Source organism: Pseudomonas sp. ICMP 460 (assembly GCF_002723595.1).
Taxonomy (GTDB): Bacteria; Pseudomonadota; Gammaproteobacteria; order Pseudomonadales; family Pseudomonadaceae; genus Aquipseudomonas; species Aquipseudomonas kitaguniensis.
Map to the genome: position 1 here is coordinate 1 of NZ_LKBR01000025.1, position 57,671 is coordinate 57,671.

The window sequence follows — 57,671 nt, forward strand, 5'->3', positions numbered from 1 at the left end:
GTCCTGCCGGGTTACCCACGGATTCAAGCCTGCGTGCGGCCATCGTGGTTTAACGGGGCGCTTCTCAGATCAAGATCAAGAGCAAGAGCACGGCGGCCTGAAAGCCGACCTGAGTGGTTGAAGCAGATCANTCGTGGTTTAACGGGGCGCTTCTCAGATCAAGATCAAGAGCAAGAGCACGGCGGCCTGAAAGCCGACCTGAGTGGTTGAAGCAGATCAGAAGCAGATCAAGGGCGGGTTTTGCATACACAACAGATTTGCTTTTTTTGCTTTTTGTGGGAGGCGGCTTGCTCCCGATAGCAGTTTTACAGTTGATACATGAGTTGACTGACACACCGCAATCGGGAGCAAGCCCCCTCCCACAGTTTGACCACATTCGGCTTGGGGGATGATCGTTCCCACGCTCTGCGTGGTAATGCCGCTCCGGACGCTCTGCGTCCCGCTTTTTCAGCCACAGAATCTCCCACAGAAAGCATCAATAACCCCGGCGCACTTAATCCACTGCCCACCAGCGCGGCAACAACTGCCGCACGCGCGCCTCGCCAAAGCGGTCGTCGATCAACATCACCACGCCGCGGTCCTGTTGGCTGCGGATCACCCTCCCCGCTGCCTGCACGACTTTTTGAATGCCGGGGTACAGGTAAGTGTAGTCATAACCTGCGCCGAAAATCGCACCCATGCGCGCCTTCATTTGCTCGTTGACCGGGTTCAGTTGCGGCAACCCCAAGGTCGCGATAAACGCCCCGATCAAGCGCGCGCCCGGCAAATCGATGCCTTCGCCAAACGCCCCGCCCAGCACCGCAAAGCCGATGCCCTGGCTGTGCTGGGTGAACTGATCGAGGAAGGCCTGCCGCTCGGCCTCGGCCATGCCGCGTGACTGCAGCCACAGCGCAACCTGCGGGTGCCGCTGCGCCATCAACTGCGCCACTTGTTGCAGGTAATCGAAGCTTGAGAAAAACGCCAAATAGTTGCCTGGCTGTTGCGCAAATTGCCGGGCGATCAATTCGACTATCGGTTCGAGGGACGCTTGGCGATGCACAAAACGCGTCGAAACCTGATCAACGATGCGCACCTGCAATTGCTCGGCCTTGAACGGCGACTCCACATCGACCCACGCGGTGTCTGCCGGCAAGCCGAGCAAGTCGGCGTAATAATGCCGAGGGCTCAAGGTCGCAGAAAACAGCACGCTACTGCGCGCGGCCGTGAGCCTGGGCCGGATAAATTCGGCGGGTACCACGTTGCGCAGGCACAGGGTTGAGGCGCTGCGTTTGCCGCCGAACGGGCGCTTGCTGATATCGAAGATGAAGTGTTGGTTGAACAGCTCGGCGACTTTGGCAAATTGCAGCGCCTCGAAGTAGAAGGCTTGCAGGTCACCGCTGAGGGCTTCGGGGTGATCGTTGAAATAATCGCCCATCGCGCTCGCACAGAGGCTCAGCGCCTGGAGCAGTTTGTCCGGCTTGCTCGCATAGGCCTGGTAAGGCGCGAGTTGGTCCTTGTGCAGGGCGTTCCATTCGCGATTGAGGCGTTGCAAGGGTTTCTTCAGCGCCTCGGGCGCGCTGTCGCGCAATGTCTTGAGGCTGTATTGGTCGAGGCTCGCGCTGTACATCGACCGCGCACGCTCGACCAGGTTGTGGGCTTCGTCGACCAGCGCCGCGACCCGCCATTGATTCAATTGGGCCAGGCCGAACAGCATGGCGCCGAAGTCAAAATAGTAGTTGTAGTCGGCGACCACCAGGTCGGCCCAGCGCGCCATTTCCTGGCTCAGGTAGTACGGGCACACGTCATGCGCCAGCGCCACCTCGCGCAGGTTGCGCTGGTTCAGCAGGCGCACCCTGGAGGCGGCCGTGCGCGCGGCGGGCAAGCGGTCGTAAAAGCCCTTGGCCAACGGGCAGGAATCGCCATGGCAGGCTTTGTCGAGGTGTTCGCAGGCCTTGTCCCGCGCGACCAGTTCGAGCACCCGCAGCGGTAAATCGGCATGGCTGTCGTACAGCACTTGTGCGGCGTCGAGGGCCAACTTGCGGCCGGGAGTCTTGGCGGTGAGGAAGAAGACTTTGTCCAGTTGTTGTGGCGCCAGCGCCTTGAGCAGCGGGAAAATCGTGCCGACGGTCTTGCCGATGCCGGTGGGCGCCTGGGCCATCAGGCAGCGGCCGGTGCTGACCGCCTTGTACACCGATTCGGCCAAGGCGCGCTGGCCAGGGCGAAAGTCAGCGTGCGGGAACGCCAGGGTCTGCGCGGCGCTGTTGCGCGCTTCGCGGTGCTGCATCTCCTGGCGCGCCCAGCCGAGGAACAGCGCGCATTGCTGGTTGAAAAACAGCGCCAGGTCGGCCGCCTGAAAGCGCTGGTTGAGCAGGGTTTCGCCCTCGCCGACGATGTCGAAATACACCAGCGCCAGGTCGATTTCGCCAAGCCCGAGCTTCTGGCACATCAGCCAGCCATACACCTTGACCTGCGCCCAATGCAACAGCCGGTGGTTAGCCGGCTGGGCGTCGAGGTCGCCGCGATAGGTTTTGACCTCTTCCAGGCGGTTGCGGTCAGGGTCGTAGCCGTCCGCCCTGCCCCGCACGGTGAGCTGCTGGTATTCGCCTTCCAGCGCGACTTCATGCTGGTAATGCGCGCTGCGCCGCGAGGCGACGGTGCGGTGGCCGACGATGCCTTCCTGGGCGCTGGGCGACGGCGTAAAACGCAGGTCGAGGTCGCCGACCTTGGCCGTGAACTCGCACAGCGCGCGCACCGCGACCTTATAGCTCAAGCGGGTGTTGCCCAGCGCACATAGCAGACGGTGACCGGCATCTGGTATTCACCACAAAACTCCAGCCAGCGCAGTTGGTTGTCTTGCAGGCGATCGCCGGGGCCTTTGACCTCGATCATGCGGTAGGTCTTTTGCGCAGGCCAGAACTGGATCAGGTCGGGCATGCCGGTGCGGTTGGCGCGGATGTCGAGTAGCAGGCGTTCAAACCAGTAGCGCAGGTGTTCGGCGGGCAAACACGCCAGCGCCTGCTCCAACAGCTCTTCGCTGAGCAGGTTCCAGAACACAAAGGGCGATTGAATGCCCCATTTTTGCGCATAGCGTTGGCGGATGGTGGTTTTGTAGCGACCATCCGAGAGTTGTTCAAAACACGCGGCGAACAAGCTGGCGCGGCGCTGATGAAAATCTTCGCTGTGCAGGTCCACCGGCCCACGCTGGAACGGGTGGAAAAACGCGCCCGGCAACGGCGCAAAAATCACCTCCCAGCACAACAGCCCGAACAGCGAATTGATCAGCCCATTCTCGACGTAATGCACCGGCGCATCGGGCTCGCTGAGGTGCGTCTGCACGCAATATTCCACCGACATCAGCGGCTCCGGCACGGCCAGCGCCAAGTCCAGGCGCGTCACCGCACGCGGCTTGGGCTTGGGCAGCGCCGGCTCGCCAAGTTTGCGCCGCAGGCGCGGCAGCACCCGCAGCATATGCTGGTGTTCGGCGGCGCTTTCCGGCGCTTGTTGCGCGGCGCACGCCAAGGCCATGGCTTGGCTGTAATCGGCTTGGCGCTCGAGCACGCGAATCAGCCGTGAGCGCGCGCCGGGGTAGGCGCAACCACGGTAAATCTGTTGCGCCAGCTCCAGTTCGGCACTGCGCTCGCAACATTGACCGATCTGGAACAGCAACTTGGCGCGGCGTTTTTCCAGCCAGGGATTGTCGGTGACAAGCGTCGCTATTTGCGCCAACACCTCGTCCAGCGCATGCCCGGCTTCAAAGGCCTGCTGGCAGTGGTGCAGGAACAGAAACCCGTGCACATCGTCGCGATTGCGCAGGCCACGCGACTCGGCGCAGAACTCGACTTTTTCGTAGGTGTAGATGCCCAGGTCCGCCAGCACGAACTCCGACCAGTCCTGGTACAGATTGCCGAAGAACATCAGCCGCAGGCGGTCGCAGAGGTCCATCACGGTGAGGCTGTAGAGCGCATCGCCGACCTGCGGGCACCAATCCGCAAAGCTGCGCGGCTCGGTGAACTGCTCGGCCAGCGACGCCAGCCAGTCGGCCTTTTTGGCCTTGGGTTGATCAATCCACGGTTTGAACGCGTCGAGAATTTCGCGCTTTTGCAGCAGCGCGAACAGCGCTTCAAACGCCAGCAGGCTGCGCTCATCCACCCAGCCCTGTTCGACCAGCGCGAGCGCGGCGGCGTGGGTGCAGCCAATTTCGAGGTAGTTGAGTTTGCTCGCACGAAAGTGCACGCCCTTGCGCATCACCATGCGCACCAGCAGCGCTTGTGAAGCCTGCGGCAACCTGTCGAATTGCTGAATGAAGTGCAATTCTTCGGCGTCGAGCAAATCGGCATAACGCTGCCCCAGCCAATGCAGCACTTGGCGGAAGTTGTGCAGGTAATACAAGGGGTCGTCGAGGGGGTTGGCCATGGCGCGCGCTGATCAAATACTGGTTATGCATACAGAGTGCCGATGCAAACCGCTTGTTGCAAACGCTAATAGATAAATGGCGCACGCAACTTTTCGTATAAAAGTGATCAGATAGGGCTGTTGATCGAGTAACATTTATCGCCCCGCAGCCCATGGCGCGGGACTTTTCAGGGTTAAAGGCAGGGTTATGAACATGAAGAATTTGGGTCTACCGATGGTTGCACTCACTTTTCTGGTACTGGCCGGTTGCGCGACGCAAACCGTGGTGACATTGCAAAATGGCACGCAGTATTTGACGCAAGACACCCCCAAAACCAAAACCGCCGACGGCTTCTATGAGTTCACCGATATAGCCGGCAAGCACATCCGCGTGAAAGCCGATGACGTGGCCACAGTGCGCGACGAAAAGTAATCACAACCGTGTTGTGGCGAGCGGGCTTGCCCGCTCGCCACAGGTTGCTCGCCACAGGGCTTTAACTCAGCCGATCATGATACCGTCCGTCCACAGCCCGCCATGCCCGACACCCACCAGGGTCACCGAGTCGGCGCCAAACGTGAGCACGGTATCGGCGCCGACGACCTTGGCGTGGTCACGCAGGTCGGTGCTCCCCGCCACATCCTTGAACACCAGTGTGTCTGTCGGTTGGTAGCCAATCACGCGGTCGTTGCCGAAGTGGCCGCTGAACAAAAAGCTGTTATGCCCACTGTTGTCGCGGATCGTGTCATTGCCCTTGCCTCCCTCGATAAAGTCCGCACCCTTGCCGCCCTGGATCAGGTCGTCGCCGTGACTGCCGATGATAAACGTGTTGCCCTTATGCGGTTCGGCATTGCGATTGAGGTCCTGCACCCAGGTGTTGGCCCGCGCCGGGTCGGACAGGTTGGCGACGATCACCGTGGCGTCGCGGGTCATCTGGTTGTAGAAGCCGGATTCGAGGATGCGCGTCATGCCGTCGCCATACGCCGTGGGCAGGTGCGACACCCAGGTCGGCAGGTTGACGATCGAAAACGGCAGCACATTCCACACGGTCGACGCGTAGTGGTCGTTGAAGCTGACGATATTGTCGGTGGTCGAGTCGTGCGGCTTGTCGTGCACGCCAAACGACGACAGGTTGGAGGAATAGCCGTCCAAAGCGCGAAACACCGGGTCGTTTTCGTAACCGATATTCAGCACCTTGTCGCCGGCACTTTGGGTTGGCGAGGCAAAGGCCACATAGTGGGCGTCCTTGTAGAAGCCCGACCATTTGCTGCTGCTTAAATCCGCCAGGCTGTTGACCGCCAGCCCGCCCAGGCTGTGGCCGCTGACCACAATGTCTTTGCCGCTCAAGCCCTGCGCACCGGCATAGTCGGCGACATTTTTGAGCAGGCCACCGAAGGCTTCACCCGCGTAGTTTTTCGCATAATCCTTAGGCCCCAAGGCGGCGAGCAGGTCGCTGATCAGATCGCCGATGGCATCGCTGATCAGGCTTTCGCGTGGCCCCGAGGTGCCACGAAAGCCAATGCCGATTTCGAGCAGCTTGCCGGCATGATCGTATTTGCCCAGCACCTCGACTTGCGCCGTGGTGTAGCCGGCTTTTTCGCCAAAGAAGGTGCCGCGCGCATCGACCTTGCCGCCATAGCCCAGCGCACTCGCACTGATCGGCGTCCAACCGGCTTTTTGCACAGCCTCAAGCGCGGCTTTTTCCGAGTCGGGGTTCCACGGAATGCCGGGAATCACGCCTTGTGAGTCGGTGCTGCCGAGCAGCGCACCGACCAGTGTGGCCGGTAAGCCCACCCCCAAACCGTTGTGCTGGTAGCCCACGGCAAAGCCGTTATCCAGGTTGTGGTAGGTATACAAGGTGATCGCCATTGCATCGGCGAACAACGTTTTAGAACCCTCGTTGCCAAGGTTTTTATAGTCAAAGATACCCATGGTAATGCCTCTCTTTTGTTGGATTTGTCGAGAAAGCGAAAACACTTGTACCGCTTATGCATAAGCCCGGCGCTCACGAGCGCCCGGCGTATGCATCAGGTTTTTCACCCTTTAGAAGGCCCAGTCGAGGCTCAAACCCACCCCGTGCACCTTGTCTTTGCTGGCCAGCAGGCCGTTGTAATCAAAGCTCACCCGCGCCTCTTTGCTCAGCGCCAGGCTGACCCGTGCACCGACCAATGCCGCATCACGCGCGCGTGGCGTACTTTCCACCGCAAACGAAGGCCCGCCCGAGGCAAACGCCAGGTGCTGTTCGGAATCGACGCTGCTCAGGTTGTGCTGCCAGCCCAATGTGCCGGACACCTCCAGTTGCTGATGGTCGTTGACGTTGAAGGTCTTCAAGGCCCGCACTCCCAAGGTGCTCAGCACCACGTCGCGGGTGTCATCACGGCCTTTCAACGCAGCGGCATCGCCTTTTTCAGTGAAGCCATCGCTGTCCAGATGCACGTAAGCCAGGTTGGCGAACGGTTCCAGCGCCAACGGTTGCAGGTTGACGCGGTACGCCGCTTCGGTGAACACCTGCGTGCTGCGTGCATCGACCTTGGCGGTCTGCTTGCCGGCTACAGCGCCGTATTGCAGGTCGCGCTTCACGTCGGCGCGATGCCAGCTGTAGGTCGCACCGCCACTCAAACGCCAGGCGCCGATCTCACGCCCGGCATAGGCGCCGAAGTGGTAACTGTCGACCGAAGCACGGCTGTGAGTGTCGCTGCCCATGTTCAACGAGGTGTCGCTGTAGCCTGCCACCAAGCCGATGCGGGTGGCGTCGTCGAGCGCGCCGTCGACGCCGGCCAGCAGGCCGCCGATGGCGCTGGTGTAGCCTGCGGTGTCGTTGCGGCTGTCAGCCTTGCCCCACGCACCGAGTGCCTTGACCCAGACGTTGCCACGGCTGTCGAGGGTTTGGCTGCTCGCGCCCATGTCGCCATTGCGCAAGCGCTCACCCACCGCTTCGCGCACGTAGCGGCTGTCGTTGACCAAGGCATTTTCCAACGCCGGGTAAATTTCGCCGGACAGTTGCTGGAACGCACCTTGTGCCGAAGCCGCAGTCGGCGCCAACAACAGGCTTTCATACACCGCGTTGCCCGCCCCCAATTGCTCGGCGGCCGCCGCGACGGAACGCTGGTTTGGCGTGGCGGCGACGCTGGCAAAGCTGTTGGCATTGCGCGCCACAGCCAACTGCACGCCGTTAGCGGCGTAGTTCAGCGTGCCACCGATAAACAGGTAGTCCGGCACTACCGCAGCGAAATTGCCGGTAATGCCACCCGCCGCTTGCAGGATGTTGTACTGACGACCGATCAAGCTTGCGGCCTGCGCGTTGCTCAGCAAGGTCGGGCTGTTTTCCAGGGCCAGGGTGACGGTGCCGCCGTTGAGCGTGGCGGTGCCGCTGGCGACGATTTGGTCGCTGCTGGTCGGCGACAACTCCACCGCGTAGGTCGAGCCGGCGTTAAAGGTCACATCGCCCGCCACGTTCAGCGTGCCAATCGAGTTACCCGGCGCCACGGTGCCGCCGCTTTGCGCGGTCAGCGAACCGATGCGCCCCGAGCCACCGACGATGCCGCTCTGGCTGACAGTGACGTCAGACGTCACCGACCCGTTGATGGCCAGCAAACCCTGATTAACCAGGGTCGGGCCGCTGTAGGTGTTGCTGCCGGTCAGCAGCAACGTACCGATGCCCTGCTTGGTAAGGCCGCCATGGCCCGAGATGTCATTGCTCCACACATCGCGCCCGCAATGCACGTCGGTGCACACGCGTTCGGTCGGTTTGCCGGCATCCACCACCGCGCCGATGCCTGGCAGGTCCGCTACAAATTGCCCGCTGCCATAGGCACCGTCGATGCGAAACTCAGCCGGAATATCTTCAGCCGTGACGAACATTCCCGGCCCGTTTACCGCCTTGCCCAGGTTGATCATGCCCCAGCCATACAGTGAATCGATGCCCGGCGCGCCGAGGTCGGTGGCGGTGGTTTTCAGCAACGTGGAAATTTGCTCGCCATTCATGTACGGGAAGCGCTCCATCAGCACCGCCGCGCTGCCGGCCACGTGCGGCGCGGCCATGGAGGTGCCGTTGAAGTTGGCGTAGTCGGTGGTGAGGGTTTCCAGGCTGGTGCCGTTGATGATCGAACTGTAAATGCGCGTGCCGGGGGCCGACACGCAAAAGCTCGCCGCATAGCCGCAGCGCGATGAAAAGGTGCTGATCACATACGGATTGGCGCTGGTGGTGTCCGGGTTTTGCTGCAAGGCCGCCACCGACAGCCAGTTCGGCGCGATGTCCGGCACAAAATACGCGAGGCCGGAAATCGCGTCCGGGTTGTTGCGGTTGTAATCGTTACCGGCGGCAAAGATCGTCAACACACCGCTGCGCGCGGCATCAATTGCACCTTGATAAGCGCCACCGGCAAGAGTGCCGAGGATCGGCCGAATGTTATTGAACTGCGCCTGCGCTTCATTCACGGTGAAATTCTGAAAGGCCGGGTCGCGCCCGCCTTTCGCGTACTGGTCGCCGATGCCGATGCCCCAGCTGTTATTGATGATTCGCGCGCCGCTTTCGACCAGTGCGTCCCAGCCGGCTTTGTAGACCGCGCCGTCGTTGCCGAGGATGATCCCGTCTTCCGGGCCGGGGTCGCCGTTTTCGGCGCTGATGATTTGAGCATTGAACGCCACGCCATGCATCGGCCCGCCATCGCGGTTGCCCGCGGCGATGCCGCCGACGTGGGTGCCGTGGTTACCCAATTTGCCGTTGGAGCCCAACGACGGCGTGCCGTCGTAACGGAATGCATCGCCCGCCTTCACCGGAATGTACGGGTCGGTGTATTGGCGAATGCCCTCGGTGACAATCGTCACCACTTTGTTGGGGCTGGCAAATTCCGGGTGCGCGGCGTACACCGGCTGATCGAAGATCCCAAGCTTGACGCCCTTGCCGGTGTAGCCGGCCGCGTAGGCGGTGTCTGCATGCACCGCGCCCAGGCCCCAGTCGGCCTTGAACTCGTCGCTGCGCCAACTGGCGGCGTCGCCCAGTTTGCCGGTTTCTACATAGGGCGCGGCCTGGGCGCTGCCCAGACCTGCCAGGCAGCACAGCAGCGCACTGAGCGGGTAGCCCGGGCCTGTGCGAGTGGCGGAAAAACCCCCTGCTTTGCGTTTGTTCACGTTGACCGTCCTTAGTTTTTATGACGTTTTTGAGGGTTGCCGCGCGCTGCGTGGGAATGCCGCCCCAGGCGCTCTGCGTCCCGCTGTTGGCGAGGTTGTCAGGCGTCACGGGAGGCATTCCTTGGCTGCGCGTGGGAACGCACAGTGGTGGAACTGGTTTTGAATGAGGGTGTTTTAGAACTGCCAGTTGAGGCTCAAGCCCACGCCCTGGGTTTTCTCGCGGCCGCCCAACTGGCCGTTGTAATCCAGGTTGATTCGCGTCTGCGCGCTCAGCGCCAGGCTGGCCTGCACACCGACCAGCGCGGCATCACGCAGCAACGGCGTACTGCGCACCGCGAACGAAGGCCCGCCTGCGACAAACGCCAGGTGTTCGGCGGACTCGACAGCGCTGAGGCTGTGTTGCCAGCCCAGCGAACCGGAGAGTTGCAGTTGCTGGTGGTCATTCAAAGGCAGGCTTTTCAGCGCCCGCAGACCGAGCGTGCTGAGCAGCGCATCGCGCTGATCGCTGCCGCGCTGCAGCGCTGCGGCATCACCTTTTTCGTGGAAGGAATCGCTGTCCAAATGCACGTAAGCCAGGTTGGCGAACGGCTCCAGCGCCAACGGTTGCAGGTGAATGCGGTAGGCGGCCTCGGTGAAAAACTGCGCAGTACGCGCCTCCAGCTTGGCCTTTTGCTTGCCACTCACTTCGCCATCGTTGAGGTCACGCTTTACATCGCCGCGATGCCAGCTGTAAGCGCCGCCGACGCTGACGCGCCAATCACCCAATTCACGCCCGGCGTACGCGCCGAAGTGGTAACTGTCGATGGACGCCGATGAATGCGTGCCGTTGCCCAGGCTCAATGAACTGTCGCTGTAGCCGGCGACCACACCCACGCGGGTCTGCTCATCAAGGGCGCCGTCGACACCCGCGAGCAGGCCGCCGATGGACGTCGTGGCGCCCGCCGTTTCGCTGCGGCTGTCGGCCTTGCCCCAGGCGCCAAGCGCCTTGAACCACAGGTTGCGCTCGCCGCTGACCGGCACATGGCGCAGGCGCTCGCCCACCGCGTCGCGCAGTTGCAGGCTGTCGTTGATCAGCATCGCGCCAAGCGCCGGGTAGATTTCGCCCGACAACTGCTGCAAGCCTTGTTGGGCCGCCGCCACCGAATCCGACTGCAGCACGCTTTCATACACCGGGTTGCCCGCGCCCAATTGCTCGGCGGCGCCAGCGACAGCGCGCTGGTTGCGCGTGGCCCCGACGCTGGCGAAGCTGGTCTCATTGCGCACCACGTTCAATTGCACGCCATTCGCCGCGTAGTCGAGCGTGCCGCCAAGGAACAGATAGTCAGGCAGCACCTGACCAAACTGCCCCTGTACGCCGCCGGCCGCCTGAAGAATGTTGTATTGACGGCCGATCAGGCTTTGCGCCTGGCTCTGGCTGAGCAGCGTGGGGCTGTTTTCCAGCGCCAGGCTGACCGTACCGCCACCCAGCACGGCCTTGCCGCCCGCCACAATGCGGTCGCTGCTGGTCGGCGTCAGTTCCACCGCGTAGGTCGAGCCCGCGCCCAAATTCACGTCGCCCGCCACCTGCAAGGTGCCGACGGAATTGCCTGGCGCCACGCGGCCGCCACTGTTCACCTGCAGCGCCGCAATGCGCCCGGAACCGCCAAGCGTGCCGCTGTTGTTGACGCTCACCGCCGAGGCCAACGCGCCATTCACCGCCAGCAAGCCGCCATTGATGGTGGTTGCGCCGCGATAGGTGCTGTCACCGCTGAGCACCAGGCTGCCGGCACCGGATTTGATCAGGCTGCCTGCGTACACGCGGTTCGCCGCAGCCAGGTCGCGCGCGCTACCCACCGCGTAGTCGGTCTGGTCCTGCTGGCTGGCGGTCGCGCTCACGCCGTTTTGCCAGCCCTTGTCGATCAGGGTTTGCTGCCAGGCGCTGTGTTCGTTGCGATCCTCGGCCTGGCGTTGCAGCAACGCCTGGTCAGAGATGCCGTTGCTCCATACATCGCCCTGCCCGGCCGCCAGATTTACGTCCATCGCGCCAAGCAATTGCCCTGGCCCGTGCATCGCCCGGCCCAGGTCCGGCACGCCCCAGCCCACGCTGCTGTTGGGGGCTTGGGTGATTGAGCCGTCGAGCTGCGTGGCGGTGGTCAACAGCACCTGCAACGCCTGCTGGTTGTTCATGTACGGATAGCGTTCCATCACCAGCGCCAAGGCGCCAGTGGCATGCGGCGCCGACATCGAGGTGCCGGATTTTACGCCGTAGCCGCCACCCGGAACGGTGCTGTTGATCAACGCGCCGGGGGTGGAAATGCACCAGTACTTGGCGATGCCGCACTGGTTGTATTTCTGGTTATTCGCCTTGTCCAGGCCCGACACGGCCAGCCAGTGGCCTTCGAGTTCCGGCTGAAAGTACGGCAGCGCCGAACGCACGCTGGCATTCGCGTAGCCGCTGTTGCCGGCGCTGAACACGTTGATCACCGAGGCCTTGGCCACGTCCGCCGCCGCATCCAGCCACGTGCCCTGCTGGTAATGCTGCGCGTAAGCGGCATGCAGGTCGCCGAGGGTTTGGTAGCTGACGTCTTTGGGCTGGCTGCCCCAACTGTTGTTGATCGCGCGCACGCCGGAATCGACCAGGGCGCTGTACACCGCCTTTAAGTACTTGGGGTCCGGCGTCGGGCCAAACAGAAAACTGTCATTCGCGTTGGTGTTGCCCACATAGATTTGCGCGTTGTAGGCCACGCCGTGCATGCCCACGCCATCACGGGCCGCGCCCATGGTGCCGGTGACATGCGTGCCATGCGAGTCGTTGTTGGGGTTGAGCGCGCCGGTGGTGCTGAACGCGCTGCCATCCACGTAAGTGCCGGTGGCGCTGACGGCGTGGTAGCGCGCTGTGGTGGCTTGCGGGTGATCGGCATCGAACCCCGAGTCCAACGCACCGATTTTCACCGCGTTGCCGGTGATTCCGGCGGCGTAGGCTTCATCCGCCTTCATGCGGCCCAAGCCCCAGTCGCTCTGGAATTCGGCAGAACGCCAACTGGCCGGGTTACCCGGCTGGCCGGTCTCGGTGTAAGCCGCTTGGGCCGCAACGGACAACAGCAGCAATGAGCCTGCGGTAAAGGGTTTGAAGCGCGGTGAATCGGTGATCATTAAAACCATCCTTATTGTTGTTATGGCGGCTCATTTCACAGGGCCGAAGGCCTCGTCGACTTTTGCCAGGTCGGTGTCGCGCAAGTTGCCCGCGTAGTAGTGCAATTTGGTCCAGGCCATCAGGTAGTCGTAACGCGCCTGGGCCAGGTCGCGACGGGTGCTGTAAAGCTGTTGCTCGGCGTTCAGCGCATCGAGGTTGACGCGCTCGCCGCCGAGGATGCTTTGCTTGGTCGACACCACCAGCGCTTCGGCGGAGCTCAGCGCCTTTTGATAGGCGCGCAGCTTGCTCACGCCCGACAGGCAGGCGCTGAACTGGCGCCGCAGCTCGATCAGGGTTTCGCGGGTTTTGCCTTCCAGCTCAAATTCGGCCTGTTCCATGCCGCGACTGGCCTGGCGGGTGGACGCCGAGATGGCGCCACCGGCATACAGCGGCACGCTGATTTCGATGCCGATGGTGTTGGTGTCGTAGCGCTGGTTGTAGGTGTTGCCGCTGTCGGACTCCTGCTTGCGCGAGCTGGCATAGGCGGTGACCCTGGGCAAGTGCCCGGCGCGGTTGCGCTCGACTTCATAACGCGCCACTTCGACGGCTTGGCGCTGCGACGCAAGGGTCGGGTTATTGCTGATCGCCAGTTCATGCCAGGTGTCGTAGTTGGCCGGGGTCAGCGTGAAGGCGGCAAAGCTCTGGTTCAGCGGTGCCAGGTCATTGATGTTGACGCTCTGCACGCCGATCAACGCGCCCAATTCCCTCAGCGATGCGTCCTGCTCATCCAGCGCCTGGATCTCTTCAGCGGTGGCCAACTCATAACGCGACTCGGCTTCCAGAATGTCGGTGCGCGTGCCCTCGCCTTGCTGGAACAGGTGCTGGTTTTGCTGGAATTGCTGCTCGAAGGCCTTCTTCTTGGCGCGGGCAATGTCGATCTGGTCCTGGGCAAACAACGCCTGCGTGTAATAGGTCAGTACCCGCACCAGCAGCGCCTGGCTCTTGTCGCGAAAGGTTTCATCGGCAAACAGCGACTGCGCCACGCCCTTGCGGTAGTTGGCATAAGCTTCGTAGTCGAACAACGGCTGTTGCAGGCTGAAGGTCGAGCCGTAACTGTTGTAGTTACGGTCGTCGCGGTAGTTGCCGCCGCGCCCGTCCGGCAGGTGCGCTTCGGAGTTATTGCGGCCCTTGTTGTAGTTGTAGGACAGCCGCGGCAACAGCCCGGCGCGGCCGATAGTGCGGTTTTCCAGGCCCGCATCGCGCTCTTTGATCGCGCCCAAAAACACCGGATCGTTACGCAACGCTTGCTCATACACATCGAACGGGCCCATGGCCGCGTGCGCACTGGTGCAGCACAGCAGCAAGGCAATGAACACAGGTTTCATGCTCATTCCTCAGTCAACGCGGAGCCGGCACGATCGAGCAGCGGCTTGAACAGGTAATTGAGCAACGAGCGTTCGCCGGTGCGCACAAACATCTCGGCCGGCATGCCTGGCTTGATCACCAGGCCATGCAGTTTTTGCAGGCCGGACTCACTCACCGTGGTGCGCAGCACGTAATACGGCGCGCCGGTTTTTTCATCGAGCATCTGGTCGGCGGAGATCAGGCTGACTTCCCCCGGCACACGCGGCGTGCGGCTCTGGTTGAAGGCGGTGAAAAGGATGTCGACCGGCAAATGCGCGCCGACCTTGTCGACCAGGTGCACCGGCAAATGCCCTTCCACTTCCAGGCGAGTGCCTTGGGGCACGATTTCCAGCAAGGTTTCACCGGCACGCACCACGGCGCCGACGGTGTGCACGCCAAGGTTGACCGCAATGCCATCGGCCGGCGCGTTGATTTCGCTGTGCTGCAGGTCGAAGCCTGCCGAGGTCAGTTGCTGTTCGAGGGTAACGCTGCGCAATTGCGCGTCGGCCAATTGGCTGCGCACCTCTTTTTGATATTCGTCGCTGTGCTGCTGCAACTTGAGCCGCGATTCAACGATGCCCTGCTCCACACGGCCGGTTTCGCCGCTGTTCTGCGCCAGGTCCTGCTGCACCTGGGACAACTGGCGCTGGTATTCCATCAGCCGGTTGCGCGGGATATAGCCGTTGTCGGCCAGCGGTTGCAGGTTGCTCAGTTGGTCGCGCAGCGATTGCGCCTGGGCGGTTAAATCGCTGCGCGCGCGGCGCATGCCGTTCAACTGCGCGGTTGCGCCGTCGATATTCGCGCGAATGCCTGCTTGTTCACGGGCAACCGCTTCGCGGCGGCTGCTGAACAGTTGGCGCTGGCCTTCGAGTACCAGCGCCAACGCCGGGTCCGGGCTGGCGCTCAGTTCGGCCGGAAAGCTGATGCCTGCACGGTTGTCACGCTCGGCCTGCCAGCGCGCCACGCTGGCCCACGCCATGCGGTACTGGGCTTGCAGCGATTGCACATCGGCCTGGTTCTGGGTCTGGTCGAGGCGAAACAGCGGTTGGCCCTGTTTCACCCACTCGCCCTCCTTCACCAGAATCCGGCTGACCACGCCGGGGCTGAAGGTTTGCACGGCCTTGCGCTTGCCCGACACCACCACCGTGCCTTGCACCGGGATGCCTTGATCGAGCGGTGCCAAGCTGGCCCAGAGGAAAAATCCACCCGCGCCGACGAGGGTCATCAGCCAGCCGATGCGCACAAAAAAACCGGCGTCGCGTTCTTTAAAACGAGGTTCAACAGTGAGGCTACTCATGCGCCAGGGTTCCCTGCGGCTTGATACTGACGGCTCAGGCTGACGCCGGCCTTTTCACGCGGTGCTTCGTGCGGCTGGCCCGACAAGGCCCGCAGCACTTCCTGGCTGGGGCCGAAGGCCTGCAAACGCCCGTCGTTCAACACCAGCAACTTGTCGGCCTGCGCCAACGCCGAGGAACGGTGCGTCACCAGCACCACGCTGCTGCCTTGGGCTTTCATCTGCACGATGGCACTGGCCAAGGCGGCTTCGCCGACGGTGTCGAGGTTGGAGTTGGGCTCATCCAGCACGATCAGGCGCGGCCCGCCGTACAGCGCACGCGCCAGGGCGACGCGTTGCTTTTGGCCACCGGACAAGCCGCCGCCGCTGTCACCCAGCACCGTGTCGTAGCCTTGTGGCAGGCGCAGGATCAGCTCATGCACGCCGGCTTGTTGGGCGGCCTTGACCACCAGCGCCGGGTCGGCATCGCGAAAACGCGCAATGTTGTCGGCGATGCTGCCGCTGAACAGCTCGATGTCTTGCGGCAAGTAACCGATATGCGGGCCGAGGTCTTCACGGTCCCAGCGATGAATGTCGGCGCCATCCAGGCGCACGGTGCCGGCCAGGGTTGGCCATACGCCCACCAACACGCGCGCGAGGGTCGATTTACCCGAGCCCGAGGCTCCGAGCACACCGAGCACTTCACCGGCGCCGAGGTTAAAGCTGACCTGCTGCAAGGTCGGCATGCGCCGCCCGGGCGGGCCTGCGCTGACCTGCTCGAAGCTCACTTGGCCCTTGGGCGCGGGCAGCGCCATGGGCGCCTCGTCGGCGGCAAATTCACGCAGCAAATCGTCCAACCGCTGGTAGGCCAGCTTGGCCGAGCTCCATTGCTTCCATACCGCAATCAACTGGTCGATGGGGCTGAGCACGCGGCCCATCAGGATGGAGCCTGCGATCATCATGCCGGCGGTCATCTCGCCTTTGATCACCAAAAACGCGCCCAGGCCCAGCACCAGCGATTGCAGGCACAGGCGCAGCGACTTGCTCAGCGAGGTGATGATTGAGCCCGTGTCGCTGGCCTTGTTCTGAAAACCGAGAAATTGCAAATGCACGGCAAACCAGCGTTTGCGCAACGCGCCGAGCATGCCCATGGCCTGGATGGTCTCGGCGTTGTGCAAATGGCTGGTGGCCAACTGGGTCGACTGCTGGGAAAACGCGCCCGCTTCGCCCAGCGGTTTTTTGGTCAGGTATTCATTCAGGCACGCCAGCGCGATCAACAGCACCGCGCCCGCCGTGGCCAGCACGCCCAGCCACACGTTGAACAGGAAGATCACCAGCAGGTAGATGGGGAACCACGGCGCATCGAAAAACGCGAACAGCGCAGGCCCGGTGATGAATTGACGAATAACCCCGAGGTCGCCCAGCGACTGCCCGGCATTGCCCTGGCCGCGTTGCAGGTTGCGTTCAAACGCGGCTTTGTACACGCGCAAGTTGAAACGCCGCTCTAACTGGCTGCCGATGCGAATCACGATAAAACTGCGCAGGGCTTCGAGTGCGCCAATAAAGGCAAAGAAGCCCACGACCATCAGCGTCAACATCTCCAGCGTGGTTTCATTCTGCGAAGACAACACGCGGTCATACACTTGCAGCATGTAAATCGACGGCACCAGCATCAATACGTTAATCAATGCGGTGAAACAGCCGATGCTGATCAAAATGCTCTTATATTCACCCAGCGCCCTGAATAAGGGTGCAACCGCACGGGACGTCGCCATAGTGTTTGATCTTCCCTGAACCGAATGACGCGCAACAGTTGCCCGCGCCTCCAACAAGGGACGGCCAACTATTAAAATCGAGTTATATGCTTATTACTGTTAACTAAGGTATTCGTTGCAGAACAACTTCCGTGCCCGCAGTTGTATGCCCTTTATATTCGCCGGGTTTCTGGCGATTTAAATGGGTAATGCCAGTGCCTTCGGCGTTCATCAGCCAAATACCGTCCGGCGTCGGCGACCACGTCAGGGGCTTTTCACCCAGCCATTGCTCGGCGCAGGCGACATCACCGGCCAGGGCGTTGGCCTTTTCCAACAGGTCCAGCGCGCAGACCTGATCGTGCTGGTGCAACTGCCAATGGCCGGCCAATTGCGCGGTTGAGGGTAAAACGAGACTGCTAGCCATTGCATGGGCTCCTGCCGACACGAACAACACCTGTGAAACACAGGCGATCAAATGAAAAAAACGCGGCATCTTCAACTCCGGCAGAGTGCGCGGCGCCGCAGCGCCGCGCGCTTTACATCACGCCACGATGTCGCTGGCAGCTGCCTGGCCCACGGTAGTGACGAGGAAATCCGCCACGCCATGCCCGGAGAAGTCTACGGCGAAGGTGCCCAGGTTAGTACCCGAGGCATAACTCAGTACGGCGTCGCCGGCATGCCCGGTGAACGCACTGACGAAGCTCAAGCCCGCACCTTTGGTAATGCCGGACACGTCGATCTTGTCCGAACCCGAGGTGAAGTCAAAGATCTTGTCCGAAGCACCTGGCTTGGAGTCGCTGCTGGCGCCGTACACGAAGGTATCGCTGCCGGTGCCGCCCCACAGTTGGTCCGCACCGCCGCCGCCGTAGATGATGTCGTTGCCGGCACCGCCTTTGATCACGTTGGCTGCGTTGTTACCAATGATCAGGTCATTACCCGAACCGCCGAGGGCGTTCTCGATGGTGGCGCCTTTGGCGATGGACACGTTGCCGACCATGCCGCCCACGTCGGAGAACGAGGCCTCGTTGAGGTTGATTTTCTGGTTCTGGGTAAAACCGGAGAAGTCCAGGGTGTCGTTGCCGCCACCGTCCCATACCGAAAATACCAGCTTGTCGGCACTGGATTTTGCGCTATAGAAATCACGACCGGTGTTGGAGTTGAAACCGTAGGTGGTGTCATCTGCGCGGGTCGCGTAGTTGGCGCCGTAGAGCTTCTGGACCGCGGCAATGTCATCGATCAGCGGGCCGGAAGCATAGGCTTCGACGCCACCTTTACTGAAGTTTTGCTTGGTGTTGCTCTCGCTCCAGTAACTCATGATGCTGTAGCCGCGCGTGTCCTGTCCGTAGGTCGCGTCGTTGTAGGTTGGGTTGCCATTACCGGCGTTGTAGTCGCCAGGGTGGGACAGGCCCAGGGTGTGGCCGATTTCGTGGGTCAGGGTCTGACGGCCGTAGTTGTTCACGTCCGGCGTGGTGTTTTCCCTGTAGCCACTGTTGGTCAGGTACCACGAGACGCCGTCGTAGCCTGCGCCGTTGCCGGGCAGGTAGGCGAACGCCGCCGCGCCATCCTGGCCGCCGCTGTAGTTACCGAAGGTCATGTGGGCGTCACCGCCGGTGGCTTTTTCGGTAAAGCTCACGTTGGCGACATCCGACCAGGATTGCATGGCCAGTGCGGCCTGTGCTTTCTGCTGGGTATTGAACTGGCTGAACCCGGAGATGCCATGTTTGTTCATGGTGGCCGTGGTAGCCGAGGTCAGGAAGGTGTAAGTCAGGTTGATCTTGCCGTTGCCATCGACGTCCCGGTAAGCGGCACCATCACGCAGCAAAAAGTTGGCTGCCTGGTCGACGCTGTAGGACGGTTTGCCATTGACCGTGAGGTTGCCGCCACGGTCGTACAAATGGCTGAAGCTATCGATTTGCGAGTAAGCCGTGCTGGCTTGCGCGGCAGAAACAATAGCCTTCTCTTTTACTTTTGACATAAACGGACTTCCTTGTTTGCAAATGCATCAGTCTTGGTCGATAGGACCCACGCGGGCGAGGTCGTCCTATCACTCGCCTCTTTTGAAGGCGTAAGAAAATTGACACAATTTGAAATCTTCCGTCTACACATATTTCCGCAGTGAATAGGTGGCGCTCATTCAATAAGATCAAGTCGCGCGCAGTGTTTGTTGGGCGCAACTGCTTTTGTCCTACAGTTTTAGACTCGGTGTTATTTAAATATTAAATAGCGTGGCGCGCTTACACCTTTTAACAACCTACTGGCTGAATGGATCCAATACATTGCCACCGTGCCAATTACAGCATTGGCGCCTGGCTAGTTGAACTATCAATCAAGGTTGTCCCCCATTACCGGGCCACGCAAGTGCAAGGCATAGTGCCACTAAGTTGTATAGCGTCGAACTTGGATACAGCGCGGGCAACAACACTTGAGCAGGCGATGGCATGCCTGAAACGCTGCGCGGCACGTGCAGCGCCGTGACGGGCAGATGGCGGTTACATCCTGGGTTTGATCGCACTGTCAATGGCGAAATGGCGCTTATCAATAGTGGCAATTCGCCTGATTTGCAGGCGGGCATGATGCAGATCAAGTTAATCGCAAACAACCGCCAAACGGCGCCAAAAAACTCACCTTGGGCGCCCGCGCGAGTGCTACTTTGAGATTCTACACTGCCACGACCAGTGAAGGTCATGGCCCTGCCGCGAGCTAAAGGAAGCGCTCAATGAACCAGGTGGGCAACATGAACAAAGTAACGTTCCCCAACGCGTGCCAACTGATGCGCTGGCATTTCCATCCGATGGGCTTCGAGGGCAGCATGGACGCCCCCGGCAGCATGGTTGCGCGCCTGTTCGACCGCGCCAGCGGCGAGACGCTGATCGCGATTGCCGGCATCCCGTGTGCCACCGTGATGAATGCCGCCGACGTGGAGCGCATCATCGAATCGGTGGAGTATGAGCTGGAGTGTTTCGTGCCACCGCTGTCTTTGCGCGCCTGAATCGAGTCCAGCACTGCTTGCCGGGCAAGTGTGGGAGCGGGCTTGCTCGCGATAGCGGTGTGTCAGCTGAAAAATACGTGTCTGACACACCGCTATCGCGAGCAAGCCCGCTCCCACATAAGCCCGCTCCCACACAAGCCCGCCCCCACACAAGCGCGTTTTATCCAACCATTCAGGCCTGTTTTTGGGCCGTCTGCTTTTGAGCCGGTTTAGCCGCGCTGATCGTCAAAAAACGCTTTTGCGCCGTCTACCCGCTCAGATGCTCTGGGCAGATTCACGCACTGGCCTTCGGGCTTTTCCACATACCAATAACAATGGCTTACCGCCCGCGTGATGCCGACATAGGCCAGGCGCAGCACTTCGTCTTTTTGCGCGGTGTCATACGGTTCACTGTCGCCGTCCTTGCCCAGGCCCGCCATGCGGTACACCTGGTTTTTGTAGGGCGAACTCGTGAGGTGCTGACAGTCGCCGAGCAGGAATACCGAATCCGCTTGCAGGCCTTTGGCACTGTGATACGTCAGCTGTTTTAACCGGCGGGCTTTTGGCGGCAAGCTAGAATCCAGATTAACTACAGGCTGAATATGCTCTTCAATCAATAGCTTATCGCTACTTTTTCGATACAGCATTAACACTGAATCGCCCTGTTGATAGCGTTCCAGTAACTGCCGGCCCAGCGCAGCGTCGTCGCGCGTCAGCACAGTCACGGGCACCCGCTCTCGAGGTTGGCCACTCGCCCTGGCCTTCTTGCCGGGCAGCGACGGCGCTGCACGCACGATATGCTCGGCAGCGTCGATGATGTGTTGATGGCTGCGGTAATTCTCGCTGAGCATCACGCGCGTAGTGCTGGGTGACGGGAATTGCTGGTCGAATTCCATGAAGTACTTCGGCGAACTGCCGCGCCAGCCATAAATCGATTGCCAGTCATCACCCACGCACAGCAACGACGAGCGTTGCGCGCCACGGCCGACGTGCATTGCCGGGCCACGGCTGCGGATTTCGCGCAGGCTGGCGCGCACCCACGAGACGATCTGCGGCGATACGTCCTGAAATTCATCGATCATCAAGTGCGACATCGGTCGCAGCAAGGGGTCACTGAGCAACTTGAGATTTTCCGGGGTGTTCTCGCCGAACAGCGAGAACATGCGGTTATAGGTCATGATCGGCGGCGACTGATCGAGCAGATGCTCCTCCAGCGCTTTCCAGAAAATGCTCAGGGCTTCAAAAAAACCGCGGTCCGGGTCGTCCTGCGCAAAGCTCATCTGCCCCACAGCGGTGGGTACGTCCAACCCGAGGTTCTCGATAAACCCGGCGGCCATGACAAAGCTGTCCAGCAGCGGCGCTGAGGTCAGTTCGCCTTTAACCTTGTAATCAAACCCAGGCCCGGCGCTGGCATCACCCGCCAGGCTGCTTAAAAGGCGCCTGGAAGAATCGTAGCTATCCAACCATATCAATGGCTTATGGCAGAAAGCTTGAAACAAGGTGCGCTTTACCGCCCACTCTGCGCGCACCGACAGTTTCGAATTCGGCCGGCTGATCCGGGCGTCTTCCCGTGCGTCGAAGCCGAGCACCACCCAGGCATCCAACTGCGGGATGTAGCCGTGGCAATGAAATTGCGCGCCGTTGATTTCGAAGGCCTGGCGGCTCGGTTCAATGCCCTTTATCGGCCAGGCGCCGGCGCGAAACCACAGGTCTTCGATCACATCACAGAGTTCTTCATCGCGCTTGGCGGCCAGTTCGGTTACCGCGATGCGCTTCTGTACATCCGGGTGATCGCGTTCCAGCTCCTTGAGCTGCAGGCCATGGCGTGCCAATGGCGCGATCAACTCGCGGAAACGTTCATGTCGGCCCTGCAGCCGGTGATAACAGGCGTTCATCTGTTGGCGCTGCGCGTCGCTGATGCGCAGGTCGAACGGGTTGCTGTCCGCTTCCTCGGCACCATTGCCGAGGTTTTCGAAGGCTTGCAAGCGCTCGAACCCCGGCAAGCTGCGCACCATCGGCAGAATGCGTGAGTGAAAGGTGCGCACCACGGCCTGGGCTTCTTTAATGCCAAGGGGTTGGCCCCAAAGGCTGAGAATGTGCATGAGCTTGTTGATGAAGTCTTTGCGCGACTCGCGGGTGAAGGTCACCACGGTCATCGAGCTCAATTCAAAGCCCAGGTAATGCGTTAGCAACAGAATGCGCAGCACCAGCGAGGTGGATTTACCCGCACCGGCACCGGCAATCACCGAGGTCGAGGGCGTGTCGCTGAAAATCATCTTCCATTGCGCGGCACTTGGCTGCGCATGCGCCGGCAGCAAGCGCGCCACATCGGCCTTCATGCGTTTTTTAAGGTCGGCGCCGAGTGGCAATCGCCAGTCATCGAACAGGTCGTGATCGACGCCTGGCGCCGTGTGTTCATCCGGGCGAAAGTCACGGATCAACAATACTTGCCGCCCCTCCTCGATACCGTCTGCCTTACCCTCGCGGTAGCCATATTCCACACCCGCCTCGTGCCCGCTGCGGAACCCATCGGCTTGCCCGTGCAGCCAGGAAAACCGATGCTGGGCACGCAAGCGCGTCAGGCCGTGGCCGAACAAGCGGGCGGCCAGCCGTTTAAGCAGGGGCATTTGCGCCAGTGGCAGCAGATCGGGGGGCAAATCGGGCGTTTGTTGCGGCACGCGGACTCCAGCGATGAGGTGTTTTGGCGAAGCCGCCATGGTCGCCGGAATCGGCGCTGAGTTCCAGCCAATTGCTTTCACGTCATGCAGTTAGCCGATGAAGTGAAAGTCAAAGCGCCAGTAACCAATCGGATTATTGGATGGGAATAAGGCATTTTTTACGCTTTTTATCGATCATGCACGGGTGGATCATGGCGACATCAACAGGAGACGATCATGCTTGAACTTCGACCTTTCAATACCTTGGGCGGCGCCCACCATGGCTGGCTTGACGCTCATCACCACTTTTCATTTGCCGAGTACCACGACCCCGAACGCATGCATTGGGGCAACCTGCGGGTGTGGAACGACGACATCATCGCGCCCGGTACCGGCTTCCCGCAGCACGCGCACCGTGACATGGAAATCATCACGTATGTGCGTGAAGGCGCTATCAGCCATGCCGATAATCTGGGCAACAAAGGCCGCACCGAGGCTGGCGATGTACAGGTAATGAGTGCGGGCACCGGGATTGCGCACAGCGAGTACAACTTGGAAGACGCGCCGACGAAGATTTTTCAGATCTGGATTATTCCGAATGAGGCGGGCTTGCCACCTTCCTGGGGTGCCAAACCGTTTCCGAAAGGCGACCGTGAGGGCTTTGTGACGCTGGCCAGTGGCAAGGCAGGCGACAGTGAAAGCTTGCGGATTCGTGCGGATGCGCGGTTGGTAGCGGCCAACTTGAAGGCTGGGGAAAGTGCCGAGTACCGGCTGGACGGCGGGCGCCGCGCGTATTTGGTGCCAGCGACGGGCGTGATTGAGGTGAATGGGCTGCGTGCACAGGCGCGAGACGGCGTGGCGGTGCAAGACGAGCAGGTTTTGCGCGTCACGGCGCTGGAAGACAGCGAGATCGTGTTGGTTGATTTGGCCTGATTGATCGCTGGACGCGGAGCGTCCGAGCGGCATTCCCACGCAGAGCGTGGGAACGATCATGCGGCCGGGTTATCAGTTGGAGCTGATTGCACCGTCCACCAATACTTGTGCCTCTTCGACCAACTGCTTGAGGTGATCCTCACCGACGAAGCTCTCGGCGTAGATCTTGTAAATGTCCTCGGTGCCCGATGGCCGTGCGGCGAACCAGCCGTTTTCGGTCATCACTTTCAAGCCGCCAATCGCCTGGTTGTTGCCCGGCGCATGGCTGAGGATTTGCTGAATGCTCTCGCCAGCCAATTGCGTGGACGTGACCTGCTCCGGCGACAGTTTGCCTAACAAGGCCTTCTGCGCCGGAGTGGCTTTAGCGTCGACGCGAATGGCAAACGGCTCGCCGAGCGCGTCGGTCAGGCCACGGTAGATCTGGCTCGGGTCTTGCCCCTTGCGCGAGGTCATTTCTGCCGCCAGCAAGGCCGGAATCAGGCCGTCCTTGTCGGTGCTCCACACACTGCCGTCTTTGCGCAGGAACGAGGCGCCGGCGCTTTCTTCACCACCAAAACCCAGCGAACCTTCGAACAGGCCATCGGCAAACCACTTGAAGCCAACCGGCACTTCGTACAGGCGACGGCCGATACGCGCCGCAACGCGATCAATCAAGCCGCTGCTGACCACGGTTTTGCCGACGGCCGCATCGCTGCGCCAGTCAGGACGGTTCTGAAACAGGTAATCGATGCTCACCGCCAAGTAGTTGTTCGGCGCCAACAGGCCGCCGGACGGGGTGACGATGCCGTGACGGTCGTGGTCCGGGTCGCAGGCAAACGCCACGTCATAGCGCTCTTTCAGGCCGATCAGGCCTTGCATCGCGTAGCTGGAGGACGGGTCCATACGGATTTGGCCGTCCCAGTCGACGCTCATGAAGCGGAAGGTGGCATCGACTTCGGTGTTGACCACGTCGAGGTTCAAACGGTAGTGCTCGGCAATCGCCGACCAGTAGCGCACCCCTGCTCCGCCCAATGGATCGACGCCCAGGCGCAGATCGGCGCTGCGGATGGCATCCATGTCGATCACATTGATCAGGTCAGCCACGTAGCTGTTGAGGTAATCATGGCGATGCGTGGTGTCCGCCTTGAGCGCCTGTGCGTGGGTCATGCGCTTGACCCCGGCAAGTTTGTTGGCCAGCAGTTCATTAGCCTTGGCTTCGATCCACTTGGTCACGTGAGTATCGGCCGGGCCGCCGTTCGGTGGGTTGTACTTGTAACCGCCGCTCTGTGGCGGGGTGTGCGGCGGCGGGATGACGATGCCGTCGGCCAAGCCACTGGTGCGGCCACGGTTGTAGCAAATAATCGCGTGGGAAATCGCCGGTGTCGGCGTGTATTCATCGCCTTCGGCGAGCATCACGTGCACGCCATTCGCGGCCAGCACTTCCAGCGCACTGGCACCGGCAGGTGTCGACAGCGCATGGGTGTCCAACCCTACGAACAACGGGCCGTTGATGCCTTGCGCTTCACGGTACAGGCAGATGGCCTGGCTGATGGCAAGTACATGCCATTCGTTGAAGCTCAGCTCGAACGAGCTGCCACGGTGCCCGGACGTACCAAAGGCCACGCGCTGGGTGGAGATCGCTGCATCAGGCTGGCCGGTGTAATAGGCCGTGACCAGTCGCGGGATGTCTACCAGCAACTGGGCTGGCGCTGGCTTGCCCGCAAAAGGACTGATTGTCATGCATAAACCTCGAAAAGAAGGATTCGGAAAAAAATGGCAGTTTACTGAGAGTTGGACTACTGCGCGACGGTATCGATCCTACAACTTGAAGAGAAATTTCACCGGCCTAGCCTATCTGCGCCCGGCGCAGTGCCTCGCTCAACGCCGCCAGCGCAATCTCAAGGTCAGGCTGCCCATGAAACGTGTGGCTCAAGCGAAAATGCTGGTGGTGCAGCCCGCCGACGCTGAACAACTCACCGGGCGCGACGACTACCTGCCGGGCGAGTAAATGCTGGAACACCTGGCGCATGTCGACGGCATGGGTAGAGCCTAACCAGAGGGTGGCTCCACCTGCGGGCATGCGGCAGGTCACTTGATTACCCACGTGTTGCGCCAGGCGCTGACTCATTTCGTCCGCCTGTTGGCTGAGCAACGGGCGCAAATTGCGCAGGTGCTGATCAATGCGCCCGCTGTGATACAGACGCGCAATTGCGCGCTGGCGAATCGACGATAACCGGAACGAGCGCAGCAGGAACTGGCGCTGCAACTCGCTGCTCATGTGCCGAGACAGCGCATAGGCATACGGCGCCTCCGGCCCGAGTATTTTTTCGAAGGAGGAAAACACCACCAGCCGCTCCGGGTTGACCACGTCGCGCAGCGCCACCGGGGGCGGCTTGAACCCCAGCTCACCGTAGGTATCGTTCTCCAGCAGCCAGCAACCGTAGTGGTCCAACAGGCGCGCCACACCCAGGCAATCGTGCGGCAACATGGCGAACCCCGAGGGCAGGTTGATCGCCGACGACAGCAACACCAGGCGCACCGACTCACCGCGCAGCATGCCTTCGAGCGACACCAGGTCCAGGCTGCCATCGTGCGCCCACGGCAACTCTAGAATACGCACCCCGGCATCCTGCAGCAGGCGCAGTATCAGCCAGTCGCAGGGCGACTCGACAACCACCGTGGCGCCGCGCAGGCCCAGCACCTCGATAAGAATATCGAGCACGCCTTGCAGGTCGGCACCGATATAAACATCGTCGGCGTGCCAGCAGCGGGTGGGCGACGAGGTATAGCGCGCCGCCAGCGCCGCGCGCAGCTCCCAGACCCCGCAAGGCTGCGACCAAGGCTGTGACGGGTGCGGGTATTGGCGCACCAGTTCGCGCTCGAGTCGCAGCAACGTGCCATCCAGCGACGCCAATAGCGCTGGCTCATCGCCGCTGAGCACCACCATGCCCGGGCGCCGCGCGGCTACGTAGAGGCGCTCAAGCAAATCCCCGCTGGGCATGGCCATGGGGTTACTCGCCAGGGGCCACACGTAATAACCCGACTTGGCCACCGAATACACCCTGCCCTCTTTTTCCAGCAGCGAGTACGCGTACTGAATGGTCGAGATGGATACATTCAGGCGCAGCGATAGCTGGCGCAAAGACGGCAGTTTCACCCGGGTATCGGTGCTGACCTCGTTAATCAGGTTGATCATGTAGCGGTAAACTGCCTGGTAGGCGAAATCCCGCACACCGCGCAGCGTCATCGTCCGTACAGCTGGAAGTTCAGGTCGCCGTCGGGCATGGCGTGCTCATGGCGAGTGCCGCGTTCGCCGTTGCCTGGGGCAACGGCTCGCGGCCGTTGACGGTATAGATGCTGGAGCAACGGCAACGACATGCCGCTGGTGTCAGCCACCCATTGCTGCAACATCTCGGCTGCAGGCTTGCCCTGCAGCACTTTGTGCAGTTCAGGCAGCGCCACCAGCATGCCTGGGTGGCACTGGCGCAAATAACCTTCCAGCCGTTCGCCGTGCTGGATAAAAGGCGAAAACAACAGGCAGACCAACTGGCTTTCATCCAGGCCGAGGGCCTGCTGGGCATACCCGGCGGCCAAGGCGCGCCCGTCACGGCTGCCGGCTTGCGCCATCAGTGCTTCGGGAGCCTGCAGGCCATGCAGATATGCCTGCGCCTGCAGCACGAAGGCTTCGACGGCTGCCTTGTAGTCCAATGCCAGCACGCATTCGGCCTGCAGGCCTCGCAGATGTGCCATCAACATCGGGCTGGCAAAGGCCGGGTGGCTGAAATGAAAGCCCAACGGGTCCGGGGCATAGGCCATGAACTCGGTGAGCAAAGGCGCGCAACTTCTGTCGATACCTTCGAACAGGTCGACAATGCCGATGTAAGCCAAGTGATGGTACCCACCCAGGCTGGGGTCAGCCTTTGGCACATAGAGCTCACCATAAATGTCACGATAGAAGTCATCGCTCCAGGCATCCATGCGCGCGAACAGCCCATTGAGCGATGCGGGATTGACCGTCGCCTTGGCCCCGGTGGCCTGGGCGGCTTTTTTCAACCAGGCAATGAGCTGGCTTTGTTTACGCGCGCAATCGCCGCTGACCAGCGCATGCACGCCGCCGTTCCAGGCGGTGACACGCTGGTAGAAATCACCCAGGGCCAAGTACGTGTCGTTGCACAACGTTGCGCAAATATCGCCGGACGTCAGATGCCCGATTATCAACTTGTTGCGTTGACTGATGCCGCGCCCAACGGGTGACACCAGGCGCTGGTGGTTGAACGGCAGTACCTGCTGGTCTTCCACCATCAGTAACTCGACCCGCTCGTCATCGTGCATAAACAGTTGCGTGTAACCACGCTGGATCGTATCCAGCGTGGCTTGGGTCATACCCGCGTGGCGCAGCGTGGCGACCCGCAGCTGAAACGTCTTCGGCGCTCGCGCAGCAATACTCAGTTGTGCAGCACGCAGCAACGCCAGGGTGTAACTGCTGACTTCACCACCGCCATGGGCCACAAGCAGCTTGTAACCGCCCACCTGTTCCATGCCGCCCGCCGCCACGACGATACGCTGGATCAACAATTGAAGTGTGGTGCGTTCGGTGCGACTGAGGTGCCCGATCAACCGCTGCTGAACTTGCTGGTAAACATAATTCATGGCTTGTTCGTGAATGGCGCTCATAGTTCTACTACCTGAGTGAAAATATCAATTTCAAACAACTACCGAGCGCAGCTGCCTGATCTATTACGTCTGTAAGAATGTCGCTCACGCAGCAGTGTTCTTCCTATACAAACACTAGCACTTTGCAACAAATCGACAGGTGCCGGGCGTGACCGCGCCGGGGGTATTCAGGGCGCTGACGCCCGTGCGCCAAGCGCCAAGGCCTCTTACGGCATGACTCCTAGGACCTTTCCCACGACGCCCTACACCCTTTTAACCCTGAACTTAAAGATCTGTCCGACACATAAACCTCTTCAAACTTTTATCCTGATCGGCTTACTTGATTGAGATGCGCCTTGCAAATGCCCGAGGCGTCCGGCCCGGGCAGACGCCAAATGTTTAGTTGCTGAAATCCCGTGTTGCCGTATCAAAATTCGGATCATTACTCAGTCCTTGAGTTGAAAGTTAAGACTCAATTATCAGGACTGACATTCTTATTAACAGATACAGAACCGGGTCGAAAACCAGTTCAGATAGTTAACCGGGCGGTAATTTGATAACGCACACACGCAAGCGCCGCGCTGAAATTCAGGGCGGCGCGAAGGAGAAAGGTATGATTTACGGGGGCTAAAGGCGGTTGCGCGCTTCGGATAGCGCGCGGGTTAAGTCATGTCAGATGGCGCATTTGCCGCATGCGCCAGGGGTTTGGAATACTCGTTTGCGAATACTCCTACACCTCAAACAGCTTCGACCTGCAGCGCAACGCGCTCGCGGCAAGGGCATTCGTCCATATAACGGTGTGCTTCGACGAACTGATTGAACGGAAACACTGTGGTTTTCAGTGGCACCAGCACACGGTCGGCTGTCAGTTGGTTGATGTCGCGCAACGCACGCTGCAGCGCAACCTGGTCCTGAATGATGCCCAACTCCGGTTTGCCGGTGAAGTTGCCGATACAATGCACAAAGAACTGAATGTTCTTCTGGAACGCGGCACATGCCGGGAACGGCGTTTGATTGCCGCCTTGCAGGCCGTAGAGCACCAGGCTGCCACGCGGTGCAAGCACATCACCGAGCAATGACATCTGCGGGCCACCCAAGCCATCGAACACCACGTCAACGCCGCGGTTATCGGTGAACTTGTTGATCTGCATGAGCAAGTCCTGCTCCTCGGTGACAATCACCTTTTCTGCGCCCAGCGACAGCAGGTACTCACGCTCCGCGCTGTCTTTGGTGGCAGCAATCACCCGCACACCCAAGGCTTTGCCCAACTGCACGAACGAGGGGCCGGCACAGTGGCTCGCGTCGGTGACCAAGGCAAATTGCCCGGGTTTTACGCGTGCCAGGTCAACGTAGGCAAAGTAGGCAATCAGCAACGGCGTGTAGTGCACGCTGGCTTCAATCGGGCTCAGCACATCCGGGTATCGCACCAACGCTGAACGGGGCAGCACGATCTGTTCGCCATACACCGGGTAATCGTTGGGGCTCTCGGCCGGAAAACTGGCCACTTTATCGCCCACTGCCAAGTCATCCACGCCGTCGCCGAGGGCTACCACCACCCCAGCCATCTCATGGCCGAGGCCGGACGGCAGACGTGCATGCGAGGACGCCAGGTTCTGGCGCCACAGAATGTCGTACCAGCTGATGCCAATCGCGTCGACACGCACCTGCACTTCGCCCGGTGCGGGCTGCGCGGCTACATGCTCTTCGCATTTGAGCACCTCGGCCGGACCAAACTTGTGAAAACGGATCGTGCGGGACATCGCAAACCTCGTCAAAGTAACCTCTAATGCCATGAACTTTATCTGGGCTTTCCAGGTAAGGCCACCGGTCGCCATTAATAGTCGACATGCTTGTCATTGATTCCGCAGCTGAATATTTGTGCTCAGCCGTTGTGGGAAAACTCAATTTGCGCGTAGGAAAACGCAATTAGCCGGTGCAGAGTAACAGCCTTTGCCCGTAAGATTAATGCCGGTCGTGCCTCGCAACGGAACCTCAAGGGTTCCTGTATGGCCGCTCTCGTCAAGTAAGCTGACTCTACCAGGACACAAGATGAACCGTAACGACCTGCGTCGTGTCGACCTTAACCTCTTGATCGTATTCGAAACCTTGATGCATGAGCGCAGCGTGACCCGCGCCGCCGAGAAGCTGTTCCTCGGCCAGCCGGCCATCAGCGCGGCGTTGTCACGCCTGCGCGGTTTGTTCGATGACCCGCTGTTTGTGCGCACCGGGCGCAGCATGGAGCCATCGGCCCGCGCCGTGGAAATCTTCGCCCTGCTCTCCCCGGCCCTCGACTCGATTTCCACTGCGGTCAGCCGCGCCGCAGAATTCGTCCCCGCCACCAGCACCGCCGTGTTCCGTATCGGCCTGTCGGACGACGTTGAATTCGCCCTGCTGCCACAACTGCTCAAGCGCCTGCGCGCCGAAGCCCCCGGCATCGTGCTGGTGGTGCGCCGCGTCAACTACATCCTGATGCCCGGCCTGCTGGCCTCCGGCGAGATCTCCATCGGCGTCAGCTACACCGCCGACCTGCCCGCCAACGCCAAGCGCAAAGTGCTGCGGCGCAGCCTGCCGAAACTGCTGCGCGCCGACAGCGTGCCCGGCTCGCTGAGCCTGGACGACTTCTGCGCACGCCCTCACGCCCTCGTGTCGTTCGCCGGTGACCTGAGCGGGTTTATCGATGAAGAGCTGGAAAAGTTGGGTCGCAAACGCCACGTGGTGCTGGCTGTGCCACAGTTCAATGGGCTGGGCACGTTGCTGGCAGGCACTGACATTGTGGCGATCGTGCCGGACTACGCCGCGCAAGCGCTGACCGCAACCGGCGGCCTGCGCGCGGAAGAACCGCCGTTGCCGGTGCGCTCGTTTGAACTGCACATGGCGTGGCGCGGGTCGCAGGATAACGATCCGGGTGAGCGCTGGCTGCGCTCGCGGATTCAGATGTTCTTCGGCGACCCTGAGAGTCTTTAGGCGTCATCGGGCGGGCTGTTCAGCTGGTCATTTCTGCCTTTTTATAAACCATGGAGATCCATTCACTTCCAGTGGATTGCTACATTGGGGGCACATCTGAGGGCATGCTTTGGATGGTTTGAAAAGGATGCCCCCAGCCTGAGGCTCAACAGCACACTCCTAGAAACACTCGCATGCAGCTGTTACCAAATCGCCGCCGAGCGCTACGCAAGGAGTACATTTTACCCCTGCGATAGTTGCCATACGTTCCGCTTGTGACGTGCCGCCCCGAGCGAAGCAGCCTGCGCTCTCCGCGCGCGCTCACCATATTTGCAGATACCCACCCCAGCCTGCCACGTGCGCTCGGCGGCAACCGCCAAACCAGGTTATCAGGATCTGAGTTCGGTGGTGTTAATCACTGCAGTAGTCACCGGTTTTGTTGCTATCGCTATGCCCAATCCATCGCCAAAGAGTTGTTGTAGCGTGTCCTCGTCCATAGTCCCTGCATCTAGGTGCCGAATTGCTTCAGCCATCACTGCTGACTTAGCGAGAATTAGGTAGCCCATCGATCTCTCGGCCATCCCATGCTTCGTAGAGCTGTCCTCAACGATAGCCAGCTTCAAGGCATCAATTACAAGAGATGGCAACTCGAGCGGCCCCTCAACCGCCATTTTGATCCCTCGGTTGAGCAGGTTCAAAATCCGCTGCCCCTGCTCATCAATGATCATTCGAACGTGGTGGAGGCGCTCAGCGGTATTCATCTCTTGCGCTGCCAACAGTCGCGGAAGTAAGTCTTCGACAAGGCGAGCCATATGTATATCGCGGTGCTCACGCAAGATCTCTGTTACAGGATTGGGCTTTTCCTGGTTTACCATTTGCTGCAGGTACTTTCGGCCGTCCTCACGTGGTGGGACGTTCAACGGCGAGCCGCCAGGTATTTCAAGCACATCCTTATTGAGCCCAGGCCGCTGCGCTAATGGATCTATCAAGATTGTAATGCGCTTTTCGGCACCTTGAGGTAATACGCCTAGATCTACGGCAAGGCAGAGGTGTTTGAAGAGCGTGATGAGGCCAGTAGCCTGTCCCGTTGCTCCCGATATCTCGATCACGACTGAATGAACGTGTGGGAACGAGCTATCGGAAGGCACCGTAACGCGGGATGGATCTACCCACCAAACCCGATCACCTATCAACTCTTCGCCGAGGATGCATTTTTTGATTGAGGACAGTGCACCAAGACGCGACACATCTGGAAAGTAATGCGATAGGAGAGTGAGCGCCACGTAGGCCAAAGCACATCGAAACTCATCGGAACCAAACTCTAAGCGCTGGCTCATCGCCGTCGGGAAATACTCAGTCCGAGACTCACCCGTGACGGCAGATAGGAATTCAAAGCCTTTCTTCTTCTGCTCCGTGATCCACCTATCTCGCTGAGGGATAGAGGCAAATGCCAAGACAGCTTCCTTGCCCAAAATCGCTGGAGTCTGACTCAAAGGAGGTGGTGGAGCGACCTCGATGTTGTCATGTAGCGCCTGGAACCGCTGCCCATTTGGCTGAGCTATCTGATGTGGCTGAGGGGCATCGTAGTGATCGGATCGAACCCCAAGCGAGGCGTTGAAATAGCTCAGCGCCTTCATCAACTCCTTTACGTGGTGGCCGAGACCTTCGTTGTGGTCTTCGCAGTAAATCCCTTTGTTCTTCCTCCGTCCTCCGAATGCGGCGGGGAACACGTGCTCCCGCGATCCCGCCGGGTTGCCGCACATAATGCAGTCCAGTGCCATAGCTACGTATCTCATGTGGTTACGTGCAGCGAAACTATACGAATTTCACCTAGGAATCCATTTGCAACAAGTAGATTTTCGACCTGCTGACCACGCCTTGTTGGAAGTCATCGGCAGGCGGTGAAGCGGCAGACAGCAGACAGTAATGTGCAGCATTTGCACATTGCTGAGCTGATTACTCAAGATCGCATTCGGCTGCCAATGCAGAAGGCTAGTGAGATCGAGCCGTTAGCTGTTGCCGCATACATGGATGCCGGGCTGAGCTGCGCAAGACGTATTTACCGTACGCTTACCAATGAAATAGACCGGCATCGCATTTTTCTCGATAGAGGTGAGTCGGCACAAAAGCGGCCGAATAAATCCGCTGGCTCGCCCTACTGAACCTAAGGGTTTATCTTGCGAGTGACATCAAGCTTACGATGCATCAGCGATACCATCGTCAGAATGTCGAGCGCGTCTTGCTCGGACATAGTCCAATCTATCTTCGTCGCATGCGCCAAAGGATTCCGGACGGCGCCGAACAGTCCGATTAGCAGATTCGCGAATCCCTTCTGCTCACTTTTCTCAGACTCGGTGGCCAGGGGCCCCACCGCAAGCACTGGGCTTTGCCCTAGGAAAGCCTTTGTCACCAAATCGGCGCCATCACCATTCAAGCCCGACAGACTTCGGATTCGTGCCGCAATCCCCTTTGTAGCCTCAAATACGGCGTGGAAGTAATTTTCGCTCAACAGTTCTGCCCGGCAATATTTCACAACCTCCTCATGCACTGCTCGGGCTTCTAACGCAGCTTTGAGCCGACCTACACGGGCACGGGCCACATCCAGAGTGGTTGCCTTGTCCGCACGCCCGACCTTTCCATCATCGCGCACATAGAACCCCGAGAATGCTAGGACAACATTGAGCTCATCCCTGCGCCAATTAAAGGCCTCACGATCTCGGGCGTAGCTCACAGGATTCATAGCGCTGTTGATGAAAAGGATGAGATGGTTTCCGACCTGATGCTGGTTTTGCATTTGTGCCAAAGCGTTGAACAAGCGCTTCCACTTGGTGTTGTTGGCGTCGGCGTCTGGAACGCGAATGTCTTGGAGAAGATATCCAATTTGAGTACCGCTCAAGCCACGTTCCGTATCAGCGAGAACACGACATGCTGCTTCTAGGTGTTGCGAACTAAAAGGTTGGATGCGGGTACTCAAAGCCAATCTCCATCGATAAACACTAGAGTGCCGCTCAAGCAGCTGAAAAAATAGCCCATAGGCCAATGTGTGGGATGAGAGAGCGCACGAGGTGCTAGCCCTCAATATCCGATCTGAGGTTTTCCTCCAGATGCTCAACTCTGGATGTGCCCGGGATTGGGAACATGACCGGCGAGTAATTCAGAAGCCATTTCAAGGCATGGGCTGCCGAAGCGGACTGGTTTCGAACCTCACCGGATGAAAAATACCTTCCGGCGCTCAGAGGCGCGTAGGGAATGAACGCTATTTCGTTCTGCTCACACCAGCGGATCACATCCTCGGACTGGTAATCCAGGATACTAAATTGATTCTGAACCGCGACGATGGGTGCAATCGTAATCGCCTGCGTGAGTTGAAGAATATCGACTTTCGACAAGCCTAGGCATTTGATCTTCCCTTCTTGACGCATCTTCTCAAGCTCCCCGACCTGGTCAGCCAAAGGGACATTTGGATCGACACGGTGCAAGTAATACAGATCTATCGCTTCGACGTTGAGCTGCCTGAGGCTCATCTCAACGCACTGGCGCAAATACGCTGGAACGCCACACGGCGTCCACTTGCCAGGGCCTTGGCGGGTGAAGCCACCCTTAGTCGCAATAATCAGGTCGTCGGCATAGGGAAATAACGCTTTACGAATTAGCTCCTCGGCCACATTTGGCCCATAGGCGTCAGCGGTATCGATGTGTTGCACGCCCAACTCCACCGCTTTACGCAGGAGCTGAACAGCATCAGCTTCTGAAGCTGGTGGGCCCCAGATGCCCGGCCCCGTGAGCCTCATGGTGCCAAACCCGAGGCGCCTAACCTGCTTTCCTGCCAAGAGTCCCGTACGGGCGGCGGTCATAAGTGCTCCAATTTCCGAAGGATTTGAGTGTGTAAGCTATCGAGAAGAGCATCCCGTACGTCAGGAACAAGCATCTGATGCTGGATCCCGAAGTCGCACAAAATCTGGTGCAAATGGCTGTCGACGGACGCCCTGAAAGGCAAGTTGGTATCACGTCCTAGGCCGAGAGCAATGGAGCTATCAAGCCTGGTCGCAACGATCGTCGTGTAGCCAGGAAGCTGGCTGGTGATTAATGACTTGACCGCATCTACCTGGTGCATCGGTGCAGGTTTACCCCGATGCTCGACTGCGGCATTCCAATACGCCACGGCATCGATGATCGGTCGATCAACCAATATCACCTCGGCAGAGTCAGCCGCTGTTCGTTGCGCCTCGAGCGTACGGTCGATAAACCACATCGTGGAGTCGTAGGTATGCTGAGTGAGCAGCGGGATACCTTGCTGTACCGCCAGCTTCCCGAAAGATGGAATGGTTGCAACGCAGATGCCTTTGCACTCAAGTGAAACTTTGAGCGCTTCACAGAAGGTGGATTTTCCCGTGGAGTGCGTTCCAGTGACACCTAAAAAAACAGGCTTCACCATAGGCTTCCTTGCTCCGGGGGAGGCGATTGCTCGTCAGGTTGCGTTTTGAGCTGCGCAATTTTGCAGATTTCCTGCCAAGTGCTGGCAGATGACTTTTCGATGAGATGATCAAGCAATAAGGCCGTCGCATAAGCATCATCAGCTGCTCGGTGGAGCTGGTCGGCGACCTTATCGCGCAGCCCTGCGTCAATGAGCAATGACTCAAGCCGATGGCTTTTGGCGTTAGGGTAAACGTGACGAGCAAGTTTCAACGTGTCGATGACCCCCACCGGCGACCATTCGGGCAAGTGACGCTTCATCACGCCATAGTCGACCGACGCATTGTGCGCGACGAACCATCGGTTCTGCAGGTGCTGCTCGACGTCGTCCATGATCTCAGCCCAGGATGGGCAACTTTCCAGCTCCGCATTTTTAATACCGTGGATTCGCTGGGCCTGCCAAGTGATCCGGTTGACGGGTTTGATTAACCAAGACAAAAGTTCGCGGTTTTCCATAGGTGGAAATGAGGCGATTCCCACTTCGACCAAGTCGGGTGGCATATGTCCATTGCCCTCAACGTCTACGATGATGATTGGTTCAGAGGGCCAGGCGAAGTCTGTTTTCAGCATCAGAGATTCCTTGTTGCCTCGGCGCGGCCATGGCGCGCGTAGTGGTGGGGCTTGTCAGCGTCGTGCACCTGATAGCCTAGGGAGTGCTGTAAATAGTAACGACGCTGTTCGTCCAGACCACGAACGACAATCGCACGGTCATTCACCTGCGGGTCTTCCACAGCACCCAGTTCGTGGCACATTCGATTGAGAATCTGCTGATCTGGCTTCTTCCATGAAGCCTTGCATATGGAAAATTGCGAGCTGGGGCAGGTATCGCACAGTTCGGTGATGCCGAAGTGTCCGTTGTAATCTGGTTGCGCATGCGCAAAGGCAACTCCGCAAGAGGTTTTGTGGAAGATCGGTGTCACCTGATTCTGCTCCCCGTACAACCTCAATAGCCTCTGCTCATCTTCCAGTGGCAGGAGCTTTCTCCTGGCCGTCATTTTGTATGGCTCGGGGATTCCTTGGCTCTGGTAAAACTCGGCTATCTCCTTTCGATAGAACAGCCCGCTAAATACGGTCGCGTGGGCATAGTTGGCGAGCTCCGCGGCCTTTGCAATGAGTTCTGACGAGTCGTTTAACCCAGGAACGATCGGGCGCCAATACAACACCACTTTGTAGTATTTGGCATGGCGGAACAGCATCTTCAGGCTGTTGGTGGCGATCGAAGACTTGATGGGTTCGATCTTCGGATCAGCAATTCCTGAGTAGGTAACCAGCACTGTTAGCTTGATATTTCTGAGCGTATTGAAGCGCTCGCAATCGTCCTGAGATACACGCCATCGAGTGATCACAAGCACATTATTGGTTAGCCCAGCCTCATCAAGCATACGCAGCAAATTGTGGGTATGACTTTTGACCTCGGGGAGCATCGGGTCGGTGGCCCGGTTGAACAACTGAATAGGTGTGATATGAGGCTGGAAATACGTGTGATTGATAAATCGCTGGAAGGCTTCTTCATCGCTCATCAGCGCCTGCGGCGTGCGCTGATCGAAATTTCCATAAAGGTGACGAACGCAGTAGCTGCAGTCGAGTGGACAGCCAATGATGTGATTCAAACTGAGCCCGCTTTTGCGGTACCCGACTGGATCTACAAGACTCGGGTTCGCGTTTTGTAACTGCGTCGAGTTGATGATTCTGACTTGGGATCTCACTGCGATTCTCCTTGCTTGCCATCGGACCATCAGATGGAGTGAGCGCCCATTTAGGGTGCCTACCCTCCCATCCTTGGTAGGTAACAATAATGGCCAGATGATAGCTTGATTTCTGAGCTCGCGGGCAAGCCTAGCTTGTATGGCTGAGCCAATAGTTTCGCTGCCCGCAGCATTCCACGTTCAAGTTCCATCAGGATGTGATCCAAAACAATTGCGAAGCCGGCCAAAACACACTATGTTGCGTTCAGGCAAATCAAAAAACACCACATAGTGTGGTTATTGCTTGATGCGCCCGCTGTCTACCGATGTATTTTCGTAAGATCCTTAACGCATGAAGGAGATTTCGTATGACAGATCGTCGCCCTATCAACAAAGACGTCAACGTTCCTAAACCAGGCGGTGGTGAGCAGCCGCGTTCTCGCAATCAAGATGGACAGATTCGAGATAAACGGAGTGATGCGGGCAAACCCCGCAAGTGACGTGTAACAATTCAGCAGAGGGCGCACACCCCTCTGCTGATTTTTGACGTCCTACAAAATCACGCGATTTTCGCGTCTTTTGCACTACTGATACCTTCGAGCACCGGTCGCATCACCTCGGCTGTGTAACGCGAGAGAGGTATCTTGAAGCTACCATCGGGGTCGTCCAGGATTAGGCTGTAAATGACCTCAGAAATCTGGCAGATTTTATATCCCTTCAATCGGTCATATTCATACTGCTTTTCCTCCTCAGCTATCCGCACGATGGCAGACGGAATCCAGTTACCAGCGTGGGTGGCCCCCTTAAAAACTCCTTTCTCAAACGATTTATCCGCTTGTTTAACAGCCTTCCAGATAATGCTAAATATGTTGCTGACAGAGCTAGAGGCAAGCAATGGCCTCAAAACCTCGCGTGTTGCGCGTTCGGCCTTGAATACTGCCGATGCGTTCTCCACTCGGTAGCTCAGATACTCCATGAGCTCTTCTTCAGCAACCTCATAGATTAGCGCCTTCAAAACGGGTTCAAGTTCAGCCTTGTTTTTTTCTAGATCGTAAGCGATTAGCATCTGAAGGGACTGAACATCTAGTGCCAGGCCACCAGCATCATCACTGACATTAGGACTCCACGACAAAAAATCATATCGTTCATATTGACGGTAGAAATCTAGAGCATCAATTGATGTTTCTGACGATACCAGAATGATATGCCTGCTGAATAACTCGCTGATGCACTTATTTTGATACTCTGACGTAGGTGCCAACCGGCGATGCCATCGCTGAAGCTGCACAAACGATAAACATGCCACATCAGTTAGGCCTGCCATCGTAAGAGCAGCGAGCAAGATTATCTTTTCACGAAGCGTCAGTCCCTCATAAGGAACTCTGCAGTGTATGCCGTTACCATTGAGCTGACCCAGGTATTCATTTACACAGGCGCTACAACCACAAGTATCATCCCGACAAGTCGGAAAAATGTGATCACACCCAGTGCACACTGGTTTATTCGCAGTATTATTCCGGGCAGCACGCTTCTGAGTTGCATGGGAAGCGCAATGAGGACACGTAAGATCTTTACGCTCCAAATGAGGCAGGAGTGGTAAGAGTGAGTTTACATTAGTCTTGATGGAGAACTCAGTAAATAGATCCCTGACCTTTTCGCCTTCTAAATATCGCTGATAAATACTTTCAACTTGCTCGACAGAGAGATGACCTAGTGAATCAGCAATCACTTCCGTCGTCTGGACTAACGCGACTTCGCCAGCATCAGAGGTGAGCTCATCAAAATCTTCAGGTGGCATATGTGTCAAAAATCCTGTTTCCGGGGGTTATTGGGTGCGCACCTACGCAGCGCTTCAATTGCTTATTATTACCGTCCAGCTATGTCAGATTTCGACCTGCTGAGATCAATGACAGCGCTTGACGTAACCACACCTATGACGACATCCTTCATTTGACCGAAGGCCTCCCACTCACTCAAACCAATCCCTGCACCAAGTAGAAGTGTGGTGATGAGGAGGAACCGCCAGCTTGGAGCGAGCAGCAACAAGAGCTTAATTAACGACGTCTGCGCGAGAAGCTCATCAACGTACTTCCGGTACTCTCGACCGAGAAAAAGAGCGATAGCCATCATGGCGCAACCAATAGTGAGCGCCATTTCCTGAGTGATCGGGATGAAAAACAGCGCACCACCTCCAATGCTAAGCCATTTTCCAACTGTGGCTAAATTTCCGATGTATTTTTTGGCAACCTCTTGCCCTCTCCAAGGCAAAGAAGGATTGAAACCGCCGATCATCAACATGGTGTTATCCTCAGTGTTCGTTGTTTATTTGGATAGTAAACTCAACGGCTTCCATTGGGCACTTTGAACAATGGCAGCCGGTGAATAATAGTAGGTTTATGCCCATATCTTATCCATATGCCATACGGATGACTCCACTTCGCCCGCCTTGTAAGGCCCCTTGGCTCCAGTCAGGCGGCTTTCGTATAAATTTGCGTTACGAAGGTCGGCTCCTTCTAAATTCGCCGCGAAGAAATCCGCCCCACGCAGATACGATCCACGCAGGTCTGCACCCGCAAGATTGGCGTGTGCAAAATTGCCTTCGTAGATATTCGTACCAGGGCGGATTGTTGGGTCTTCGTATAGGCGCACTAACTTGCAGTTTCTAAGATCTGCTCGTTCAAATGAGGTGCATTGGCTTAGCCACTCTTCCCAAATAACAGAATTTTTAGCGCTCACACCGTAGAAGTTGAGCGTCAGCGTCCCTACCTTAGCAATCAAATACTCAAGCAGCGAACTACTGAAATCGAATTGATCAAAAGTTACATCATGCTGCGCCGCAGTTTCAGCCAGGGAGCGATTACCATCTGCGGCATCTCCTAAGGCTTGAAGCTGACGCGAGTAGACATCAGGCTGATAAACGAACCGTACAGGTATAATCCACAAGCGCCTTTGGACGTTGAAATCACAATAAGCTTCGAACAACTTGCTTTCACGAGAAACTTGGTTGTATTCCAAACCCAACTCGCGAGCGGTGATCTGCAACCAATGACTGTGCTTCAATGGGCGGCCAGCAAAATGCTGGAGCATCCCACGACCTTCAGGCGTCAAAGGTGCTTCTGGATCGCTAAGGCGGCGTTTAGCCAGGTAAGCGATATGTTGGAGCAGAGGCGATACGGTAGGTTTCATGGCCTATTCCTTTTGGGCGGCAGTGTCCTAGTCCCTGCTACCAAAAAGAATGGCAAAAGAGGATGACGCATGAATCAACGGTGCTATTGCTCTACAGGATCTAGGACTGAAGGTGGCCGCTCCACGAGGAGCAATCTTGAATCTAGACATCAATAATTGTCAAGTCGCGATCGTTTCGCTCTAAAAGGGACTTCTGTATACATGAGTCGGGGCAGTGGTATTGTGTGACATCTTGGGTCTTCGCCACTGGTAATTCATCCATGCTTTCGCTCGGCATCGCCAGCACGCTGGCTCTCCGGATCTGATTAGTGACTTTCAACTTCGTGATACGCCGTGCTTTAAGCCTCAGCAGGAGGATGCTTGCATCGTGAGTCCAAGTGATGCAAGCGCATCGCTCTTTAAAGTAAGCCTGAAGATGCCTTCATACCATGCTACATTCGCTCGCATTGACTGAAATTACAGCCGTGCCTCAATCCATGCCCAAGTTTCTTTAGCTAACCAACCGTAAAACTCCCCCCTATTCATTTTGATTATAACTAAATGGTCATTACCGTCAATTTTAGTCGAAAGGTCATCGGATATTTGTTGTGCGGTAGCGCCTGAGTTTATCCACCTTACAGATTCCAACCCAGGATCCTTGGTGTTGTCATAGCGTTCTAGGTTTTGTATAAATAATCGCCTGGCCTCATTATAACGATCACCTTCCTTGTTGAGGTTCCACGTCACCATAAATACAGACATTATCGCCCCCCCTTTTTACCATCATAAAAGCAAGGTCAAAAATCAAAGCCATGATCGCTAAATAGACCACTACAACTACGTTTCCATCACAGCCGGTTTAATATCGCTAGACTGCATGAGCGGGCTTTGAGCTTCGCCAGTTTTAACCTGGCCGCCATCCAACGTAAGAGAGAAACGGTGACGGTGCTCACTCTGCACTTGACTGGAGTAAAGCGTCCAATACTCCGTCGGGGTTGCTGCTTCCATGTGAAAGTTAATAGAGGCGATCTTATAATTCTCCTTCAGCCTGCTCATGCCCTCTCGCAGCCTGCCATATTCCTGCTCTCTACTCTTCTCTTGGCTCTTCGCCCCAAAATAATGGATGAGGCCGTGTTCAAGCAAAAGGCCTTCCTCCTTCTTCTGCACTTCATCAATTATCGAGTTACCTAACATAAAATGAAGTGCATATGGACTCTCCTTGGTAACCGAAAGAGCCTTGAACAAATTATAATAAACAAATATGTCTTTCTCGGCGGTTGAGATGCCATACAGTGAGTCACTATAGCCACGGTGATCTCGTTTCAATGGGCGACGCGCTGGATCATCGGTGGAGCCGACGTATAAAACCTCTGTATCGATCCCAAGATTGATGCTATGCATCATCAAAAAATCATGTACAGACACCCCTATTGCATAGGGATGTCCAGGGCCCCAGAGCCCGATGAAACGACCTTCATCAAAAATGACTGGAAGCTGAACACCTATCAACTCTGGCAAAGCTGGAAGGCGGACTTTTTTAGGCTTTCTTTTCGAACCTACTTCTAGGTGAATGATGACCTCTTTTCTAGTCCAGCTATACTCAGGAGACTTCTTGGTACTAAACCGAACTTTATCTCTAGAGGTGATAAAATAGACGAAGCGCTTATCATTGCACTCCTCAACTTCTTTTCGATACGCACGCAACTGGTCTGAGATACGTTTTTGGTAGTCGACACCTGCGGGCGGGTTAACTAACAGGTCAAACCAAAAAACTGTGTAGTCAGTCAGTTCAACATACCAATCCTTTTCAGCATTTTTGTAAACAGGGTTATCCTTAATAAAACCTAGGTAGCCACGAGAACCCATTCCCCCCTCCTTATATCCATTGAAAAAGACATACTCCACCCTCCCCGCTTTAGAGCAGAGTGAAGCATTTAAGATTTATCAAACTCGGGTCGATGAGATTACGAAGGAGTTTTACTCCATAAGCTTCTTACGGATCAGAGAAAATAATTCCGCCTGATAAATGGCATCGTGCAAGGCATCATGATCACCGACAGTCGCAGGGTTAACTACCTTCGCTATTTCGCTAGATCGCGTCATTTTCCATGCGCAGTCTGAAGCGCCAAAATACATCGATTTGATGTCCAATGCGGCTATACCAAATGGGTTTTCACCGAGGAACTGGTGGAAGTAAAAATTCACAAACCCCCAGTCGAAGGATGCATTAAATCCCACGAACACTACGGTTTCGCCATCAGAAGCCAATGAGTCAATCCATGCTTTGAAACGAGACATAGCGTCTGCCGGCTCCAGGCCGTCTGCACGGAGCTTCTCTAGCGAGAGACCAGTAACCTCCATTGCTTCCGGGACGAAGTTATCAGAGATGGGCTTGATATAGCAGGAAAACTGGGCATCGACGTCTGACACGACGCATGCCCCTATAGAAAGCATGCTGTATTTGCCAGGAATTGGGCCTGAAGCCTCAATGTCGACCGACACGAATATCTCTTTACCTGCTTTCATAGGTGCTCCGCTTACATTGGAATGTTCTACGCGTTAGTAGCATCGCTACCGCGGGCAGCATGCGTTAGTTGTCTTCCATGACGGGAGACGGGCGCATCGATAAAAGTGACTCAGTCAGATCCTTGAAGCTCAGGGCGCGGTCTGGGAAAGCCTTGGCCATGGCTGATGGATACAATCGAGTACGAATATCGGAGTACGTCCAGGCGGGTTGATTCCCCCGTTCTCCGGTTGCCGCTGCCAACTCGCCAAGTTGTTTTTCCGAAAGCCCCATCCCCGCCAGATCCATGCTGAAAAGCGCTTTCCGCTCACCGATGTCTGGTCGGGTGAATTCCTCCACGATGGCAGCACGTCGGCGAAGAGCGGCGTCAAGCACCGACAGCCGATTGGTGCAAAGGATCACCACGACACGACCACCATATTTCCGTAAATCATCGACACCTTGAATCAGCGTGTTCACTGCAACCTTGTCTTCGTGGTGACTTTGACTTTGAGACCTTGAGGCTGCGATCGAATCTCCCTCGTCAATGATCAAAATGGCGCGGCGGTTTTTGCCGGCGGCCTCCACAACTTCTGCCCAGGCTTGGGTCAACAGGGTGCCCATTTCACCGACCTTGCCCGAACCGCGCACACGGTTGCTCAGTTTGAACAATACGGAATCTTCAGTGCGCGACTCACGGACGATACGATTCGCAATGCACTCTGCTGTCGCTGTCTTTCCTGTACCCACGTCCCCGTGGAAAATCACAAGTGGATATTGGTCGGCTATGAGATTGCAGATGGGCAATACACTTTTGTGGTGAGTGTTACTCCACTCCTGCAACTGTCCTTGGTTGAGCAGTAAGCGAAGCTGGTTGTGAATGCGCTCATAGCGGCTATCAAATCCTAGCAATACGCCCTCACGCTCAGTCAGTTGGCGTTGCGGCAAGTCGATTGCGGCATCGAATACGCTGTTCTTAGTCATCAGGTGTAATCCTTGCGTTGCATGCCATAGCCATTGCTGGAGTATTCACGCCCACCGCTCTGTGTCAGCCGCGAGTGACTGATATCGTCGTTGCTCGTCGTCCAGGAGATCTTCATTCTCCCGGCCAATTTTTCTTGTGCTTGTTGATCGTAAGTGTTGTGGTGAGACAGTACGATTCGCAGATGGGCCCCAGCAACCTTCGGCCATCGGGCATCACCGGGACGATCATTAGCTAGCGTCCCAGACTCGTTGACGTAAAACCGAGTTGCCTTTTGCTCGACACCATGACTAAGGAGGGTTAGATCGACGTAATTCAGATAGCCGTTCTTGGCCAACAGCTCAATGTCATTCGCCCATTCTCGAGCGCGTCCTTCGGTCACCGCCCCACTGCTGGAAGCGATCATCACCAGGTCGGAGGTTATACGACGCACCACAGCCTCGATATCTGTGGTGGTGTAGGTCGTCGTTTGAGTGGTGGTCTGGGTCATGCTGCATCCTCCACCTTGAAAGCTCGGCCGAACAATTCTTTCCAGACTTCGAAATCACCTTCGACAGACGCAAAATTTGCCGTTTCCCAAGACGCCTCTGCGATCCGAACAATTTCCTTGCGTTCGTCCTCAGTAATCCGGCTGGCCACGTTATTCGTGTCGCATACGGGATCAAGAATCACGACAGGGTCAGTGAAATCGGAGGCCGCTCGGTTTTCGGGGAATTTGATGACTTGCTGCAGGCCGGACTCGGCGATGTATAGGAGAAAAGCTCGAAAACGCTTTTCCAGAGAACCCTCTTTTCCGTTCACCTCCAGCACGTGAGCCATGATGAGCTCAATGTGAAAGGACTTAAGTGGGCACTCAGCCTTCGTACGCCACCGCTTGGCCAAGCGTACAAGAGTGCGGAAGTCAGGATCTTGATCCTTGCGATCCTTAACGAATTTCACTTGGCACGGCGCGCAGGTTTCGGTCTTCGAGCCATCGATACGGTCGAACTGCCAGCCGTAACCTTCCTTGTTCGGGTTTTCAATGACCGGAACGATATCCACGTCCAGCCCGGTACCAACGAACGTAACGGTCGCGGCCTTGCGCTGGATCTCAAAGTCCTCAACCGCTTTGTTCGGATACAGCTTGATCAGCGCCTCATAGATTTTTTGGCTCAGGCTTGAAAACGTTTCCTCATCTACCTTTTCGCCGCTGATGTAAAACACCACATCCACATCGACGGCGTCCTCGGAAGTCTTCCGAAGGATGGTGTGCTTAGCGAACGAGCCAGCCTTCACCACGCGCTTGATGGATATCTTGTCCTGCTTCTTAAGGCTGTCGCGCAACGCGGCGATGAGCCGATCGACCTGGGCGTTATAGGTTTCGCGCTTATCCTTCGGCAAGCGCAACACGTTACTGTCGTAGTACCTGACCTGCGTATTGGTAAGTGGCATCGGCCGCTCCCTCCTAGAAATGGTTGAGATAGTTGCAACAGCCTTCCTACCAACAGCTACACCACATGCCGACGGATGGATTGGCGGAACGACGCCTGCTTCATGCACGCACCATTCAAACGGCTCGCTGTCAGTCGCCAATTCTCTACAAACACCGAAACGGTGGATGGCAGGGAGAAATTGCACCTAACAGTTTGCTAGCGTATGATTACTATACGCATATTTTTTAGATGCAGTCTAGTTTTTATACGCTATCGAGGTTCGACATGACAAACGATTCCAATCCCACGGACGAGCAACCCACTAAGGGTCGGCAAGGAGCGCGTTGGGGCCAGGAGCGTCGCTTGGAATTCATCGACTATCGGTTGCGGTGGGATGGACAAATCAACCGAAGCAATCTCACTGACTTCTTCGGCATATCGGTGCCACAAGCTTCGCTGGATATAACCGAGTATACAAAGCTGGCCTCCAACAACATGGAGTACGACACGCGAGCGCGTGTTTACCGAGCGACGGAAGCATTCCAGCCGGTTTTTCAGTCCAGTGCAGTTGAACGTTACCTCGAAGATTTGTTGCGCGTGGCTGTTCAACCAGATGTGCCTTACGGGAGCTTTTTGGGATGGCAATCCCCCGTCGCTGGCGTTCCCAAACTGGGACGACGTCTTAACGCAGATGTTGTCGGTGAGATTCTGCGAGCCATTCGTGAGAATGGTTCAGTTGAGGTCACGTACCAGTCCATGACTGACCCCGAAGGTAGTGAACGTAAGCTGACCCCTCATGCGTTAGTGCATGACGGAAATCGCTGGCATGCACGAGCGTACTGCCATAAACGCAATGACTTCCGAGATTTCTCGCTGACACGTATTAAGCGTGCTCAGTACGCAGGCCCAGATCATGAGCGAGCATCGATGGATACATCCTGGAACAAGATGGTCGACGTCGTTCTCACTGCTCATCCCAAGCTCAGTCCTGCTAAGCGTCGCCTGATCGAGAGTGACTATTCAATGGAAAACGGAGAAATGCATCTGGAGTGCCGCCAAGCATTGCTGCTCTACCTGCTTTTCCAGCTCAACCTCACGGAGGATCAAGCTGTACAACGTCCCGAAGTCATTCAACTGGCACTCAAAAATAGGGATGAGATTTATGCCCTGCTACACCCATAACGATTAGAAGCCAGCCAACACTCACCACATCAGCTACTGGAATTGTCACGATGGCAAATCTTGAAAATGAATTCATTCTGATCGCAGGCAGCATCTCCAAGAAGACAGAGAAGACCACGATCGACTTCGCGCATGACTTCACTCGTGCGGTTACTAAGAGCGTCCTGGCTGCACAGGGGGGCTTGGTCGTCTACTTGGCAGGCTGCCCCACCAATGAAGATGGTGATGCGCTGACCTTCGATTGGACGGTGGCCTACGAGGCAGAAATGCTGTTGGCTGGCTCCCCCCCTGCCCGCCAGTTGAAGATTGTGACCTCTAAGTTGGCCATGCATGAAAAAATGACTCCAGAGCAGCGAATGCTCATCCGCCGGCTCTCGGCTGAAAATTTCGCGGAGATCATCTACCTCGACGACGACGTAGTCACCGGCGGAAACATCGGTGATGAACAAGTGGAAGTTGCCACGGCGATGATTGCGCTGGGTGGCGGTAAAGGTGTTTCTGACCGAGCCCGCAAGATGCGCAGATGGAAGCTGCCCGTGCTGCCATTTGACTTGAACCTTGGTGGGTTCAGCGAGGACGGCAAAGGAGCGCTCGGCCTTCACGCAAACTTCTTCAAGGAGCCCCTGACGTTGTTTCCATTCACGGGCGAACAGGTGAAAGTCCTGCTGGACAGCATGTCTCTGCAGGAGCCGCTGCACAGCCTGGACAAGCTGGCAGATCTTTCCGTAGGAATGTTCCAAGATGAGATCGTGGCCAGGGAAGCGGCACGCTCTCCAGACCTTCTGGTCATCACGGCCATTGCTATTGAGCTGGCAGCTGCAAAGAAAATGTTCGGTGTTGGCGAAGATGTTCCAACGCGCTTCACTGCACATGGCGTCCACTATTGGCCCGTGACAATTCAACGACCTGACGGTCCACTTTCTTGCGTCATCGCTTCTCTCGGCAATGCTGGCAACGTCAATGCAACCGCCATCACAACGCTCCTGCTGTCGGAGCTGAAACCCAAAAAAGTTCTGATGATGGGGATCGCAGCGGGCCGGCGTCAAAAACTGAGCCTTGGTGAAGTCATCTTGTCCGAGCGCGTCGTGTACTACGAAGGGGCAGCAGCTCTTGCCGGTGGCAAGCTTGCAGCGCGACCGGAAATGCCTCGACCTGGGCTCTCTACCCAGCAAGATCTCAATGCTTATTTCGCAACCGCGTCCTTACCCGATCGTCTGCAAGACCATGCGAACAAGCTTGGCTTCGCGATGCCGGTAGCGTCCATAGCGGGTGAGGTTGCTGCCCAGTTAAAAGTATCCCCTGCAACCATTGCTTCCGGCGAACTGCTAATTCGAGACCCGAAACTTTTCGAGAGCTTCCAAGGCATTCACGACAAAGCTGTGGTAGCTGAAATGGAGGCCTACGGGGTGTTCGACGCCTGCGACAAACAGAACGTGCCTGTGATAGTCGTTCGCGGCATCAGCGATTACGGTGACAAGACCAAGGACAACACTTTCCACAAGGTGGCTTCCGAAGCTGCTGCCATCGTGACCCTGGATTACGCCACCCATGGATGGAGCCGCAGACCGGCTCTCTGAACCATCGTCTCTTGTTAAGTTGAGCGCCCTTCGGCCAAGGGCGCTTTCATCATAAAGAGCAACCTGCTCCGGCGTAAGGGCCGGACTATGCAAGGAGACATGAACTTGACTGATGACGTCCGATCCGAAGACCAGCCACTTCCGCCCTGCTCCATCCCTGCATCATGCCAAATATCATTTCGGGGCATACCTGAAGGTGTTGAGTGGCAGGAAAAATTCATCGCCATTGCTCGAAAGGTGGTTGAAGCCTCTGGTTGCCACCATCAGCTCAATTAGGAGATTGAAATCACTGTCAAAACCCCTGAAATTCTTCATTCGTTAACCCCCAAAAAATCTTGAAAGGCGTTGCCTGACGGAGCTTTTGGTAAGCGGCGCATCAAATTTAAAATCAATGACCTCAACACCATTTTCAGCACATAGCCTACGTTTGGAGGCGTCTCTTTCCACCACCCGTAGATGGGCCTCCTCACCACCGAAGACCTTTAGAGGCCGGTAGTGCTGCTCTCCTTGATGCTCAATAGCGAGCCCCAGCTCTGGCAGGTAAATGTCGAGTCTCATCCTGCCAAGCCACTCTGGAGAGGCCTCACGCAAAACCTGATGATCAGGAAAAATCTCCCGCACCAAACCGTACAATGCGGACTCCCGCCGCCACCGGCTTAACCTCAGGACGTGCATCACCTCGGCGCGAGCGGTTCTCTGATCTACCTTCAGATCAAACATCACTTGATCGAGGTAGCTTTCATAATTGGTCTCAATACTAGGACCGTACCTTTCGTCTTCAGGGGCCGCCTTAGCAATACACAAGTGGCACAGGCCCATTCCGTAGTCGCACGTTGAAATGTACTCACGCAACGCGGACCTGTGATATCCCCCAGCGTCCAAATTCGCCATAGCGTTTTCATGGAACGCTTTGGAGCACTCACAGAGGAGTCGCTTGCCAGACAGCATATGATCGAATGAGACGATTCTCAGCCCCCACGAACTCGACAAGGGGTCGAGGTTCGAGATAAGCGGCTGGGACGGCGGTGATTGCACAAGGCGGTTCAAAACAGCCTGGATGACCTCTGAGCCAAGCTTGATGTGATTGATCCGCACAGTGTGGTTCGTCTGCCTCTTCAGGTCTCTCCGCTTGAGTTGATGAACCTTGGAAACCCCTCCCCCGTACACTATGGGAAGCAATTCTAGAGCCTCAGACGTAAGCTCAATCTGATCGAAAGCGTGCGACGTAGCAGTGGACAGCGTGATTTCCGGATACCAAGTCTCGTATTCACTACCAAGAAGGACTGGCAGCGAAGCGTACCGTTGCTTGAAGTACATCGCGTGGAATTTGACCCTGGGCGGCTTAACCAGGGTGTCCGAGAAAGCTCCTGCGAATCGCTCATGCAGATGTGCTTCGAGAGCACGCTCGATCGCAAGCACAGGGGTCATGCCGGGCGCAGAGAGGTCTCGTGCAATTGATTCAACCAAGCTCATTCCATCGAGCGACACTTCCACAGCGATCTCACAACTTGAGCAGAATTTATCTATAGCATGATCCTGGTACACATCCGAAACAAGAAACAAAGCGATTGCACGCAGATGGAAGGCTGCTGCCGACGCATTGCATTGCAGCATAAAAATACTGCAACGCAACGCCGAGGCAGGCTGAGGACTGTCACAAGAAAGATTAAATACTGACTTCAGGGAGTCTGAAAGCCAGCCAAAGCCACACTGGTGTTTATCAGGAATCGCCATTCACGATCGCTAGCACAGCCGTGCAAGTGGGGGCAAGAATGGGGGCACAACTCTTTTTTTGCGACCTGAAATAACCGTCCTAGAGCCATGTCAAAATGTTTTTTGGCGATCCTGAGAGTCTTTAGGTTTCGCCGGGCGGGCTGTTGATCTGATCATTTCTACCTTTCCACCCACCATGGAGCTTCATTCACTTGCCGTGGATTGCTCCATTGGCACTTCCAGCGCTCGTATCTCGCAAATCCGACAGGGTCCGTCGACCTCATCATTTTCATAGCCCTTCTTCTGCACGGATGCCGTGTGCCTGGTTTGAACGACGCTTCGCCTGGTCAGCGATCAGAAAATACCTGCACATCGCTCTTGCCAATTATCTCCAGCGCACCCCGTAACTTATCGCCTGCGTGGGTGTAGTCCAGGCCTGCGCGCCATCAACAGAAACCCGGAATGGCAGATTGCCACCATTGGTCGGATTGGCCGTTACGTCGTTGAACATTTTTTTTGCTCTGTGGTTCTATGTTCACAGACTTGATCAAATGATCGAGTGCAACTCATTCAACGTGTTGAAGAGTACCAGCGACAGGAAAAGCATAATAGGCTCGACCGTGACGCAGGCGAACCACTTAAAATAACAGCGGAATGGGCTTTATGGCGGACTCGTATTATGCCTAACCTTCACTCTTTTCCCATTACACCGTTGATCCGCTGGTTTGTTAAAGACAACGAAAACCTGGATCGGGACATCCGCTTAAAGCTACTCAAAGACCCCTTTTCCTCTCGTGCCGCCCTGGTCGCGGCGGGGATGAATACACTGCTTGTATGCAGCGTTGCAGTCATACTTCACCCAACGTTGTTTTTCATCTGTTGGTTAATCGCCGACATGCTGATTTGGATCATCCGCTGGTTTCTGCTGCGCAGATTCATTGCCAGTGGCAAGTCCATGCGCCGCTACGCGACCGACCTTTCCCTGCTCTTCGGTTTGATCTGGGCGGCCGAAATAGGCATTGGCACAGCGGGCTGCATTATCAGTCAGGACCCGGTACTCCAAATTCTGGCGTGCACATCGGCAGTCAGCATGAATGGCGCGATTGCCATGCGAAACCAAGGCATACCCCGCTATGCATTTACGCAGATACTGTTAACGGACATACCGATGAAACTGGCCACGTTGTTCCAACCAGAACCGATGTTGCGGGTGCTGATTCTACAAGCGCCCATGTACCTGACTGGTCTCTGGGTACTGCTGAACAACCTCAATGCAAACCTGACCAAAGCCTATATTGCAGAAGCACAGAGCACACATTCAGCCACCCACGACAAACTCACGGGCGTATTGAACAGGTCAGGTATGTTCAATGTAATGACGGCGTTACTTAGCTCGAAAGCCAAAGTGGCCAGTGGTTTTTGCCTGCTGTGTCTGGATTTGGATGGGTTCAAAAAAATCAATGATGCCAACGGGCATGCCACCGGCGACAAAGTATTGGTGTCCTTCTCTGCAATGATCAGTAATGTGGTACGCAAGAATGATGCCGTGGCACGACTAGGCGGCGACGAATTTATCGTGTTGATGCCGGATATAGACCAGTCATCCGCTTCATTTATTGCAGAGCGAATTATCCAAACCCTTGAAGATTACGTGGGTAAAAACGCGAATTACAAAGGATTGGGTGTCAGCATCGGTATCACCGAGATCTCGCCTTTTGAGCCAGGGAGTGTTGAGCAGATGCTCTCCAGAGCGGATATTGCAATGTATAACGCAAAATCTGCGGGCAAGAACTGTTACCGGTTTGGATAACTCTTTGAACTGTTTTACCTGAAAATAGTGTTCCAGAAGCCCGCCAAAATGTTTTTCGCGACCCGCAAGTTCGGATTAACAGCCCAAGGCAGCCGCGGCCTCAGTCAGGGAGTCGACCACAATATCCCAGTCTTGCTCGGCAGCCAGATCCGATGTCTGGCCCGGCCCATGCTCATGGGGGCGCTTGATAAAGATCGACTTGAACCCCTGCGCACGTGCGGCAGCCAAGTCTGAGTTATGCGCGGCAACCATAGCGACCGCTTCAGGTGCCAGGCCCACAGCTTGCGCAGATTTGAGATAGGTTTGCGGCTGGGGTTTGTAGGTTCCGGCGACTTCTGCGCCGACGATCACGTCCCAGGGTAACCCACCAAACTTCGCAAGGTTGAGCATCAAGGCGATGTGCCCATTGGACAGAGGCCCGATTGAGAACTTGCGCTTCAATCGGGTCAGCCCCGCTACAGCATCCGGCCATGGGTCCAGCCGCTCCCACGCTTTGTTGAGTTCGACCAGTTCGGCCTCGGGGATTCGGCCAAAATCTGCAGCATGGCGGGAGAGGACCGTTTCAAGATTTTCGCGGTTCAGCACATCCAGCGTTACGAAGGGACGCTCGCCAGACCTGACGCGTTGCATGGAGGGTTGGTACAGCCCGCGCCATTGATCTGCAAACGTCTGTGGATCTACGTGCAGCTCGTGACGCTTCAGAAAGGGAGCGACTGCTCGCGAAACACCGCTTCGCCAATCGACCACCGTACCGAACACGTCAAACCCCAGAAAACCTACCCCTTCGAGCTTTGCCATCTCGCCGCCTCTTAAGTCTGTGGTGGTGAACACTGCCCCGATAAACGCGGTAATGAGCGCTCCGTCGGCCGATTATGCGCCGATCACTCCCTTGAGGTTTCGCGGCTGTCGAGGCCTCAAGCGATAGAGGCTTGCCGCACAGGCAGCTTGTGCCTGAGCGGTTGCTGGCGCGCCAGTTGCGCCTGAACCTCAGCCACGGCATCCAGCACACGTTGCGCCCAGAGCACATCTTGCGGGTCCACCACCACCACGCGAAAGCCGTGGTCATGCCCTTCACTGCGCACGCCTTCGGAGTCATCGACGTGCAAGTCGATATCGAATGCCGGCGGGAATTTCGACGGGGCGTTCGACAGGCCGTGCACCGTCAAGGCTTGGCTGTGCAGCACGCTATTGACCACACCGTCGACGCGAATGCCGTACAGCAACAGCCAACGGCGGATGTAGGACGGCGTGCGACCGGATGAGGTGTAAACCCAGATACTGCAACCCTGGCGCCGTAACTCTCGGGTCAGCGCGCGTGTACCGATACGCAATGGTTCGCCCAGCCAACGGTGGACACAGGCTGGCATCCAGCTTTTTTCAACGGCGCAATGGTGGAGCTGGCAGGCCAGTGTGTCGTCTATATCGAACGAAATACGGATGCGCGGGCGGCGCAACGCCGGCATCGAGAGGGCCTGCCAGGCGCGGCTGAGCGCGGTTCGGCAGTGGGTGAGCGTGGCGTACCGGCTCATCAATGGCCTCCCTGATACACAGACGATGGTGGTTGGCCCAGGAAAAACTTCTTCGGGTCGGGCGCCTGTTCTTCCAGGAAGGCTGCGTATTTTTTCTTGATCTTGGGCAATTCGTACAACGCCTTGACCCCATGCTTGGCGGAGTTGCGTATGACCGAGGACGGGTTGAAGTAGCCCTCGGCGTTTTCCAGCGTGAGCACAAACGGTGGCAACCCGGCACGCATCAGCAAATAGCTGACGATGAGTGAACCACTGCGGTTGTTGCCTTCGATGAACAATTGCGGCTTGCTGAGAATTCTGACGTAGACGCCGGCAGCGCGTTTCCAGACCGACTCACTGCGGTACGCGCAGTACCAGTTGTACAGGTCCTTGATGCCACCCTCAACGTTGTTGAAAAAGTGCTGCTCGGTGGCAGCCAGGTGCTGAGCATATTCTTGCCTGCGCAAAGGGTCCGTCCCGCAGAGCACCGTGGCGTTGATTTCGAGCATCAGGTTCAGTTGCTGAAGGTCAAACAGGTCGACGCCGCGAGCGACATAATCGTCAATCAGCGCATAGCCTTCAAGCACATTGTGCAGCACCTCGTCGGTCAACGGATCGCGCGGCTCGATAAAGTGCTGGCTGAGTTCGGTAAAACGTCCTTGCACCTTACGCAGTGCGCGTTCTATCGCGGGCAGATCAAGACGACGTGTTGCAGGCATTGGCATTCCCGGGAAACTCTGAGTAAAAGGTGAACCGGTGGGGGCCGTTAAGCCCCCCACTTGGCTTAGCTGAACTTGCCGCTGATGTAATCCTCGGTCATTTGTTCGCGCGGGCTGCCGAAAATCTGCGTGGTCGGGCCCATTTCAACCATATAGCCGGTGCGTGTGCCCTGGGAAATATCCACCGAGAAAAACGCGGTGGTGTCCGCCACACGGATCGCCTGCTGCATATTGTGGGTCACCAGGGCGATGGTGTAGTCCTTCTTCAGCTCAACCATCAACTCTTCGACACGGCGGGTGGCGATCGGGTCAAGCGCCGAGCACGGCTCATCGAGCAACAGCACTTCCGGCTCGGTGGCGATGGCGCGGGCGATACACAGCCGTTGCTGCTGTCCACCGGACAGCGACAGGCCGCTGACCTTGAGCTTGTCCTTGACCTCATCCCACAGCGCAGCGCCTTGCAGGGCGTGCTTGACGCGGTCACCGAGGTCACCCTTGTAGCGGTTGAGGCGCAGGCCGAAGGCGACGTTGTCGAAAATGCTCATCGAGAACGGATTGGGCTGCTGAAACACCATGCCGATATAACGACGCACGACCACCGGGTCGACGCCCTTGCCGTAAACGTCCTGCCCGAGGAAATGCACGTGGCCCTCAAAGCGGAACCCTTTCACCAGGTCGTTCATGCGGTTGAGGCTGCGCAGCACGGTACTTTTGCCGCAGCCGGAAGGCCCGATGAAACCGGTGATCTTGTTTTTTTCGATCGGCACATGGCTGTCGCGCACGGCCATGAAGTTGCCATAAAAAATCTTGTCGAGCTTGCAGTCCATGACCACAGGCGACTGGGTAACAAACGGAGAGGCTATTTTCGCAGTTGATACGTTCAAAATTCAGATGCTCCCGTTTTTAATACTTGGGCTTGCCGAAAATACGGCTGACAATGTTCACCACCAGCACAATCATCACCAGCACCAGCGAGGCCGCCCAGGCGAGTTCAAGCTGATTGTCGAAGGGCATGCCGGAAAAGTTGTAAATCAATACCGCAAGCGATGCCGTCGGGTTCATCACCGCCAGGCTGCCGTCGTGGTATATCCAGTAGTTGCTGAACAGCGCGGTAAACAACAACGGTGCGGTTTCGCCCGCGGCACGTGCCACGGCGAGCATCACGCCGGTGAGGATCGCCGGCATGCCGGTCGGCAAGATGATCTTCCAGATCACCTGCGAGCGCGTGCAGCCCATGCCGTAGGCCGCGTCCTTCATGACCTTGGGCACCATGCGCATCGCCTCTTCAGCGGTCAGCACGACGATGGGCAGCATCAATACCGCGAGTGCCACGCCGCCAGCCGGTGCCGAGTACGTACCGGTGGTCATCACCACCAGCGCGTAGGCGAATACCCCGGCGAGGATCGAAGGCAGGCCCGTGAGCATCTTGGCGGCGAAGCGTGCAGCGCTGCCCAGCTTGCTGTCCGGGCCCAGTTCAGCCAGGAAGATCGCGGCCATGATGCCGACCGGAACCGCGATAGCAGCGGCGATACCGACCATCACGAACGTGCCGGCCATCGCGTTGCCGAAGCCGCCGCCCGTCTCGAAACCGGTCGGTGGCAATTCGGTGAACACCTCAAGGCTCAAGCGCGCCCCGCCGCGGGTGATCAGCATGTACAGCACGGAAATCAACGGCACGCTGGCGAGTACAGCGCCAGCCCATACCAGCGTGGTCAGCAGCAGGCTGCGCAAGGCGCGGCCTTCGAACTTGCGCTGCAGGCTGGGCAAAGCCCCAGCAGGCGACGCCAGGTTGTTGGCGGAGGGCGTGATGTCAGTCATCATTTATTCCCACGTTGGGCATAGACCATGATCATGGAGCCGATGACATTCACCAGCAGCGTGATGAACATCAGCACCAGCGCGGCGTACATCAACACTTCGATTTCATTCGGCCCGGCTTCCGGGAAGTTCAGCGCCAGCAAGGCTGCCAGCGTGTTGGCCGGGGCGAACAGCGAAAGCGAAATATTGTTCGCGTTGCCCACCAGCATGGCCAGCGCCATGGTTTCGCCCAGCGCACGGCCAAGGCCAAGCACCAGCGAGCCGAAAATACCGGTGGCGGCAGACGGCACCATCACCTTGAGAATCGCTTCCCAATGCGTGGTGCCCATGCCGTAAGCGGCCTGCTTGGTTTTCATCGGTACGCCCGTCAAGGCGTCCTGGGAAACCGCGGCAATGGTCGGCAGAATCATGATCGCCAGTACCAGCGCCGCCGGCAGCAGCCCCGGCCCGCTGAGGGAGGTGCCGAAAAAAGGTATCCAGCCCAGTTCGCTGTTCAACCACGCGGTGAGCGGGCGAATCGCCGGGATCACCACGTAAATGCCCCACAAGCCATACACCACGCTGGGGATGGCGGCGAGCAACTCGACGATGGTGCGAAACACCGCTGCGAGTTTTGCGGGGAGGAAATCCTGAGTCAGAAAAATCGCCATGCTGACGCCGAAAAAGCCTGCAATCAGCAACGCGATCAGGGCGCTGTAAAGCGTGCCCCAAATGGCCGGCAGAATGCCGTACTTGCCCTGGTTAACGTCCCAGACGCTACCGAACACTACATCAAAACCGTGTTTTTCCATGCCTGGAAGGGCCTTGCGTCCCACCTCGAACACCAAGGCAAAGACCAACGCCAGAATTAGAACCACGCCGATTCGCGCAAGCGCACGGAAGGTGCGATCAACCAGAAAATCCTTCGTAGAGGGTGGCCGGCAGGCAGAATCCGGGTTAACCGGTACGACAAAAGGTGGGTTCATTGGCTAATTCCGGAACGGGGGGGAAACTCCCCCGGCATGCCTGACCGCGCACACCGAGGAAGGCCTGACGCGTGTTACTTGATGTTCGCGGAGGCTTTGCGAACTTGATCGACAACCGATTGCGGCAGTGGGATGTAGCCCATCGAGTCGGCGATTTTTTGCCCTTCGGTCAGGCTGTACTCAACCATTTCACGCATGGCTTTGGCCTTGGCCGGGTTGCCGTTGTCTTTGCGGAAGATCATCCAGGTGTAGGAAGTGATCGGGTACGACTTGGCACCGTCCGGGTCCGGCAGCCAGGCCACCAGGCTTTCCGGCATTTTCACCGCAGCCAGGGCTTCAGCACCGCTTTCTGCGTTGGGTACCACGTAGTGACCGGCTTTGTTCTGCAACTGGGCGAAATCAACCTTGGCCAGTTTGGCGAAACCGTACTCGATGTAGCCAATCGCGCCTGGGGTCTGGCGTACGGTGGCGGTCACGCCATCGTTTTTCGGCGACTTGATGAACTTGTCACTGGCTGGCCAGTTAACCGTGTTGCCCTCGCCCAAGGACGACTGGAACTCGGCGTTGATCGCTGCCAAGTGCTTGGTGAATACCGCGGTAGTACCGCTCGAGTCGGCACGCACGACAACCGTGATCGGCGTATCGGTGAGTTTCAGGTCCGGGTTGGCAGCGACGATTTGCGGGTCGTTCCACTTGGTGATCTTGCCCAGGAAGATGTTCGAGTACACGTCACGCGGCAGCTTCAAGCCTTTAGGGTTGCCCGGCAGGTTGTAGGCCAGCACGATTTCACCCGCGGTCATCGGCAGCAGTTGCACGCCTTCGGCCACCTTGGCCATGTCTTCTTCTTTCATTGCCGAGTCACTGGCGGCGAAATCGACGGTTTTGTTGAGGAAGTCCTGTACACCCGCGCCGCTGCCCTTGGATTGATAGTCCACAGTGACACCCGCGGTTTTCTTGCTGAAATCCTTGAACCAAGTGAGGTAG

Annotated in this window: 47 protein-coding genes (1 of these 47 running past the window's edge); 9 read left to right on the forward strand and 38 right to left on the reverse strand. The window is 57.4% G+C overall.

Translation table 11 applies throughout. The features are described from left to right. Positions 1-493: 493 nt before the first annotated feature. Positions 494-2,749 carry an ATP-dependent DNA helicase gene (locus AO240_RS18015; protein ID WP_099237988.1) on the reverse strand — a complete coding sequence of 752 codons (2,256 nt, stop codon included), beginning with the start codon at positions 2,747-2,749 and terminating at the stop codon, positions 494-496. Further along, positions 2,746-4,392 carry a VRR-NUC domain-containing protein gene (locus AO240_RS18020; RefSeq protein ID WP_099237990.1) on the reverse strand — a complete coding sequence of 549 codons (1,647 nt, stop codon included), beginning with the start codon at positions 4,390-4,392 and terminating at the stop codon, positions 2,746-2,748. The genes AO240_RS18015 and AO240_RS18020 overlap by 4 nt, the downstream gene beginning before the upstream one ends. A 187-nt stretch (positions 4,393-4,579) precedes the next feature. On the opposite strand from AO240_RS18020, the gene AO240_RS18025 reads away from it, so the two are divergent. Then, positions 4,580-4,804: a YgdI/YgdR family lipoprotein gene (locus AO240_RS18025; RefSeq protein WP_099237992.1), complete on the forward strand. Its 225-nt coding sequence runs from the start codon at positions 4,580-4,582 to the stop codon at positions 4,802-4,804. A 66-nt stretch (positions 4,805-4,870) separates the two neighbouring features. On the opposite strand, the gene AO240_RS18030 is transcribed toward AO240_RS18025, so the two are convergent. From AO240_RS18030 to AO240_RS18065, 8 genes are all read right to left on the reverse strand, one after another. Continuing rightward, on the reverse strand, positions 4,871-6,301 hold the full coding sequence (locus AO240_RS18030) for a lipase (protein WP_099237994.1): 1,431 nt from the start codon (positions 6,299-6,301) through the stop codon (positions 4,871-4,873). Positions 6,302-6,412: 111 nt separating this feature from the next. Continuing rightward, complete coding sequence (locus AO240_RS18035; protein ID WP_099237996.1) at positions 6,413-9,499, reverse strand: autotransporter serine protease; 3,087 nt, start codon at positions 9,497-9,499, stop codon at positions 6,413-6,415. A 174-nt stretch (positions 9,500-9,673) separates the two neighbouring features. Next, positions 9,674-12,631, reverse strand: coding sequence for an autotransporter serine protease (locus AO240_RS18040; protein WP_099237998.1), 2,958 nt, complete (start codon positions 12,629-12,631; stop codon positions 9,674-9,676). Between the two features lie 30 nt (positions 12,632-12,661). Further along, positions 12,662-13,996, reverse strand: coding sequence for a TolC family outer membrane protein (locus tag AO240_RS18045; RefSeq protein ID WP_099238000.1), 1,335 nt, complete (start codon positions 13,994-13,996; stop codon positions 12,662-12,664). A gap of 2 nt (positions 13,997-13,998) precedes the next feature. Next, positions 13,999-15,312, reverse strand: coding sequence for an HlyD family type I secretion periplasmic adaptor subunit (locus AO240_RS18050; protein WP_099238002.1), 1,314 nt, complete (start codon positions 15,310-15,312; stop codon positions 13,999-14,001). Continuing rightward, positions 15,309-17,063 (reverse strand): type I secretion system permease/ATPase, encoded by a 1,755-nt coding sequence (locus AO240_RS18055; protein ID WP_099238004.1) that lies wholly within the window; start codon positions 17,061-17,063, stop codon positions 15,309-15,311. Before AO240_RS18055 ends, AO240_RS18050 begins: the two co-directional genes overlap by 4 nt. Positions 17,064-17,166: 103 nt before the next feature. Further along, on the reverse strand, positions 17,167-17,535 hold the full coding sequence (locus tag AO240_RS18060) for a protease inhibitor Inh/omp19 family protein (RefSeq protein WP_099238006.1): 369 nt from the start codon (positions 17,533-17,535) through the stop codon (positions 17,167-17,169). Positions 17,536-17,583: 48 nt separating this feature from the next. Beyond that, positions 17,584-19,017 (reverse strand): serralysin family metalloprotease, encoded by a 1,434-nt coding sequence (locus AO240_RS18065; protein WP_099238008.1) that lies wholly within the window; start codon positions 19,015-19,017, stop codon positions 17,584-17,586. A 463-nt stretch (positions 19,018-19,480) separates the two neighbouring features. On the opposite strand from AO240_RS18065, the gene AO240_RS28415 reads away from it, so the two are divergent. Both AO240_RS28415 and AO240_RS18070 read left to right on the forward strand, forming a co-directional pair. Continuing rightward, complete coding sequence (locus AO240_RS28415) at positions 19,481-19,696, forward strand: hypothetical protein (RefSeq protein WP_143505397.1); 216 nt, start codon at positions 19,481-19,483, stop codon at positions 19,694-19,696. Positions 19,697-19,758: 62 nt separating this feature from the next. Beyond that, positions 19,759-20,031 carry a DUF1652 domain-containing protein gene (locus tag AO240_RS18070; protein ID WP_058411570.1) on the forward strand — a complete coding sequence of 91 codons (273 nt, stop codon included), beginning with the start codon at positions 19,759-19,761 and terminating at the stop codon, positions 20,029-20,031. Between the two features lie 209 nt (positions 20,032-20,240). On the opposite strand, the gene AO240_RS18075 is transcribed toward AO240_RS18070, so the two are convergent. Continuing rightward, positions 20,241-22,688, reverse strand: coding sequence for a UvrD-helicase domain-containing protein (locus AO240_RS18075; protein WP_099238010.1), 2,448 nt, complete (start codon positions 22,686-22,688; stop codon positions 20,241-20,243). Between the two features lie 216 nt (positions 22,689-22,904). On the opposite strand from AO240_RS18075, the gene AO240_RS18080 reads away from it, so the two are divergent. Continuing rightward, entirely contained in the window at positions 22,905-23,600 is a 696-nt protein-coding gene (locus AO240_RS18080; protein WP_099238012.1) for a pirin family protein, read from the forward strand. Positions 23,601-23,672: 72 nt separating this feature from the next. On the opposite strand, the gene pgm is transcribed toward AO240_RS18080, so the two are convergent. The 4 genes from pgm to AO240_RS18100 all read right to left on the reverse strand — a co-directional run bounded on the left by pgm (position 23,673) and on the right by AO240_RS18100 (position 29,992). Further along, entirely contained in the window at positions 23,673-25,319 is a 1,647-nt protein-coding gene (pgm, locus tag AO240_RS18085) for a phosphoglucomutase (alpha-D-glucose-1,6-bisphosphate-dependent) (protein ID WP_099238014.1), read from the reverse strand. A 106-nt stretch (positions 25,320-25,425) separates the two neighbouring features. Next, positions 25,426-26,826, reverse strand: coding sequence for a PLP-dependent aminotransferase family protein (locus AO240_RS18090; protein WP_099238016.1), 1,401 nt, complete (start codon positions 26,824-26,826; stop codon positions 25,426-25,428). Beyond that, positions 26,823-28,253, reverse strand: a complete 1,431-nt coding sequence (locus AO240_RS18095; RefSeq protein ID WP_256585990.1) for a hypothetical protein — start codon at positions 28,251-28,253, stop codon at positions 26,823-26,825. The genes AO240_RS18090 and AO240_RS18095 overlap by 4 nt, the downstream gene beginning before the upstream one ends. Positions 28,254-28,969: 716 nt before the next feature. Beyond that, positions 28,970-29,992: a zinc-dependent alcohol dehydrogenase family protein gene (locus AO240_RS18100; RefSeq protein WP_099238018.1), complete on the reverse strand. Its 1,023-nt coding sequence runs from the start codon at positions 29,990-29,992 to the stop codon at positions 28,970-28,972. A 289-nt stretch (positions 29,993-30,281) separates the two neighbouring features. Between AO240_RS18100 and AO240_RS18105 the strand changes: the two genes are divergently transcribed. Beyond that, on the forward strand, positions 30,282-31,196 hold the full coding sequence (locus tag AO240_RS18105; protein ID WP_058411577.1) for a LysR family transcriptional regulator: 915 nt from the start codon (positions 30,282-30,284) through the stop codon (positions 31,194-31,196). Between the two features lie 368 nt (positions 31,197-31,564). Here AO240_RS18105 and AO240_RS18110 read toward each other — a convergent pair whose 3' ends face one another. The 6 genes from AO240_RS18110 to AO240_RS18135 form a co-directional block, all read right to left on the reverse strand. Then, a complete protein-coding gene (locus tag AO240_RS18110; RefSeq protein WP_256585991.1) occupies positions 31,565-32,812 on the reverse strand; it encodes a hypothetical protein in 1,248 nt (415 codons plus the stop codon). 527 nt (positions 32,813-33,339) lie between these two features. Further along, positions 33,340-34,149 carry a TIGR02391 family protein gene (locus tag AO240_RS18115; protein ID WP_099238022.1) on the reverse strand — a complete coding sequence of 270 codons (810 nt, stop codon included), beginning with the start codon at positions 34,147-34,149 and terminating at the stop codon, positions 33,340-33,342. A 94-nt stretch (positions 34,150-34,243) separates the two neighbouring features. Further along, the gene (locus AO240_RS18120; RefSeq protein ID WP_044389978.1) at positions 34,244-35,029 is read right to left on the reverse strand and encodes an aldo/keto reductase; all 786 of its coding nucleotides are present in this window, start codon (positions 35,027-35,029) and stop codon (positions 34,244-34,246) included. Continuing rightward, the gene (locus AO240_RS18125; protein ID WP_099238024.1) at positions 35,026-35,610 is read right to left on the reverse strand and encodes an AAA family ATPase; all 585 of its coding nucleotides are present in this window, start codon (positions 35,608-35,610) and stop codon (positions 35,026-35,028) included. The genes AO240_RS18120 and AO240_RS18125 overlap by 4 nt, the downstream gene beginning before the upstream one ends. Further along, positions 35,604-36,218, reverse strand: coding sequence for a 3'-5' exonuclease (locus AO240_RS18130; protein ID WP_099238026.1), 615 nt, complete (start codon positions 36,216-36,218; stop codon positions 35,604-35,606). The genes AO240_RS18125 and AO240_RS18130 overlap by 7 nt, the downstream gene beginning before the upstream one ends. After that, positions 36,218-37,354: a radical SAM protein gene (locus AO240_RS18135; RefSeq protein WP_099238028.1), complete on the reverse strand. Its 1,137-nt coding sequence runs from the start codon at positions 37,352-37,354 to the stop codon at positions 36,218-36,220. Before AO240_RS18135 ends, AO240_RS18130 begins: the two co-directional genes overlap by 1 nt. Positions 37,355-37,701: 347 nt before the next feature. Here AO240_RS18135 and AO240_RS29015 point away from each other — a divergent pair, with 347 nt between their 5' ends. After that, complete coding sequence (locus tag AO240_RS29015; protein ID WP_256585992.1) at positions 37,702-37,833, forward strand: hypothetical protein; 132 nt, start codon at positions 37,702-37,704, stop codon at positions 37,831-37,833. A 59-nt stretch (positions 37,834-37,892) separates the two neighbouring features. Here AO240_RS29015 and AO240_RS28420 read toward each other — a convergent pair whose 3' ends face one another. The 9 genes from AO240_RS28420 to AO240_RS18185 form a co-directional block, all read right to left on the reverse strand. Further along, positions 37,893-39,131 carry a hypothetical protein gene (locus AO240_RS28420; RefSeq protein ID WP_143505401.1) on the reverse strand — a complete coding sequence of 413 codons (1,239 nt, stop codon included), beginning with the start codon at positions 39,129-39,131 and terminating at the stop codon, positions 37,893-37,895. Between the two features lie 68 nt (positions 39,132-39,199). Continuing rightward, positions 39,200-39,631 (reverse strand): hypothetical protein, encoded by a 432-nt coding sequence (locus AO240_RS18150; RefSeq protein WP_099238034.1) that lies wholly within the window; start codon positions 39,629-39,631, stop codon positions 39,200-39,202. 96 nt (positions 39,632-39,727) lie between these two features. After that, on the reverse strand, positions 39,728-40,519 hold the full coding sequence (locus tag AO240_RS18155) for a pentapeptide repeat-containing protein (RefSeq protein WP_099238036.1): 792 nt from the start codon (positions 40,517-40,519) through the stop codon (positions 39,728-39,730). A gap of 456 nt (positions 40,520-40,975) precedes the next feature. Continuing rightward, on the reverse strand, positions 40,976-41,260 hold the full coding sequence (locus tag AO240_RS18160; RefSeq protein WP_099238038.1) for a hypothetical protein: 285 nt from the start codon (positions 41,258-41,260) through the stop codon (positions 40,976-40,978). A gap of 75 nt (positions 41,261-41,335) precedes the next feature. Continuing rightward, the gene (locus AO240_RS18165) at positions 41,336-42,364 is read right to left on the reverse strand and encodes a hypothetical protein (protein WP_177445840.1); all 1,029 of its coding nucleotides are present in this window, start codon (positions 42,362-42,364) and stop codon (positions 41,336-41,338) included. Between the two features lie 111 nt (positions 42,365-42,475). Next, positions 42,476-43,024 carry a 3'-5' exonuclease gene (locus tag AO240_RS18170; protein ID WP_099238039.1) on the reverse strand — a complete coding sequence of 183 codons (549 nt, stop codon included), beginning with the start codon at positions 43,022-43,024 and terminating at the stop codon, positions 42,476-42,478. Positions 43,025-43,088: 64 nt separating this feature from the next. After that, positions 43,089-43,985 carry an ATP-binding protein gene (locus AO240_RS18175; RefSeq protein ID WP_099238040.1) on the reverse strand — a complete coding sequence of 299 codons (897 nt, stop codon included), beginning with the start codon at positions 43,983-43,985 and terminating at the stop codon, positions 43,089-43,091. Further along, positions 43,985-44,473, reverse strand: a complete 489-nt coding sequence (locus tag AO240_RS18180) for a hypothetical protein (RefSeq protein ID WP_099238042.1) — start codon at positions 44,471-44,473, stop codon at positions 43,985-43,987. Before AO240_RS18180 ends, AO240_RS18175 begins: the two co-directional genes overlap by 1 nt. After that, entirely contained in the window at positions 44,470-45,414 is a 945-nt protein-coding gene (locus AO240_RS18185) for a CBASS oligonucleotide cyclase (RefSeq protein WP_099238044.1), read from the reverse strand. Before AO240_RS18185 ends, AO240_RS18180 begins: the two co-directional genes overlap by 4 nt. A gap of 344 nt (positions 45,415-45,758) precedes the next feature. Here AO240_RS18185 and AO240_RS18190 point away from each other — a divergent pair, with 344 nt between their 5' ends. Beyond that, positions 45,759-46,577 (forward strand): YafY family protein, encoded by an 819-nt coding sequence (locus tag AO240_RS18190; RefSeq protein ID WP_256585993.1) that lies wholly within the window; start codon positions 45,759-45,761, stop codon positions 46,575-46,577. A 50-nt stretch (positions 46,578-46,627) separates the two neighbouring features. Then, on the forward strand, positions 46,628-48,154 hold the full coding sequence (locus tag AO240_RS18195) for a 5'-methylthioadenosine/S-adenosylhomocysteine nucleosidase (protein WP_099238048.1): 1,527 nt from the start codon (positions 46,628-46,630) through the stop codon (positions 48,152-48,154). 318 nt (positions 48,155-48,472) lie between these two features. Here the strand turns inward: AO240_RS18195 and AO240_RS18200 are convergent, their stop codons facing one another. Beyond that, positions 48,473-49,888, reverse strand: a complete 1,416-nt coding sequence (locus tag AO240_RS18200; RefSeq protein ID WP_143505403.1) for a hypothetical protein — start codon at positions 49,886-49,888, stop codon at positions 48,473-48,475. Between the two features lie 658 nt (positions 49,889-50,546). Here AO240_RS18200 and AO240_RS18205 point away from each other — a divergent pair. After that, on the forward strand, positions 50,547-51,677 hold the full coding sequence (locus AO240_RS18205) for a diguanylate cyclase (RefSeq protein WP_099238052.1): 1,131 nt from the start codon (positions 50,547-50,549) through the stop codon (positions 51,675-51,677). Between the two features lie 75 nt (positions 51,678-51,752). Here the strand turns inward: AO240_RS18205 and AO240_RS18210 are convergent, their stop codons facing one another. The 7 genes from AO240_RS18210 to pstS form a co-directional block, all read right to left on the reverse strand. After that, on the reverse strand, positions 51,753-52,475 hold the full coding sequence (locus AO240_RS18210; RefSeq protein WP_099238054.1) for a haloacid dehalogenase type II: 723 nt from the start codon (positions 52,473-52,475) through the stop codon (positions 51,753-51,755). Positions 52,476-52,591: 116 nt separating this feature from the next. Beyond that, positions 52,592-53,206, reverse strand: coding sequence for a hypothetical protein (locus tag AO240_RS18215; protein WP_371918645.1), 615 nt, complete (start codon positions 53,204-53,206; stop codon positions 52,592-52,594). Then, positions 53,206-53,904, reverse strand: a complete 699-nt coding sequence (locus tag AO240_RS18220) for a hypothetical protein (protein WP_099238056.1) — start codon at positions 53,902-53,904, stop codon at positions 53,206-53,208. Before AO240_RS18220 ends, AO240_RS18215 begins: the two co-directional genes overlap by 1 nt. 65 nt (positions 53,905-53,969) lie before the next feature. Then, complete coding sequence (gene pstB / locus AO240_RS18225) at positions 53,970-54,731, reverse strand: phosphate ABC transporter ATP-binding protein PstB (RefSeq protein WP_218244394.1); 762 nt, start codon at positions 54,729-54,731, stop codon at positions 53,970-53,972. A gap of 76 nt (positions 54,732-54,807) precedes the next feature. Further along, entirely contained in the window at positions 54,808-55,722 is a 915-nt protein-coding gene (gene pstA / locus AO240_RS18230) for a phosphate ABC transporter permease PstA (protein WP_058411604.1), read from the reverse strand. Further along, positions 55,722-56,687, reverse strand: a complete 966-nt coding sequence (gene pstC / locus AO240_RS18235; protein ID WP_099238060.1) for a phosphate ABC transporter permease subunit PstC — start codon at positions 56,685-56,687, stop codon at positions 55,722-55,724. The genes pstA and pstC overlap by 1 nt, the downstream gene beginning before the upstream one ends. Before the next feature lie 74 nt (positions 56,688-56,761). Then, a protein-coding gene (pstS, locus tag AO240_RS18240; RefSeq protein ID WP_058411606.1) for a phosphate ABC transporter substrate-binding protein PstS crosses the window boundary here: on the reverse strand, positions 56,762-57,671 show its 3' portion. 122 nt of this gene lie beyond the right edge of the window; the window shows 910 of its 1,032 coding nt (coding positions 123-1,032); its start codon lies off the right edge, out of view; it ends in the stop codon at positions 56,762-56,764.

Excerpts from the sequence above, each read along its gene's own strand:
- AO240_RS18020 (WP_099237990.1), bottom strand. The coding sequence starts at position 4,392 with ATGGCCAACCCCCTCGACGACCCCTTGTATTACCTGCACAACTTCCGC.
- AO240_RS18025 (WP_099237992.1), top strand. The coding sequence starts at position 4,580 with ATGAACATGAAGAATTTGGGTCTACCGATGGTTGCACTCACTTTTCTG.
- AO240_RS18030 (WP_099237994.1), bottom strand. The coding sequence starts at position 6,301 with ATGGGTATCTTTGACTATAAAAACCTTGGCAACGAGGGTTCTAAAACG.
- AO240_RS18040 (WP_099237998.1), bottom strand. The coding sequence starts at position 12,631 with ATGATCACCGATTCACCGCGCTTCAAACCCTTTACCGCAGGCTCATTG.
- AO240_RS18045 (WP_099238000.1), bottom strand. The coding sequence starts at position 13,996 with ATGAAACCTGTGTTCATTGCCTTGCTGCTGTGCTGCACCAGTGCGCAC.
- AO240_RS18050 (WP_099238002.1), bottom strand. The coding sequence starts at position 15,312 with ATGAGTAGCCTCACTGTTGAACCTCGTTTTAAAGAACGCGACGCCGGT.
- AO240_RS18055 (WP_099238004.1), bottom strand. The coding sequence starts at position 17,063 with ATGGCGACGTCCCGTGCGGTTGCACCCTTATTCAGGGCGCTGGGTGAA.
- AO240_RS18060 (WP_099238006.1), bottom strand. The coding sequence starts at position 17,535 with ATGCCGCGTTTTTTTCATTTGATCGCCTGTGTTTCACAGGTGTTGTTC.
- AO240_RS18065 (WP_099238008.1), bottom strand. The coding sequence starts at position 19,017 with ATGTCAAAAGTAAAAGAGAAGGCTATTGTTTCTGCCGCGCAAGCCAGC.
- AO240_RS28415 (WP_143505397.1), top strand. The coding sequence starts at position 19,481 with ATGCCTGAAACGCTGCGCGGCACGTGCAGCGCCGTGACGGGCAGATGG.
- AO240_RS18070 (WP_058411570.1), top strand. The coding sequence starts at position 19,759 with ATGAACCAGGTGGGCAACATGAACAAAGTAACGTTCCCCAACGCGTGC.
- AO240_RS18080 (WP_099238012.1), top strand. The coding sequence starts at position 22,905 with ATGCTTGAACTTCGACCTTTCAATACCTTGGGCGGCGCCCACCATGGC.
- pgm (WP_099238014.1), bottom strand. The coding sequence starts at position 25,319 with ATGACAATCAGTCCTTTTGCGGGCAAGCCAGCGCCAGCCCAGTTGCTG.
- AO240_RS18090 (WP_099238016.1), bottom strand. The coding sequence starts at position 26,826 with ATGACGCTGCGCGGTGTGCGGGATTTCGCCTACCAGGCAGTTTACCGC.
- AO240_RS18095 (WP_256585990.1), bottom strand. The coding sequence starts at position 28,253 with ATGAGCGCCATTCACGAACAAGCCATGAATTATGTTTACCAGCAAGTT.
- AO240_RS18100 (WP_099238018.1), bottom strand. The coding sequence starts at position 29,992 with ATGTCCCGCACGATCCGTTTTCACAAGTTTGGTCCGGCCGAGGTGCTC.
- AO240_RS18105 (WP_058411577.1), top strand. The coding sequence starts at position 30,282 with ATGAACCGTAACGACCTGCGTCGTGTCGACCTTAACCTCTTGATCGTA.
- AO240_RS18110 (WP_256585991.1), bottom strand. The coding sequence starts at position 32,812 with ATGAAGGCGCTGAGCTATTTCAACGCCTCGCTTGGGGTTCGATCCGAT.
- AO240_RS18120 (WP_044389978.1), bottom strand. The coding sequence starts at position 35,029 with ATGACCGCCGCCCGTACGGGACTCTTGGCAGGAAAGCAGGTTAGGCGC.
- AO240_RS18125 (WP_099238024.1), bottom strand. The coding sequence starts at position 35,610 with ATGGTGAAGCCTGTTTTTTTAGGTGTCACTGGAACGCACTCCACGGGA.
- AO240_RS18130 (WP_099238026.1), bottom strand. The coding sequence starts at position 36,218 with ATGCTGAAAACAGACTTCGCCTGGCCCTCTGAACCAATCATCATCGTA.
- AO240_RS29015 (WP_256585992.1), top strand. The coding sequence starts at position 37,702 with ATGACAGATCGTCGCCCTATCAACAAAGACGTCAACGTTCCTAAACCA.
- AO240_RS28420 (WP_143505401.1), bottom strand. The coding sequence starts at position 39,131 with ATGCCACCTGAAGATTTTGATGAGCTCACCTCTGATGCTGGCGAAGTC.
- AO240_RS18150 (WP_099238034.1), bottom strand. The coding sequence starts at position 39,631 with ATGTTGATGATCGGCGGTTTCAATCCTTCTTTGCCTTGGAGAGGGCAA.
- AO240_RS18155 (WP_099238036.1), bottom strand. The coding sequence starts at position 40,519 with ATGAAACCTACCGTATCGCCTCTGCTCCAACATATCGCTTACCTGGCT.
- AO240_RS18160 (WP_099238038.1), bottom strand. The coding sequence starts at position 41,260 with ATGTCTGTATTTATGGTGACGTGGAACCTCAACAAGGAAGGTGATCGT.
- AO240_RS18165 (WP_177445840.1), bottom strand. The coding sequence starts at position 42,364 with ATGGGTTCTCGTGGCTACCTAGGTTTTATTAAGGATAACCCTGTTTAC.
- AO240_RS18170 (WP_099238039.1), bottom strand. The coding sequence starts at position 43,024 with ATGAAAGCAGGTAAAGAGATATTCGTGTCGGTCGACATTGAGGCTTCA.
- AO240_RS18175 (WP_099238040.1), bottom strand. The coding sequence starts at position 43,985 with ATGACTAAGAACAGCGTATTCGATGCCGCAATCGACTTGCCGCAACGC.
- AO240_RS18180 (WP_099238042.1), bottom strand. The coding sequence starts at position 44,473 with ATGACCCAGACCACCACTCAAACGACGACCTACACCACCACAGATATC.
- AO240_RS18185 (WP_099238044.1), bottom strand. The coding sequence starts at position 45,414 with ATGCCACTTACCAATACGCAGGTCAGGTACTACGACAGTAACGTGTTG.
- AO240_RS18195 (WP_099238048.1), top strand. The coding sequence starts at position 46,628 with ATGGCAAATCTTGAAAATGAATTCATTCTGATCGCAGGCAGCATCTCC.
- AO240_RS18200 (WP_143505403.1), bottom strand. The coding sequence starts at position 49,888 with ATGGCGATTCCTGATAAACACCAGTGTGGCTTTGGCTGGCTTTCAGAC.
- AO240_RS18205 (WP_099238052.1), top strand. The coding sequence starts at position 50,547 with ATGCCTAACCTTCACTCTTTTCCCATTACACCGTTGATCCGCTGGTTT.
- AO240_RS18210 (WP_099238054.1), bottom strand. The coding sequence starts at position 52,475 with ATGGCAAAGCTCGAAGGGGTAGGTTTTCTGGGGTTTGACGTGTTCGGT.
- AO240_RS18215 (WP_371918645.1), bottom strand. The coding sequence starts at position 53,206 with ATGAGCCGGTACGCCACGCTCACCCACTGCCGAACCGCGCTCAGCCGC.
- AO240_RS18220 (WP_099238056.1), bottom strand. The coding sequence starts at position 53,904 with ATGCCTGCAACACGTCGTCTTGATCTGCCCGCGATAGAACGCGCACTG.
- pstB (WP_218244394.1), bottom strand. The coding sequence starts at position 54,731 with ATGGACTGCAAGCTCGACAAGATTTTTTATGGCAACTTCATGGCCGTG.
- pstA (WP_058411604.1), bottom strand. The coding sequence starts at position 55,722 with ATGACTGACATCACGCCCTCCGCCAACAACCTGGCGTCGCCTGCTGGG.
- pstC (WP_099238060.1), bottom strand. The coding sequence starts at position 56,687 with ATGAACCCACCTTTTGTCGTACCGGTTAACCCGGATTCTGCCTGCCGG.